Source organism: Novosphingobium sp. ERW19 (assembly GCF_012641315.1).
Classification (GTDB): domain Bacteria; phylum Pseudomonadota; class Alphaproteobacteria; order Sphingomonadales; family Sphingomonadaceae; genus Novosphingobium.
The window spans coordinates 395,330-453,000 of record NZ_JABAIC010000002.1 but is presented as its reverse complement, the minus strand read 5'-3'; the positions used below and the strand labels follow the sequence as shown (position 1 = coordinate 453,000).

At 63.6% G+C, this 57,671-nt stretch carries 46 protein-coding genes and 1 tRNA gene (2 of these 47 running past the window's edge); 30 read left to right on the top strand and 17 right to left on the bottom strand.

Annotated elements, in window-relative coordinates:
- Both pdhA and HGI46_RS05520 read left to right on the top strand, forming a co-directional pair.
- A protein-coding gene (gene pdhA, locus HGI46_RS05525) for a pyruvate dehydrogenase (acetyl-transferring) E1 component subunit alpha (protein WP_240344938.1) crosses the window boundary here: on the top strand, positions 1-498 show its 3' end. 513 nt of this gene lie to the left of the window's left edge; 498 of the gene's 1,011 nt are visible here — the last part of the coding sequence; its start codon lies beyond the left edge, outside the window; it ends in the stop codon at positions 496-498.
- Position 499: 1 nt separating this feature from the next.
- Complete coding sequence (locus HGI46_RS05520; RefSeq protein WP_168903408.1) at positions 500-1,888, top strand: pyruvate dehydrogenase complex E1 component subunit beta; 1,389 nt, start codon at positions 500-502, stop codon at positions 1,886-1,888.
- A 57-nt stretch (positions 1,889-1,945) separates the two neighbouring features.
- Here the strand turns inward: HGI46_RS05520 and HGI46_RS05515 are convergent, their stop codons facing one another.
- The 6 genes from HGI46_RS05515 to HGI46_RS05490 all read right to left on the bottom strand — a co-directional run bounded on the left by HGI46_RS05515 (position 1,946) and on the right by HGI46_RS05490 (position 7,784).
- A complete protein-coding gene (locus tag HGI46_RS05515; protein ID WP_168903407.1) occupies positions 1,946-2,620 on the bottom strand; it encodes a TadE family protein in 675 nt (224 codons plus the stop codon).
- The gene (locus HGI46_RS05510) at positions 2,617-3,207 is read right to left on the bottom strand and encodes a TadE/TadG family type IV pilus assembly protein (RefSeq protein WP_168903406.1); all 591 of its coding nucleotides are present in this window, start codon (positions 3,205-3,207) and stop codon (positions 2,617-2,619) included. Before HGI46_RS05510 ends, HGI46_RS05515 begins: the two co-directional genes overlap by 4 nt.
- Positions 3,207-5,126 carry a pilus assembly protein gene (locus HGI46_RS05505; RefSeq protein ID WP_277346254.1) on the bottom strand — a complete coding sequence of 640 codons (1,920 nt, stop codon included), beginning with the start codon at positions 5,124-5,126 and terminating at the stop codon, positions 3,207-3,209. The genes HGI46_RS05510 and HGI46_RS05505 overlap by 1 nt, the downstream gene beginning before the upstream one ends.
- 146 nt (positions 5,127-5,272) lie before the next feature.
- Complete coding sequence (locus tag HGI46_RS05500) at positions 5,273-5,725, bottom strand: TadE family protein (RefSeq protein WP_118073767.1); 453 nt, start codon at positions 5,723-5,725, stop codon at positions 5,273-5,275.
- Positions 5,722-6,144: a hypothetical protein gene (locus tag HGI46_RS05495; RefSeq protein ID WP_206065546.1), complete on the bottom strand. Its 423-nt coding sequence runs from the start codon at positions 6,142-6,144 to the stop codon at positions 5,722-5,724. Before HGI46_RS05495 ends, HGI46_RS05500 begins: the two co-directional genes overlap by 4 nt.
- Before the next feature lie 50 nt (positions 6,145-6,194).
- Entirely contained in the window at positions 6,195-7,784 is a 1,590-nt protein-coding gene (locus HGI46_RS05490; protein ID WP_206065545.1) for a TadE/TadG family type IV pilus assembly protein, read from the bottom strand.
- A 174-nt stretch (positions 7,785-7,958) separates the two neighbouring features.
- Here HGI46_RS05490 and HGI46_RS05485 point away from each other — a divergent pair, with 174 nt between their 5' ends.
- Entirely contained in the window at positions 7,959-8,546 is a 588-nt protein-coding gene (locus tag HGI46_RS05485) for a hypothetical protein (protein WP_168903402.1), read from the top strand.
- 78 nt (positions 8,547-8,624) lie between these two features.
- Positions 8,625-9,095, top strand: coding sequence for an EF-hand domain-containing protein (locus tag HGI46_RS05480; protein ID WP_118073771.1), 471 nt, complete (start codon positions 8,625-8,627; stop codon positions 9,093-9,095).
- A 4-nt stretch (positions 9,096-9,099) separates the two neighbouring features.
- Here HGI46_RS05480 and trmFO read toward each other — a convergent pair whose 3' ends face one another.
- Positions 9,100-10,467, bottom strand: a complete 1,368-nt coding sequence (trmFO, locus tag HGI46_RS05475) for a methylenetetrahydrofolate--tRNA-(uracil(54)-C(5))-methyltransferase (FADH(2)-oxidizing) TrmFO (RefSeq protein ID WP_168903401.1) — start codon at positions 10,465-10,467, stop codon at positions 9,100-9,102.
- Here trmFO and HGI46_RS05470 point away from each other — a divergent pair.
- Complete coding sequence (locus HGI46_RS05470) at positions 10,459-11,196, top strand: lysoplasmalogenase (protein ID WP_168903400.1); 738 nt, start codon at positions 10,459-10,461, stop codon at positions 11,194-11,196. The two genes, trmFO and HGI46_RS05470, sit on opposite strands and share 9 nt — an antisense overlap.
- Before the next feature lie 3 nt (positions 11,197-11,199).
- Here HGI46_RS05470 and trpC read toward each other — a convergent pair whose 3' ends face one another.
- The 5 genes from trpC to HGI46_RS05445 all read right to left on the bottom strand — a co-directional run bounded on the left by trpC (position 11,200) and on the right by HGI46_RS05445 (position 17,117).
- Complete coding sequence (gene trpC / locus HGI46_RS05465) at positions 11,200-11,988, bottom strand: indole-3-glycerol phosphate synthase TrpC (protein WP_168903399.1); 789 nt, start codon at positions 11,986-11,988, stop codon at positions 11,200-11,202.
- 74 nt (positions 11,989-12,062) lie between these two features.
- On the bottom strand, positions 12,063-13,052 hold the full coding sequence (gene trpD / locus HGI46_RS05460; protein ID WP_118073775.1) for an anthranilate phosphoribosyltransferase: 990 nt from the start codon (positions 13,050-13,052) through the stop codon (positions 12,063-12,065).
- The gene (locus tag HGI46_RS05455) at positions 13,049-13,636 is read right to left on the bottom strand and encodes an aminodeoxychorismate/anthranilate synthase component II (protein WP_118073776.1); all 588 of its coding nucleotides are present in this window, start codon (positions 13,634-13,636) and stop codon (positions 13,049-13,051) included. Before HGI46_RS05455 ends, trpD begins: the two co-directional genes overlap by 4 nt.
- Positions 13,633-15,171 (bottom strand): chorismate-binding protein, encoded by a 1,539-nt coding sequence (locus HGI46_RS05450; protein ID WP_168903398.1) that lies wholly within the window; start codon positions 15,169-15,171, stop codon positions 13,633-13,635. Before HGI46_RS05450 ends, HGI46_RS05455 begins: the two co-directional genes overlap by 4 nt.
- Positions 15,172-15,176: 5 nt before the next feature.
- Complete coding sequence (locus HGI46_RS05445; protein ID WP_168903397.1) at positions 15,177-17,117, bottom strand: peptidylprolyl isomerase; 1,941 nt, start codon at positions 17,115-17,117, stop codon at positions 15,177-15,179.
- Positions 17,118-17,413: 296 nt separating this feature from the next.
- Between HGI46_RS05445 and tpiA the strand changes: the two genes are divergently transcribed.
- The 4 genes from tpiA to HGI46_RS05425 all read left to right on the top strand — a co-directional run bounded on the left by tpiA (position 17,414) and on the right by HGI46_RS05425 (position 21,216).
- Complete coding sequence (gene tpiA, locus HGI46_RS05440) at positions 17,414-18,184, top strand: triose-phosphate isomerase (RefSeq protein ID WP_168903396.1); 771 nt, start codon at positions 17,414-17,416, stop codon at positions 18,182-18,184.
- Positions 18,185-18,279: 95 nt separating this feature from the next.
- Complete coding sequence (secG, locus tag HGI46_RS05435) at positions 18,280-18,669, top strand: preprotein translocase subunit SecG (RefSeq protein ID WP_168903493.1); 390 nt, start codon at positions 18,280-18,282, stop codon at positions 18,667-18,669.
- A gap of 153 nt (positions 18,670-18,822) precedes the next feature.
- Complete coding sequence (locus tag HGI46_RS05430) at positions 18,823-20,454, top strand: CTP synthase (RefSeq protein WP_168903395.1); 1,632 nt, start codon at positions 18,823-18,825, stop codon at positions 20,452-20,454.
- 72 nt (positions 20,455-20,526) lie between these two features.
- Positions 20,527-21,216: a Crp/Fnr family transcriptional regulator gene (locus HGI46_RS05425; protein WP_118073778.1), complete on the top strand. Its 690-nt coding sequence runs from the start codon at positions 20,527-20,529 to the stop codon at positions 21,214-21,216.
- Between the two features lie 58 nt (positions 21,217-21,274).
- On the opposite strand, the gene HGI46_RS05420 is transcribed toward HGI46_RS05425, so the two are convergent.
- A complete protein-coding gene (locus HGI46_RS05420) occupies positions 21,275-21,736 on the bottom strand; it encodes an Hsp20 family protein (protein WP_039332216.1) in 462 nt (153 codons plus the stop codon).
- 172 nt (positions 21,737-21,908) lie between these two features.
- On the opposite strand from HGI46_RS05420, the gene grxC reads away from it, so the two are divergent.
- From grxC to HGI46_RS05395, 5 genes are all read left to right on the top strand, one after another.
- Positions 21,909-22,175, top strand: a complete 267-nt coding sequence (gene grxC, locus HGI46_RS05415; protein ID WP_118073779.1) for a glutaredoxin 3 — start codon at positions 21,909-21,911, stop codon at positions 22,173-22,175.
- Complete coding sequence (locus HGI46_RS05410; RefSeq protein ID WP_346766677.1) at positions 22,172-23,014, top strand: carbon-nitrogen hydrolase family protein; 843 nt, start codon at positions 22,172-22,174, stop codon at positions 23,012-23,014. Before grxC ends, HGI46_RS05410 begins: the two co-directional genes overlap by 4 nt.
- Positions 23,011-23,487, top strand: coding sequence for a DUF1178 family protein (locus HGI46_RS05405; protein WP_168903394.1), 477 nt, complete (start codon positions 23,011-23,013; stop codon positions 23,485-23,487). The genes HGI46_RS05410 and HGI46_RS05405 overlap by 4 nt, the downstream gene beginning before the upstream one ends.
- 45 nt (positions 23,488-23,532) lie before the next feature.
- Positions 23,533-23,609 (top strand) — tRNA-Arg (locus HGI46_RS05400).
- Positions 23,610-24,619: 1,010 nt separating this feature from the next.
- Positions 24,620-24,928 carry a septum formation initiator family protein gene (locus HGI46_RS05395; protein WP_118073781.1) on the top strand — a complete coding sequence of 103 codons (309 nt, stop codon included), beginning with the start codon at positions 24,620-24,622 and terminating at the stop codon, positions 24,926-24,928.
- Between the two features lie 27 nt (positions 24,929-24,955).
- Here the strand turns inward: HGI46_RS05395 and HGI46_RS05390 are convergent, their stop codons facing one another.
- Positions 24,956-25,642, bottom strand: a complete 687-nt coding sequence (locus HGI46_RS05390) for a class I SAM-dependent methyltransferase (RefSeq protein WP_162896032.1) — start codon at positions 25,640-25,642, stop codon at positions 24,956-24,958.
- Between the two features lie 199 nt (positions 25,643-25,841).
- Here HGI46_RS05390 and HGI46_RS05385 point away from each other — a divergent pair, with 199 nt between their 5' ends.
- The 4 genes from HGI46_RS05385 to HGI46_RS05370 all read left to right on the top strand — a co-directional run bounded on the left by HGI46_RS05385 (position 25,842) and on the right by HGI46_RS05370 (position 29,311).
- Complete coding sequence (locus tag HGI46_RS05385) at positions 25,842-27,359, top strand: phospholipase D-like domain-containing protein (RefSeq protein WP_346766676.1); 1,518 nt, start codon at positions 25,842-25,844, stop codon at positions 27,357-27,359.
- 12 nt (positions 27,360-27,371) lie between these two features.
- Positions 27,372-27,986, top strand: a complete 615-nt coding sequence (gene folE / locus HGI46_RS05380; protein WP_118073783.1) for a GTP cyclohydrolase I FolE — start codon at positions 27,372-27,374, stop codon at positions 27,984-27,986.
- Between the two features lie 114 nt (positions 27,987-28,100).
- Positions 28,101-28,550, top strand: a complete 450-nt coding sequence (locus tag HGI46_RS05375) for a hypothetical protein (protein ID WP_168903393.1) — start codon at positions 28,101-28,103, stop codon at positions 28,548-28,550.
- 14 nt (positions 28,551-28,564) lie between these two features.
- Positions 28,565-29,311: a TorF family putative porin gene (locus HGI46_RS05370; protein ID WP_168903392.1), complete on the top strand. Its 747-nt coding sequence runs from the start codon at positions 28,565-28,567 to the stop codon at positions 29,309-29,311.
- 47 nt (positions 29,312-29,358) lie between these two features.
- On the opposite strand, the gene HGI46_RS05365 is transcribed toward HGI46_RS05370, so the two are convergent.
- Positions 29,359-29,838 (bottom strand): peroxiredoxin, encoded by a 480-nt coding sequence (locus HGI46_RS05365; protein WP_039332231.1) that lies wholly within the window; start codon positions 29,836-29,838, stop codon positions 29,359-29,361.
- A 221-nt stretch (positions 29,839-30,059) separates the two neighbouring features.
- On the opposite strand from HGI46_RS05365, the gene ahcY reads away from it, so the two are divergent.
- The 8 genes from ahcY to trxA all read left to right on the top strand — a co-directional run bounded on the left by ahcY (position 30,060) and on the right by trxA (position 42,964).
- Positions 30,060-31,469: an adenosylhomocysteinase gene (gene ahcY, locus HGI46_RS05360; RefSeq protein WP_168903391.1), complete on the top strand. Its 1,410-nt coding sequence runs from the start codon at positions 30,060-30,062 to the stop codon at positions 31,467-31,469.
- A gap of 137 nt (positions 31,470-31,606) precedes the next feature.
- A complete protein-coding gene (locus tag HGI46_RS05355; protein WP_168903390.1) occupies positions 31,607-33,955 on the top strand; it encodes a PAS domain-containing sensor histidine kinase in 2,349 nt (782 codons plus the stop codon).
- Between the two features lie 17 nt (positions 33,956-33,972).
- Entirely contained in the window at positions 33,973-34,401 is a 429-nt protein-coding gene (gene tsaE / locus HGI46_RS05350) for a tRNA (adenosine(37)-N6)-threonylcarbamoyltransferase complex ATPase subunit type 1 TsaE (protein WP_206065544.1), read from the top strand.
- Positions 34,392-35,375 carry a phosphotransferase gene (locus HGI46_RS05345; protein ID WP_168903388.1) on the top strand — a complete coding sequence of 328 codons (984 nt, stop codon included), beginning with the start codon at positions 34,392-34,394 and terminating at the stop codon, positions 35,373-35,375. The genes tsaE and HGI46_RS05345 overlap by 10 nt, the downstream gene beginning before the upstream one ends.
- Positions 35,372-36,094, top strand: a complete 723-nt coding sequence (locus HGI46_RS05340) for a nucleotidyltransferase family protein (RefSeq protein ID WP_168903387.1) — start codon at positions 35,372-35,374, stop codon at positions 36,092-36,094. Before HGI46_RS05345 ends, HGI46_RS05340 begins: the two co-directional genes overlap by 4 nt.
- A 1-nt stretch (position 36,095) precedes the next feature.
- Positions 36,096-39,068, top strand: a complete 2,973-nt coding sequence (locus tag HGI46_RS05335; protein ID WP_168903386.1) for a PD-(D/E)XK nuclease family protein — start codon at positions 36,096-36,098, stop codon at positions 39,066-39,068.
- Positions 39,035-42,583, top strand: a complete 3,549-nt coding sequence (gene addA, locus HGI46_RS05330; protein WP_168903385.1) for a double-strand break repair helicase AddA — start codon at positions 39,035-39,037, stop codon at positions 42,581-42,583. The genes HGI46_RS05335 and addA overlap by 34 nt, the downstream gene beginning before the upstream one ends.
- Positions 42,584-42,643: 60 nt before the next feature.
- Entirely contained in the window at positions 42,644-42,964 is a 321-nt protein-coding gene (gene trxA / locus HGI46_RS05325) for a thioredoxin (protein WP_118073791.1), read from the top strand.
- 40 nt (positions 42,965-43,004) lie between these two features.
- On the opposite strand, the gene HGI46_RS05320 is transcribed toward trxA, so the two are convergent.
- Positions 43,005-43,778: an inositol monophosphatase family protein gene (locus HGI46_RS05320; protein ID WP_168903490.1), complete on the bottom strand. Its 774-nt coding sequence runs from the start codon at positions 43,776-43,778 to the stop codon at positions 43,005-43,007.
- 32 nt (positions 43,779-43,810) lie between these two features.
- Positions 43,811-45,037, bottom strand: coding sequence for a bifunctional glutamate N-acetyltransferase/amino-acid acetyltransferase ArgJ (gene argJ / locus HGI46_RS05315; RefSeq protein WP_168903384.1), 1,227 nt, complete (start codon positions 45,035-45,037; stop codon positions 43,811-43,813).
- A gap of 130 nt (positions 45,038-45,167) precedes the next feature.
- Between argJ and HGI46_RS05310 the strand changes: the two genes are divergently transcribed.
- The 4 genes from HGI46_RS05310 to HGI46_RS22345 all read left to right on the top strand — a co-directional run.
- The gene (locus HGI46_RS05310; RefSeq protein ID WP_162896033.1) at positions 45,168-45,428 is read left to right on the top strand and encodes a hypothetical protein; all 261 of its coding nucleotides are present in this window, start codon (positions 45,168-45,170) and stop codon (positions 45,426-45,428) included.
- A 103-nt stretch (positions 45,429-45,531) separates the two neighbouring features.
- The gene (gene secA, locus HGI46_RS05305) at positions 45,532-48,267 is read left to right on the top strand and encodes a preprotein translocase subunit SecA (protein WP_168903383.1); all 2,736 of its coding nucleotides are present in this window, start codon (positions 45,532-45,534) and stop codon (positions 48,265-48,267) included.
- A 257-nt stretch (positions 48,268-48,524) separates the two neighbouring features.
- Positions 48,525-50,222, top strand: coding sequence for a ShlB/FhaC/HecB family hemolysin secretion/activation protein (locus HGI46_RS05300; protein ID WP_240946590.1), 1,698 nt, complete (start codon positions 48,525-48,527; stop codon positions 50,220-50,222).
- Positions 50,222-57,671, top strand: the 5' portion of a protein-coding gene (locus tag HGI46_RS22345; protein ID WP_168903381.1) for a hypothetical protein. Its footprint extends 887 nt past the window's final position; the window shows 7,450 of its 8,337 coding nt (coding positions 1-7,450); its start codon is at positions 50,222-50,224; the stop codon falls past the right edge of the window. Before HGI46_RS05300 ends, HGI46_RS22345 begins: the two co-directional genes overlap by 1 nt.

Here is a 57,671-nt window from a genome sequence, read left to right as displayed (position 1 = left end):
AACATGGCGGCGCTGTGGAAGCTGCCGATCATCTTCGTGGTCGAGAACAACGGTTACGCGATGGGGACGGCGGTAAAGCGCGGTTCGGCCGAAACGCACTTCTATCGCCGTGGCACCGCGTTCCGGATCCCGGGCATGGACGTGAACGGGATGGACGTTCTGGAGGTCCGTCAGGCAGCGGAAGTTGCGCTTGAGTACGTCCGTGCCGGCAATGGTCCGGTGCTGATGGAGCTCAAGACCTATCGTTATCGCGGCCACTCCATGTCTGACCCCGCAAAGTACCGCAGTCGCGAGGAAGTGCAGGAAATGCGCGACAATCACGATCCGATCGAAGGTGCCAAGGCCGAGCTGCTCAAGCGCGGCGTGACCGAGGAGAGGATCAAGGAAATCGACAAGCGCATTCGCCAAGTCGTCGCCGAATCGGCAGATTTCGCCGAAACATCGCCCGAGCCCGATGTGGCCGAGCTTTATACCGACGTGCTGGTGGAGAACTACTGAGATGGCCATCGAACTGAAGATGCCCGCGCTCTCCCCGACCATGGAGGAGGGAACCCTTGCCAAGTGGCTGGTCAAGGCCGGCGATGAAGTGAAATCGGGCGACATCCTCGCCGAGATCGAGACCGACAAGGCAACGATGGAATTCGAAGCCGTCGACGAGGGTACGATCGGCGAGATTCTGGTGGCTGAGGGCACCGAAGGCGTGAAGGTCGGCACCGTCATCGCGACGATCAAGGGCGAAGACGATTCGTCCGATGCGGCACCTGCAGCCGCGCCGCTGGTGGAACAGAAGGCCGCGCAAAGCGAAGCTCCTGCCGGGCAGGATGCCAAGGCGAAGGCCGCGGCAGCCATCGCGCCCAAGAGCGATGCCAAGCCGGCCGCCGATCCCGAACTTCCCGCCGGAACGACGATGGTGCCGACCACGGTCCGCGAAGCCCTGCGCGATGCCATGGCCGAGGAAATGCGCGCGGATGATCGCGTGTTCGTGATGGGCGAGGAAGTGGCCGAGTACCAGGGCGCCTACAAGGTCACCCAAGGCCTGCTCGAGGAGTTCGGCCCGCAGCGTGTGATCGATACGCCGATCACCGAGTACGGCTTTGCCGGCATCGGCGCTGGCGCTGCCATGGGCGGCCTTCGCCCGGTCATCGAGTTCATGACGTTCAACTTCGCCATGCAGGCGATCGACCACATCATCAACTCCGCCGCCAAGACCAACTACATGTCCGGTGGCCAGATGCGCTGCCCGATCGTGTTCCGTGGCCCCAACGGGGCTGCCAGCCGCGTTGGTGCGCAGCACTCCCAGAACTACGGCCCGTGGTATGCCAACGTGCCTGGCCTTGTCGTCATCGCGCCCTATGACAGCGCCGACGCCAAGGGCTTGCTCCGCGCGGCCATCCGTAGCGAGGATCCGGTTGTCTTCCTCGAGAACGAACTGGTCTACGGCCGCACCTTCGACGTGCCGCAGATCGACGATTTCGTGCTGCCGATCGGCAAGGCACGCATCGTCCGTCCTGGCAAGGATGTGACGATCGTTTCGTACTCGATCGGCGTCGGCTTCGCACTCGAAGCGGCCGAAGCACTTGTCGCCGAGGGCATCGATGCGGAAGTGATAGACCTGCGCACGCTGCGCCCGCTCGACAAGGAAACGGTCCTTGCCTCTCTGGCCAAGACCAACCGCATGGTCGTGGCCGAAGAAGGCTTCCCGGTCTGCTCCATCGCGTCCGAAATCATCGCGATCTGCATGGAGGAGGGCTTCGATCACCTCGACGCCCCCGTTCTGCGCGTGTGCGACGAGGATGTGCCGCTGCCTTATGCGGCAAATCTTGAAAAGCTGGCCTTGATCGACGCCAGCAAGATCGCGGCCGCCGTGCGGAAGGTCTGCTACCGCTGAGTTGCCAGATCGGCTGAAAGTGCAGGGGCGTCGGAGCGATCCGGCGCCCTTTCACATTCAGTCGTAACCATTATAGACATTGCATTGCGCGATGGGGTCGGGAGCCGCGCCGTTGCGCTGGTAGATCTGGGTCAGATCCCGGTCCGCACGGACGTTGAAGGTTGCGGTTGTGCGAACTACCGCATCGGGCACGAAGCGTTGGCTGACGAGGGGCTGGTACGCATACTCGATCTCGACGAAGATGACTGCATCGCCTTCGGTTGCGGTCACTTCCTCGCCGGCCGGTCCCATGCCGGAAAGCGAGCCATCGGTTCCTGTTCCTTCACCGCCGTATGACGATTGGAAGTTCCGCTTACCCTTGCAGCGTTGCCAGTGGATGTATTGGGTGTCTTCGGTGCCGGGCACGACCTCAAGGCTGCTGATGACCACCCGGCCATGCTCGAACAGATCGAGCTTGCCTGCCTGGATGTTGGCGCCGACCAGCAGGTCGTTGATGTCGCTTTCGTAGATCTTGAGGTTTTCGAGCATCGACACGTCACCGATGCGCGAGCCGTTATCGGCCAGTTGCATGGCTAGCTGGCTGACACGCATGTGGGTGATGGCAAGATTGCCCAGTTCCGCTCCCCACAGCCCGAGCGTAAGCACGAGCGGCGCCCCGAGCGCGAGTTCGACCGCGGCCACGCCGGACGTGTTGCGGACCAGCCCAGCGATGCGCTCGACAATCCGCTTCACGTGCAGTTCCCGAGTTTTGCCCGGCTCTTCTGGGCATCGTAAGGCTGGTTCCGCAGCACCGTGCTGGCGCTGTTGGTCACCGTTTCGCTGAGGCCGATCAGGGACGCCATCGGGAACTTGCGGTTGTAGGTCATGGTCGCGGTATATACGACCGCGTCGCGCGCCCCGCCGAGGCCATTGGCGCCCCTGTCGCGATCCCATGTGCCACTGCCATTGGCGTCTTCGTAAGGCTCTCCGTCATCGCAGACGCCGTTCTCGTTGGCGTCGGTATAGTCTTCCTCCAACCCGATATCCGTGAAGTTGGCGTAGGCCTTGCGCGAAAACGCGATGGAGGCATCGGGAACGACGCGAAGGACCTCGGACTTCACCGCGTCATCGAGCACGGTCAAAGTGCTTGCTGCTCCCTCGACGGTGGAATCGCGCGCGGCGCGTTGCAGTGCCCCTTGCAGCATCGTGTTGGCATAGACCGAGTATCCCATGTCGAAGAGTCCCATCAGCAGGAGCACCAGCACAGGAGAGGCAAGCGCGAACTCCACCGCCGTTGCGCCTTCCGCATCGGTGCCGAGGTTGTGCAAATTGCGTCTCATCACTGGGCCAGTCTCAGGTCACCGATCGAGCGCGCGATCTTCCGGAAGGCATTCTGCAGTTCTCCGGCATTCTTCGCGCTGAAGTAGTGGCCGCTGCCGGCACAATCGGTCATGATCGGGTTGAGATCGGTGCCGAATGCGACGAACCAGACAGTGATGTTGCGCTTCTTCACTTCCTCGCAGACGAAGGAAAACCGCTTTTCGATCGTCTGCGTGAGCGTGATCGGCGATGTCGGACTCCAGCGCCGCTGTGCGATCGGCTCCACGCCGTAGGAGCTGTAACTGATGTCCAGCGAGGACGTTTGCCCGTCGGTCAGGAAGATCAGGTGGCGACTGGTCCTCTGGCGCGCAGAGACATCGGCATTCTCGGCCGCGAAGAGTCCCTTCGGAGACAGCAGACGCGCTGCCCAGATCATGCCGATGTCATGGTACGTACTGCCGGCGGCAACCAGGCCGTCGATGTAGCCGTCGAATGCGCTCTGGTCCCACACCTGCAGCTTGCGCGCTGAAGTGGGGCAGGCGGCGAATCCGGCAATGCCAGGAGCAAGGAACTCGCTGTTGGTGGTGACCTCGCTGGTGGTGAAGCTGCCCGAGCCGTCCCAACGCCTGGCACGTTCGTAGATCATCGCAGGATACATCGGCCGCCACTGTGTGTCGGGAGCGCCGGAGGTGGGCACCGTATCGATATCGAGATCGAGCGCGCGATCGAGATCGACGTTGCCGTAGTCGTCGATCTCGTAGGTCGATCGCTCTTCAATGCAGCCGTTCGACGCCGTGCGCCAGTCGCTCGTGTCCCTCAGGACATCCTTGTAGAGCCAGGAGCTGCCCGAGGCGAGACTGGGCTCGGTGATGTACTTGAAGGTGTCGACATAGCTCGCATAAGTCGTCGTCGAGAGCGTGCAGGTCGTGCCGGATTGAGAGACGGAATAGGTGTTGCCGTTCCTCGTGCGGTTGTAAGTGTAGGTCGTCCTCGTGCCGGAGGGGTCGGTCACTGCGGCGGTCGTCGTGGAAACAAGCTGAGTCGACGTCGTCAGCGTGTTTGCCGGTGCAGCACAAGAGTATGTGCCACCGGCCTCCGTCGCAGCAAATGTCGAGGTGGTTGTGTGATAGGTCCCGGATACCGGAGAGACGGCACTGTAGTATCCATAAAGCCCGCCGCTTCCGCTCGTGCCCACCAGGGTCCGCGATGGATAGCGCCACTGTGGGACGACCCATTCGTCCTTGAGCAAGCCGCCGACGTTCACGTTCGTGGAATAGGGAACGAAGCCATAACGAATCCGGCTTTGTGGCTGACGATTGGCTTCCATTGTGGCGTAGAAGCCCTTCACCACCGATTTCAGCACGGCAATCTTGGGCGAGGTGTCGTCGGGGTTGCTTTCGGCCATCGAGCCAGTGACATCGAGGGCCATCATGATGTCGGTGTTCGGCACGCTGAGTTCGGCGCGACAATTGACGGATATGGCGATTTCGTCCTTGCCGAAGAACTGCATGATGTCGGTCGGAAGGATGACCGACGCAATGCCTCCGACGGACTGATCGTCCTCCAGGGTCATCACGAAGTCCCTGTCGATGGAGTTGTAGATGCCGTCGGCAAAGTTCGCGTTGAAAAAGCGCGTGCCCTTGCTGACGACAGCTGCGCCGTCGACGTCGGGGTCGAAGTCGACGATCGCACCCAGTTCCTTTCGGGCGCCGAGCACGCCGGCATCACAGGCTTGCTGAAGCCGGGATTCGACGAGATATGCGCGACCCATGTCGATGCTCGAGCCGACCAGCGCAAGCAGCGGAACGACAGAGATTGCGAGCATGATCAGGGCATTGCCGGATTCATCCCGGCAGAGACCGCGCAGGCAGTCGAGCGTCGAACGATACTGCGTTCGAAGCCAGGAATGGCAACGGGAAAGAGGAGCGCCTGACGACATATTCTATGCGATTACGCAGAAACCCCTAATATCAAGGATAACTTTCATCGTAAAATATGTCTTAAAATACCGAAATAGCCCCGCGATGTTGTGGAAGGCATGATTAATCCAAGTGCTTGGCAGCAATCGGACTGGTCAGTTGTGCCTCAGGTACTTTCCATCAGGAAAAGGGGTTGGGAGTATGTGATCGGAAATGCATCCACGCCGATAAACGAAAGAACAGTCGGGATGCTGTAAGTCATGGTCACGGTTTTCTCGACCGTTCCTGCAATACGGGGCGTGGCAACATTCGTGACGGTGATCGCCAGACGCGAACTTTCCAACAGATAAGGGCTTTTGATCGCGATGGAGCGCAGATAGAATCGGATCTGATCGTTGGTAAGCTCATTCCCGGTCTGATAATTCACCACGGCGTAGCGCATCACGTCTGACGCGACCGAACGCATCGCGTTGTAGTTCTGCATGCCGATGCCGATCTGGAAGACGCCGAGCATCAAGGCGAGGATCGTGGGCGCGAGAAGGGCAAACTCCGTCACCACGGACCCTTGCTTCTGCCGCAGCAAGGCACGCATTGCCCTGATCATGCCCTTGGCGGTCATGCCTTGGTCCTCTGGCCGTAAAGAACATAGCGATTGACCTGGAGCGAAATGGTCGAGCCGAGGCCGAACTCTGTCCAGATCGGCACGAAATCGGATGTCAGCGTGACCTGCACATAGCGTGAGACATTATCGCCTGTCGCGCAGGTGCTTTCCAGTGCGACATAGGCGTTGGAGGAGTTGCAACGATAGGCGGCCGTCACGTTCACCTGTTCGGACTCCAGCCCGGCGGTCGCAATCACGACGTTCTTGAGCGCGGTCAGTTCGTCGGCCGTGTCCGGGTCAGTTGCAAGCGCGACGGATTCGGCGAGCGTCATGGCGCTCTGCAACTCGCTCTGCCGCGCAACGAGGCTGCTCACCTGATAGGCGCCAAGGCTGAACAACACCATGAGCGGGGCGATGATCGCCGTCTCCACGGCCATCGCCCCGCATGTGTCAATTGTGATGCGTTTCAGAAGTGATCTGGCTGCAATCATACGATCAGCTTCACTTTGCTGACTTCCTTGGCAACCACGGTGTCTTCGGTCACTCCGGGCGGACAGAATGAGCTCATGTTTGCCGTGCCGGAAATCGTGATCGTGTCAGCCGCGATCATCAGGCACTGGCTTGTGACCCTTGCTGTCCCCGTGAAGTCGATGCCGCTGTTCGGCAGGTAGATCGTGCCGTTGAGGACCGTAGAAGAGTCACCATTGATCTTGCTGCGGTCGGTGCCGGTTGAGGTGCGATCCTCAAAGACCAGCATGCCGGCAAGTGCGTTGGCGTTCGTCTCCGATACCCCACGGCTGACCAGTTCCGAAGCTTGAATGGCCGTGAGGTTAATGTTCGAACCGCCATTGATCTTGATGTACGCACCATTCTTCAGCACGAACATCACGCCGCTTCCAACCACGGCGTATTGCCCGCTGATCTCGACACCGCCCCCGTCAATGACGTAGACGCCGGGCGCAAAAGCCGTAGCGCAGGACACCTTGATGCCACCGGCATATGTGCCCGGCAGTACAGAGGCCAAGTCGGCGGTCGTGGTCTTGCTGATGTTGGACAGCGTCGTGGCCACCACCGTTTCCATCTTTTCCCAGACGATGTTGTTTCCCGATCCGTTGTTGGTCTGGGTCCACACCACTGTGGTCGTGTAGGTCGTGCCCGCCACCACGGTGTTTTCGACGATGACATAGCTGTCGTTGTTCTCGGTCGAATAGTCCTTCTTGGCGTTCTTGTTATTGCTGACCTGCTCAGTCGCAGTCTGCCACGTCGCACCCTTCCAGTAGGTATAGGTGACGGTTGTCTTCTTGTTGCGGTCGGCACGGGTGGTCGTAGTGCCCTGCACGCAGTAGTAGTTGCGCGCCACCTGGCTCTCGGCCGGGTTGGGCGGCGAAAGGTTGGCATAGGGATCGAACAGGCCTTCGAGGTAGTCGTGGACCTCGTCGTCCGTATGTGTGCTGAACCACTCGTCGATGCCGCCGCGGGATAGCACCCAGCCGGCATCGATGTCGGGATTGCCGTCAACCAGAATGGACGATTCCGAGGTCGAAAGGGCCGCGATACCGCACTTGGCCTTCAGCACGGAAGTGCCGCCGATCGTGACCGCGCCGCTGTCGTCTTCATCAAGTGCCAGCAGGCACGACGTGAAAGATGTGCCCGCCGTGTACGCCGCTTGTGCCGATGCCGTGACCGTGGTGCCTTTTCCGGTCAGAAAGCTTGAAAAGGGCAGGGTGTCGCGAACCGTCGCGCTCACCGTGACGCTGTTGTTGCTGCCACCGGCATAGCTCGACAACGTGACCGAAGGCGTTCCGACGGTGATGTCCGAAACGGTCGATATGTTGGCGTTGAATTCCTGAAGCGCCCGGTCCGAATAGATGGCGCGCGTTGCGCTCTGCGTTCGGGCCCACGCGCCGGCCAGAGCGGCCTGGTCCACGGCGAACTGCAGTTCGCGCTTCCACATGTACCACTGTGCGGTATCGACCGCGAATCCCGCTCCGCCAATGAACGCGGGCATGCCCAGGGCAAGGAGTAGCGTCGCATTGCCGCCCTTGTGCCGCGCCAGGCGCTTGCAAAGGTGGATCAATCCCGAGAGTGATCGAAATGCTGAGCGCATGCTGCTACCGTTATCTCATCCCGTCGGCGGCTGCCGATGCCAATCCCCGCGACTCGTTAAGTAGATTGTCGTGGTAAGTTCATCTTGAAGCCATCTGGTTGACGGCCCGTTAAACAATACGGGAATTGCGAGAGTTGTTTCTTAATGTCGAAGTTACCATCGGAACCCGCCGAAACCCTCGATATTTCGCGAAGAATTGCCCTTGCCTATGCTCCTGCCAAGGCGCGCCCGGCGTGGCTGGCGTTGTTCATGCTCGAGCAGAAACTGGCCGAGACGGCCCGCCCGGGACGTGAACCCCTGATGATCCAGTTGCGGCTGTCATGGTGGCGGGATCGCCTGAAGGAGAGCGGCGCGGCTTGGCCGGTAAGCGAACCGGCGCTGGCATCGCTGATGGCGTGGAACGGGCAGCACGGCCGACTGGTGGGTCTGGTCGACAGCTGGGAGGCTCGCGCTCTGGGCGAGGATCAGGAAGACGAATTCGCTCAGGCGCTGACCAATGCCTATCTCGCCTTGGCCGAGGTGCTCGCCGTTCGAGACACCGGCGCGATCGAGGCTCATGCACGTCATCTTGCGGGTCGGGAAACCCTCGGTGGGCGTAGGGGCGCATTGCCGCGGGCGATGAGGCCGCTTGCCGTGCTGTCTGCCATGAGGGACAGCGGCGGTAACCTCGGGAAGGGCCGCCGACTTGTCGAATTCCTGCGGGTCGTCCGCGCCGGAACGCTGGGCTTCTGAGTTCGTGCCAAAGCGGTAGCATCTACCCCTGCCGCGATAGCGCTGCGGCGTTAGACCCTTGATGACGGAGGGTCGGAGATGGTTCGTGTCTTGCTCGGTGGACTGGCTGCACTGATGCTTTGCGCTGCAGGCATATTCTGGTGGCAGGGGCGCGCTGAGACACGGGGAGGAGCTGCCCCGCCACTGCCGGTTGCCGAAGCCGCTGTCGCTCCGGAGAGCCTGCCGAGCGCCGATATCGAAGGGCTCACCGGTGTCGCCCCGCCAGAGGCAACCTCTGTCGGCAAGGAGACCCGCCGGTTCAATCTTGTCGACAAGGACAGGGACAACCGGATCAGCCGCACCGAAATGTTGAGCCTGCGCGCATCGGCGTTTCGCAAGCTCGACAAGGACGGCAACAACCTGCTGACGTTCGAAGAATGGGCCTATGTCACTGTCGACAAATTCAAGTCGGCCGACGGTAACGGAGACCTGTTCCTCACGCGCGAGGAGTTCGCCACGACGCGTCCCAAGGTGAAGCCCAAGCCAAAGCAGAAATGCTCTTGCAAATAGACTCTCAAGCCAGTGCGCTGATCCAGGGCGCGATGTCCGCCTTCGCCCGCTCGGTATAGGCTTCCTTGCGCGCCTTCTTCTTCACGTCGTGCAGGGGCGGGAAGAGGCCGAAGTTGACATTCATGGGCTGAAAGCTCTCGGCATCGGCATCGCCGGTGATATGCGACAGCAGCGATCCCAGCGCCGTGGTCTGCGGAGGCGGCGTCCAGGTACGTCCCGCGATTTCGGCAGCCGTCATCAACCCGGCCAGCATGCCGACCGAGCCGCTCTCGACATAGCCTTCGCAGCCGGTGATCTGGCCGGCAAAGCGGATGTGCGGCGCCGATCTCAAGCGCAGTTGCCGATCGAGCAGCGTTGGCGAGTTGAGGAAGGTGTTGCGATGCAAGCCACCCAGCCGCGCAAACTCGGCGTTCTCAAGACCGGGGATGGTGCGGAACACGCGGACCTGTTCGGCATGCTTCAGCTTGGTCTGGAAACCGACCATGTTCCACAGCGTGCCGAGCTTGTTGTCCTGCCGCAGCTGGACGACCGCGTAGGGCCAGCGGCCGTTGGGATGTTCGGGCGTGGCCCAATGCGGATTGTCGAGCCCGACCGGCTTCATCGGCCCGAAACGCAAGGTTTCCTCACCCCGCGCCGCCATCACCTCGATCGGCATGCAACCATCGAAGTAGGGCGTGTTGGCTTCCCACTGCTTGAATTCGGTCTTTTCGCCCGCCAGCAGTTCCTCGCGGAAGGCAAGGTACTGGTCGCGCGTCATCGGGCAGTTGATGTAGTCGCGCCCGTCGCCACCCATGGCCAGCGAGGCCTCGGCGCCCTTGTCCCAGCGCGAGGCCATCCACGCCACGCCCATGTCGATTGAATCGCGATAGACGATCGGTGCGATGGCGTCGAAGAAGGCAAGGCTATCGGCACCGGTCGCACCGCCGATGCTTTCGGCAAGCGAGGGGGCGGTGAGGGGGCCGGTCGCGACGATCGTCAGTCCCTCGACGGGGAGCGTATCGACCCGCTCGCGCACGATCTCCAGCGTCGGCAGCGCGCGCAAGGCGGCTTCGACTTCCGCCGAGAACACATCCCTGTCCACGGCCAACGCAGAGCCAGCGGGCACGCGCGCCTTGGCGGCCGCGGCCATGAGCAGGCTGTCGCACTGGCGCATTTCGTGATGCAGCAGGCCAACCGCGTTCTTCTCGTCATCATCCGAACGGAAGGAATTGGAGCAGACCAGTTCGGCAAGACCGTCGCCGTTGTGGGCAGGGGTGGTGTCGCCGCTGCCGCGCATTTCGGACAGGCGCACGCGAACGCCGCGACGGGCAAGCTGCCAGGCGGCTTCGCTTCCGGCCATGCCGCCGCCGATGATATGGACCTGATGCGTCATGCGCTTGCCCTTGGCATTGCCGCGCCGCTGCGGCAAGACCGTCCGCAGGGCAAAGGGAGAAGACGCCGGGTGCCGGGACGCGCATTGATAGAGAAACGGCCCTGGCTCGTCGCCAGTCTGATTGCCGGAACGAGTTACTGGCTGGCCGCAAAGGGGCAGGTGCCGGGCCTGTGGCTGATCGTCTGGAAAGGCGCCGGCGTTGCCCTGCTCGCGGCCTATGCCTGGGCGCATCATCCCTCGCGCAGCGCCCACCTGCTTGCGCTCGTCATGGCTCTGGGCGCAATTGGCGACATGGTGCTGGAAGTGGACTTCACCGGCGGTGCCGCGGCGTTCTTCGCCGGCCACATTGCCGCAATCGCGCTATATCTGCGCCACCCGCGCGCCAGCCTTTCAGGATCAGACAAGGCTGTGGCGGTGGTCTGTCTCATCGGCGTTCCCGCGTTGTCGTGGGCGCTTTCCGGCCGGATGGACGTTGCGGGCTATGCGCTGCTGCTCGGCGGAATGGCGATGGCCGCATTTGCCAGTGACTTTCCGCGCAGTCGCGTGGCGCTAGGTGCGGCGATGTTCGTAGCATCGGACCTGCTGATCTTCGCGCGGATGGGACCGCTGGCGCAGAGCGCGGTCCCGGGGCTGCTGATCTGGCCGCTCTACTACTTCGGCCAGTTCCTGATCTGCACCGGCGTGATCGCGGCTTTGCGGGCGAGGGGCGAGTTCGCTGCCGTCCGGTGAGGTTCAGCCCTGCAGGAGGGTGCGGGTCGCCGCCTCGACATCATGCTGCCGCATCAGGCTTTCGCCCACCAGGAAGGTGCGTGCGCCGCACTTTTCGAGGCGAAGGATGTCTGCGTGGGTGTTGATGCCGCTTTCGGCAACAAGCAAGGTGCCTTCCGGAGCCAGGGGTGCAAGGCGCTCGGTCGTGCCGAGATCGGTGACGAAGCGCTTGAGATCGCGGTTGTTGACGCCGATCAGGCGCGACTTCAGCCGCGCGGCCCGCTCCATTTCCGCTTCGTTGTGGACTTCAACCAGCGCATCCATGCCCTGTTCGCGGGCAGCCGCTTCGATCTCGGCCATCTGGCTGTCGGAAAGGCAGGCGGCGATGATCAGGATGGCATCGGCACCGATGGCGCGCGCCTCAAGGCACTGCCAGGGATCAACCATGAAGTCCTTGCGGATCACCGGCAGCGTGCAGGCAGCGCGGGCTGCGACCAGATAGTCCTCATGGCCCTGAAAGTAGGGCGCGTCTGTCAGGATCGAGAGGCAAGCCGCGCCCCCGGCCTGATAGGCGCGGGCATGGTCGGCAGGTGCGAAATCGGCACGGATCAGGCCCTTGGACGGGCTGGCCTTCTTGATCTCGGCAATCAGCGCATAACCGGTCTCCGCGCGGACACGCAGCGCCGCTTCGAACCCGCGCGGGGCGCTCTGCTTTGCGGCGCGCGCCGCCAGTTCGCTGGTGCTGACAGCGGCCTTGCGGGCGGCGACTTCGCTGCGCTTGGTGTCGCAGATTTCAGTGAGCTTGTCGGTCATGGCAGGGGCGCCTTAGCGAGTTTGGACGCATGGGGGCAAGTGTGTCCTTCGATACGCATGCCCCGCAAAGCGCGCTACTTCAGCGCGGCGATCCAGCAGTCTAGCAGGGCATTGGCGAGGCCCTTGTCGAGTGCCTCTGCGGCTTCCTCGATGCCCTCATGCCAGTCGCGCGCTTCACCGGCGACGATCAGCGCAGCGGCGGCGTTGAACAGCACGGCGTTGCGGTAGGGGCCTTCCTCGCCTTGCAGAAGCGCGCGCAGCGCGGAGGCGTTGAAGGCTGCGTCGCCGCCGCGAATGGCGTCGACCGGCGCCAGTGGCAGGCCGATGTCGGCAGGGGAGACGCGGCGCATCGAAACTTCGTCGCCCAGCACCTCGGCCAATTCATTGCCACCGGCAAGGCTCAGCTCGTCGAGGCCCTCGTCACCGGAGATGACCATGCTGTGAACGGTGCCCAGGCGGCGGATCGCTTCGGCATAGATCGGAACGTAGGCTGGCCTGGCGATGCCGACGAGTTGACGGCGAACGCCTGCGGGATTGGCCAGCGGCCCCATCAGGTTGAAGATCGTGCGGCGGCCCAGCGCCTTGCGGATCGGCATGATTCTGCCCATCGACGGATGGTGGCGCGCGGCAAAGAGGAAGCAGATGCCAAGATCGTTGAGCGTCGCCTCAGCCGTTTCGCCTGCGCGATCGAGATTGAGGCCCAATGCTTCGAGCGTATCGGCCGCGCCTGCCTTTGAACTCGCCGCGCGATTGCCATGCTTGGCAACGGGCACGCCGCAGGCCGCAACAACGAGGCTGACCGCCGTCGAGACGTTGAGCGTGTGGTGGCCATCGCCGCCGGTGCCGCAGACGTCGATGGCGTTGGCTGGCGCGTTGACCGGGATCATCCGCGCCCGCATTGCACGTGCAGCTCCCGCGATTTCGCTCGCCGTCTCGCCCCGGTCGGACAGGGCGGAAAGGAACTGCGCGATGGCGTCGTCCGCCACGGTGCCGTCGAGGATTGCGGCAAACGCGGCTTCGGCCTCGGCTTCCTCAAGCGGATGGGAAATGTCGGGCAGGCTCATGCTGGCAACGGGTTGGTCTTGATGCCGCACAGCTTGAGGAAATTCGCGACCATGGCGTGCCCGTGCTCGGTGGCGATGCTTTCCGGGTGGAACTGCACGCCGTGGATCGGCAGCGCGGTGTGGCGGAAGCCCATGACGTGCGTGTCGTCCGACTGCGCGTTGACCGCGAGGCAATCGGGAATGTCGGTCACGATCAGCGAGTGATAGCGCGTGGCGATGAAGGGCGAGGGCAGGCCTTCGAAGACGCCGGTGCCGTCATGGGTGACCGGTGAAGTCTTGCCATGCATCAACCCGCCGCGCACGACCTTCCCGCCGAAATACTGCCCGATCGACTGGTGGCCGAGGCACACCCCGAGCAGCGGCAGCTTGGCATCCGCCGCAGCGCCGACCAAATCAAGGCTCACCCCCGCCTCATTCGGCGTGCAAGGGCCGGGCGAAAGCAGGAACCCCTGCGCGCCGGTCCTGATCGCTTGCTCGGCGGTGAGCGCGTCGTTGCGCACGACTTCAACCTCCGCGCCCATCTCCATCAGGTAGTGGACGAGGTTCCAGGTGAAGCTGTCGTAATTGTCGATGACGAGGATCATTGGCCAAATTTCGCTTCTGTTGCCACCCGCACAGCCTCACGCGCCGCTGCGAACAAGGCGCCTGACTTCAGCTCGCATTCGCGCTGTTCGTATTCGGGATTGCTGTCGGCCACGATCCCTGCGCCGGCCTGTGCGTGGAGGACGCCGTCCTTGATCACGCCGGTGCGCAGGACGATGCAACTGTCGACCGAGCCATCGGGAGCGAAGTAGCCGACGCCGCCGGCGTAGGCACCGCGGGTTTCGGGTTCGAGTTCGGTGATGATCTCGCACGCGCGGACCTTGGGCGCGCCACTGACCGTGCCTGCGGGGAAGCCCGCGAACAGGGCATCGACGCTGTCGGCGCGGGTGGTGTCCAGCTGGCCGACCACGTTCGAGACGATGTGCATGACGTGGCTGTAACGCTCGACGGTGTAGCTTTCGGTGACCTTGACCGTGCCTGCCCTGGCCACGCGGCCGACATCGTTGCGGCCGAGGTCGAGCAGCATGAGGTGTTCGGCGCGCTCCTTGGGATCGTCGAGCAGGCTGAGTTCGTTGGCGCGGTCTTCTTCCGGAGTCTTGCCGCGCGGGCGGGTGCCGGCGATAGGACGGATGGTGACTTCGCCATCGCGGATGCGCACGAGGATTTCCGGGCTCGACCCGGTCAGCGCGAAGCCGGGCATGTCGAGGAAGTAGAGGAACGGCGAGGGGTTGATGCGGCGCAGGGCACGGTAGAGCGCAATCGGTGGCAGCGGGAAGGGCGCGGTGAAACGCTGGGCCAGCACGACCTGAAAGATGTCGCCTGCCTCGATGTAGTCCTTCGCGGCACCCACCATGCGCGCATAGTTGGCGGCAGGCATGACGGGTTGCGGGGTCACGTCCACCGCCTCGGCCAGACGGGCATCGGCCGGAACAGGCTCCGCCAGCTTGCGCAAGGCATTGTCGATGCGTTCGGCTGCGGCTTCGAGCAGGCGTTCTGGGGCGCCGCCTTCGGCCCAGACCGGGGCTATGGCGAACAATTCGTCGGACAGGCGGTCGAACACCAGCACCACCGTGGGGCGGGTGAACAGCATGTCGGGCAGGACGAGGTCGCTCTGCGCAGCACGCGGGAGCTTCTCGACAAGGCCGATGGTCTCGTAGCCGAAATACCCGACAAGACAGGCCAGCGCCGACGGAAGCGCGGCAGGAACATCAATCCGGCAGGCAGCGACAAGCGCCCTCAGCTCAGCCAGCGCGTCGCCGGGAAGCGGCGCGAAGGCGGCCTTGTCGTGCCGCCAGATGCGATTGATCTCGGCGCGTGTGCCGGTGGCGCGGAAGACGAGATCAGGATCGATGCCGAGCAGGCTGTAGCGCCCCCGCACTTCGCCGCCCTGCACGGATTCGAGCAGGAAATCGCCCCGACCGTTCTCCATGAGCTTCAGCGCGGCGCCCACGGGAGTCTCGGTATCGACAATCAGCTTGCGCCAGATCAGCGCGGGCTTTCCGGCAGACAGCTGCGCAAGCGCAGCCTCATGGTTCTCGGGGAGTGCGAAGGCAGTTTCGGCGAGGTCGGTGGTCATGCGATTTACTGTGCGTTGCTGCCGGTCAGCTGGTCACGCACGGCCTTGATCCCGGCGTCGTTGCGTTCCACCCCGACATCCTTGCGGATCGCGAGGCGGAGCTGCTCGGCATATTCGCCGCCAGCATCCTGCCCGAACGAGCGGGCGGCCTGCTGGAAGATCTGATCGCCGCGCTTGACCTGACCGAGGACGATGTCCTTGAGCGAAACGACATACCAGCCGCCGTTGTTCGGCCCCTCAAGCCGCTTGTTGCTGCCCTTGGCCATGGCAAACATCAGCGCAAGCGGAGCCGGAACCTGCCCCTGCATCTGGGTGAGCGCCTGACGCGGCAGGTCAACGGCCTGGGGCGCGGGCAGGGCGGCACCGGCGAGCTTGAGAGCTTCGGCCAGCGGCGTGCCCTTGTTCAAGGCGGCCAGGATCTTGTCGCTGGCGGCCTTGGCCTTGGCTGCACCCTGCTGGACGGCCCAGTCCCGGGCAACGACGCTCTTGATCTGATCGAGCGGGGCGGGCGTGGCGGCGACGAGCTGGCCGACATCGTAGATCGCAAACTTCTCGCCGGGCTTGATCTCTGCGAGCTGGGCTTCGCCTTCGCGCTCCATCGAAAACGCTGCCTGGACCAGAGGCGCGATATCGGCAGCGACCTTCTCGTCCTGCTTTCCGAAAACGCTGCCATTCGCGGTCAGCGGCGGCGTGGTCGAGACGGTCAGGTTGAGCGACTTGGCAATATCGGCAAGGCCGGTGCCATTGTCGATTTCCTGCTCGACTTGCGCTGCAAGGTCGGACAGCGCGGCACGGCGCTTCTCGAGGGTCAGGGCCGCGACGATTTCGGGGCGCGCCTGTTCGAGAGTCTTTCCGGCGTTACGCTTGACTGCGTCGACCTTCAGAACGTGCCATCCCAGGCCCGACTTTGCAGGCGTTGCCAGAGTGCCCGAAGCTGCGGCGAATGCGGCGTCCGCGACGGCACGTGACGTCTGGTTGGCGAGGGTGTCGCGCGTCTGATCGGCAAGCTTGCTGGCGACCAGACCCTTGGTGCGCGCGGCATTGTCGAGCGATCCGCTGGCGCCGACTTCTGCGGCCAGCGCCTTTGCAGCGGCCTCGGTCGGGACGATTACCTGCGTTACCGAGCGTTGTTCGGACGCCGAGTAGACCGCGCTGTTGAGCTTGTAGCGCTGCGCCACTTCGGCGTCGCTGGGCGCTGCCACGGTCTTCAGGCTCGCCTCGTCGACGATGGCGTAGCGGATCGTGCGGCGCTCGGGCTGCATGTAGCGGCTCTTGTTCGCGTTGTAGAACGTCGCAAGAGTGCTGTCAGCCGGAGGGGAAGTCGGCGCAAAGGCCAGCGATGGCACCGAGATGATCGTGCCGACGCGCTTTTCCGTCAGCAGAGCGGCATAGCGCTGCACGGCCTCGTCAGGCATCTGGGCGCCGAACGCTGCCGGCAAGAGCATCTGCCGCGCCAGCAGGCCCTGACCGAGGTCCTTGCGCACGTCCTTGTCGGTCAGGCCGCGCTGGGCGAGCAGCTGTTCATAGGCCGACTGGCTGAACTTGCCGTCAGGACCCTGGAATGCCGGGATCTTGGTGATCTCGCTGTCGATCAGGCGATCACCGGCCACCAGGCCATGTTCGCGGCCCCATTCGGCCATGGCCAGCCGGTCGGTCAGCCCGGTGAGCACGGTTTCCATGCCGCCGGCATCGAGGAACTGCTTCATCGTCAGGCCGGGCTGCTTCTGCCGCTCCTGCTCGAACGCATTGGTCAGCGCCTTGCCGAGTTCAGCTGTGCCGAGGCGATTGGAGCCGACCTTGGCAGCGCGATCGCCACCGGCGATTCCGCCAAAGCCACTGCCGGTGACATCGGCGCTGGCGAAAGCAAGAGCGATCAGGCCAAGAAAGATCAGGGCAACGGCGACGCCGATGCGCGACTTGAGGAACGAGCGGAAAAAGCCGAGCATTTGTGTAGTTCGTCTCTCGTCTGGGCACGGCAACGCACCCGAAGGTTCGGTTAGCGGTTGCCTTAGGAGGCAAACGCAATTCTCGCAATGGCTCCATGCCAACGATCGTCGCGCAACAGGTCGCCTGCGCCACGCGCGCCTGCGGCAAGTGGGTCTATGCCCGCTTATGCGATCAGGTGTTTTGCAGAATCAGTCCGGGTTTGATAGCCGCGCCGACGAAGCAGGGCGATGGATGCCCTGACAGACCGATTTTATCTGCGAATTGTATTTGCGAAATTCAGGGGAACGCGCCGATCATGCCGCACCGTCCTTATATTGTAGGCAACTGGAAAATGAACGGGACGCGCGCCATGCTCGCCGAAGCGCGGGCGATAGACCGTGCGGCGGGGCGCTATCCTGACGTTCAGGTCGCCATCGCTCCTCCCTTCACTCTGATCGGCGCCCTTCGCGAGGCAGTGAGCGCAATGGGGGTTGGCGGGCAGGATTGCCATGTCAACGCAAAGGGCGCGCACACCGGCGACGTATCGGCGCAGATGCTGGTCGATACCGGCGCCGACTTCGTGATCGTCGGGCACAGCGAGCGCCGCAAGGACCACGGCGAAAGCGACGTCCTGATCAAGGCGAAGGCCGAAGCTGCGCTGGCGGCCGGCCTCGGGATCATCGTTTGCGTGGGCGAAACGCTTGAAGAGCGCGATGGCGGGAAGGCGGAAGCAGTCGTTTCCGCGCAGGTCACTGCCTCGATGCCCGATAGCGATGCTGCGGCGGACGCGGTAGCGTCGGGTAAGGTGGCGGTTGCCTATGAACCGGTGTGGGCGATCGGTACCGGACGCGTCGCCGAAGTGGCCGACGTTGTCGCCATGCATGCGCAGATTCGCCAGCAACTGCTTGCTCTCTACGGCGATGCCGGTGCGAAGGTGCGCATCCTTTACGGCGGTTCCGTCAACGCCGGCAACGCACGTGACCTGTTGGCTGCAGAAGGCGTGGGCGGTGCGCTTGTCGGCGGGGCGAGCCTTACGGCTGAAGCTTTCCTGCCGATCGTGGCCGCCGCCGATAACGGAGAGGCTTGAGCGCGGCAACGCGCGGGTTGCGCGGACGCCGTAGCAAGCCTACATGCCGCCAAAGGTTCCCGCGCGGTATCGCGCACGAGGTGTGATTCATGTCGTTGTTCATTTTTCTTACCGTGGTCCAGGCCATTGTCGCCGCGCTGCTGGTGGTCGTGATCCTGATGCAGAAGTCGGAAGGCGGCGGGCTTGGCGTGGGCGGAAGCCCTGCCGGCTTCATGTCGGCGCGCGGCGCGGCTGACTTCATGACCCGGTTGACGACGATTCTCGCAACGGCGTTCGTCGTGCTCAGCATTGCTCTGGCAGCGCTCGCGGTCGGCACGAACTCGAGCCGTGAGATCGATACCTCGCTTGAGCGTAACACGCCCGTGCAGAACGCGCCGGCCAATGACCCGCTGGCTCCGGCCCAAGGCGCGCAGCCTGGCGCGGCTCCCGCCCAGCAGGTTCCGGCCCCGGCCAACGATCCGCTGAACGGCGCCGCCGGCCAGTAACTCGAATACTAAAAAGCGGCCCGCCGCCCCGCGACCGGACAGGTCGCGGGTCGGCTGTCGTTTTGCTTTCGTCCACGGCTTGTGGATTGCGGCGAAGATTGCAGCCGCAACCGCTTGCCTAATTGCAACTTCTGACGCTAAGGCCCGAATCCCATGGCGCGGTACATTTTTATCACCGGCGGCGTGGTTTCCTCGCTCGGCAAGGGACTCATGGCAGCAAGCTTGGCGGCTTTGCTGCAGGCACGCGGTTTTCGCGTGCGCATCCGCAAGTTCGATCCCTATCTGAACGTCGATCCGGGGACGATGAGCCCCTATCAGCACGGCGAAGTCTACGTGACTGACGACGGCGCGGAAACCGATCTCGACCTTGGTCACTACGAACGCTTTACCGGCGTTTCGGCACGCCAGGCGGACAACATCACCTCGGGACGCATCTACCGCGATATCATCGCGAAGGAGCGCCGCGGCGACTACCTTGGCGCGACGGTGCAGGTGATCCCGCACGTGACCGACGCGATCAAGGACTTTGCGCAGGCCGAAACCGAGGATCTGGATTTCGTGCTGTGCGAGATCGGCGGGACGGTGGGCGACATCGAAGGCTTGCCTTTCATCGAGGCGTTGCGCCAGATGCACAACGAACTCGACCGCAACGATACCTGCTTCGTCCACGTCACGCTGGTGCCCTACATCGCAGCGGCCGGTGAATTGAAGACCAAGCCGACGCAGCATTCGGTGCGCGAACTCACCGGACTTGGCATTCAGCCCGACATTCTCCTGTGCCGCTGCGAGAAGCCGCTGCCCGAGAGCGAGCGCGCCAAGATCGCGCAGTTCTGCAACGTGCGGAAGTCTGCGGTCATCCCGGCGCTCGATGCTTCGAGCATCTATGCCGTGCCGCTGCAGTATCACGCCGAGGGCCTCGACAGTGAAGTGCTGCGCCACTTCGGCCTGACCGCGCCCGAGCCTGACCTGACGCGGTGGGACGACATCGTCGATCGGCACCAGAACCCCGAGGGCGAAGTGACCATCGGCGTCGTCGGCAAGTATGTCGGCCTTCAGGATGCCTACAAGTCGCTCAACGAAGCGCTGGTCCATGGCGGCATGGCCAACCGGGTCAAGGTGCGGATCAAGTGGCTCGACGCCGAGCTGTTCGAGAAGGACGATGCGGAAATCGCAGCGCATCTCGAACCGATGCACGGCATCCTCGTGCCGGGTGGCTTTGGCGAGCGTGGCACCGAAGGCAAGATCGCGTCCGTCCGTTTCGCGCGAGAACGCAAGGTGCCGTTCTTCGGCATCTGTCTCGGCATGCAGATGGCCTGCATCGAAGGTGCGCGCAACACGGCCGGGATTGCCGGCGCTTCGTCCACCGAATTCGGGCCGACCGATGAACCTGTGGTCGGCATCATCACCGAATGGATGACTGCCGAGGGCCTCGAGAAGCGTTCCGAAGGCGGCGATCTGGGCGGCACCATGCGGCTTGGCGCCTACGAGGCGAAGCTTGCCGGCAACAGCCATGTCGCCAACATCTATGGTGCAAGCGAAATCAGCGAGCGCCATCGCCATCGCTACGAAGTGAACGTCGCCTACAAGGAGCGGCTCGAAAAGGGCGGTCTGGTTTTCTCGGGCATGTCTCCCGATGGTCTCCTGCCGGAAATCGTCGAGCGCCCCGATCACCCCTGGTTCATCGGCGTGCAGTTCCATCCGGAGCTCAAGAGCCGTCCGTTCGAACCCCATCCGCTGTTTGCGGGCTTCATCGCTGCGGCGGTCAAGCAGGCGCGTCTGGTCTAAAGGTCCTTAAAGGGCTGGCAATTCCGAGGTTTCCCTGATTATCTGCGCGGCAGCAATCTGGGGGACCTCGACATGGATGCGGCCAAGCTGGCTGAAGCGCTGACGGCACAAAGTCTTTTCGCGGACTGCGAACCGGCCGAGCTGTCCGATATCATCGCGCGTGGCCAGGTTCGCCAGTTCAAGCCGGGGCAGGAACTCATGGCGCAGGGTGAAGAGGGCAAGACCCTGTTCATCGTGCTCAAGGGCCTCGCGCGGGTCAGTATGCTGGCGGCAAACGGGCGCGAGATCATCCTCGACTATGCCGAGCCCGGCCATGTCCTGGGCGAGATCGCCTTTCTCGATGGCGGGGATCGCACCGCCACGGTCGAAGCGATCGAACCGGTCGAGGCGCTGATCCTTACCCGGGGAGCCTTTGCCGATATCATCGACAAGCACAAGGGACTGGCCCTGCGCCTGCTCAAGGCGATGGCGCGCCGGCTGCGGCAGAACAACGCCGTGATCGAGGCCGACCGGGCTTACACATCGGGGCCGAGGCTGGCCCGTTTCCTGCTGCGGCTGATGATGGGCGATACATCCGACGCCGGCAATCAGCTCAAGATTGCGCTGAGCCAGGGCGAACTCGGCAACTTTGCCGGCATGTCGCGCGAACAGATCAATCGCCAGCTTTCCGCGTGGGTCGACAATGGCATCATTGCCCTGAAAGGCGGGCGCGTGACCATTCTTGATCGCGAGGCGCTGATCGACGTGGCCGAAGCCTGGTGATGCGGAAAGAGCGGACCGATGTGGTCCGCTCTTCCATGCTTTTCTTTACCGAGAAAGATCAGGCGGCGGCGGTGTTGTCACCTTCGATCACCTTGAGCTGGTTCTGCGCGCCGATCAGGACCTTCTTGGGCTTCATCGCCTCGGGCACTTCACGTACGAGATCGATGGTCAGCAGGCCGTCGGCAAGGTCTGCCGCTTCTACCCGGACGAAATCGGCCAGTTCGAAGCGACGCTCGAACCCGCGGTTGGCGATGCCGACATGCAGGAATTCGCGATCCTGCGGTTCGGGGCGCTGGCCCTTGACCACCAGCAGGTTCTGCTGGGCGGTGATGTCGATGTCTTCGGCCTTGAACCCGGCGACTGCCAGCGTGATGCGGTAGGCATCCTCGCCGCTACGCTCGATATTGAAGGGCGGATAATTGTCGCCGGCATTGGCGCGGGCCTGGCGTTCGAGCAGGTCGAACAGCCGGTCGAAGCCCACGGTGGTGCGGCGATAGGGGGTAAAGTCAAAACGGTTCATGGCAATATCCTCTGATTGAGCAATCTGCACTTGCCTTTGCGAACCCGGAACCCGGCACCCGCATTGGCGGTTTTACACTCGTATTCGTGATCACGCCCGACTTGCGGCGCATGACACGAAAACCCATGTGTGTTAGCGAAAACCGCTTTTCAAGACCCAGATAGAGGTACCGATGTCCGATACGCCCAAGGTCGAAGTCTATACAAAGTGGGGCTGCCCCTACTGCATGCGTGCCAAGCAGTTGCTCGACAGCAAGGGCGTTTCCTATGAAGAGTTCGACGTGACGATGGGTGGCCCCAAAAAGGCCGAAATGCTCGATCGCGCCCCCGGTCATACCACTGTGCCCTCGATCTTCATTGATGGCATTCACGTCGGCGGTTCCGACGATCTTGCCGCGCTCAACGCGCAAGGCAAGCTGGACATGATGCTCGGAAAGTGAGTGCCGCGGAAGTCCGGCCGGTAAAGATCGCGCTGTTCCAGATGACCAGCGGGATCGATCCGCTGGCCAATGCAGACGCGATAGCGGGCGCCGCGCGAAAGGCGGCGGACGAGGGGGCGGCGATGGTGTTCACCCCCGAGATGTGCGGGCTGCTCGATCGTGACCGGTCAAGGGCAACCCGGCACATCGTGCCCGAAGCGGACAACCCGGTCCTTGCCGCCGCGCGGTCTGCGGCACGTGATCTGGGGCTGTGGATCGATCTCGGGTCGCTGGCGGTGCTGCGCGATGACGGCAAGTGGGCCAATCGCGCCTTCATCATCGATTCCGACGGTGAGATTTCGGCGCGCTATGACAAGATCCACATGTTCGATGTCGATCTTGCAACGGGCGAGACCTGGCGCGAATCTGCCGCTTACACGTCGGGCGATGCGGTGGTGACGGTCGAGACACCGCTTGGCCGCCTCGGCCTTGCCATCTGCTACGACATCCGCTTTCCGGCCCTGTTCGAGGAACTGGGCCGCCGCCGTTGCGACGCGATCCGCATTCCGGCTGCATTCACCGTGCCGACCGGCAAGGCGCACTGGCACCTCCTGCAGCGAGCCCGCGCCGTGGAAGCCAGCGCCTGGGTCATTTCGGCAGCACAGGGCGGTGAGCATCAGGACGGCCGCGAGACCTTTGGGCACTCGCTCGTGGTCGATCCTTGGGGCGAGGTTGTCTACGATGGCGGAGAGGGCAGTTCGCTGGGCTTCGCCATTATCGATCCTGCCCGAACGGGCGAGGTTCGAGCGCAGCTTCCCAGTCTTGCCAACAAGCGCGAAATCCCTAGATCGGCGGCATGATTGTCTTTGATCTGCAATGCGGGCCGAACGGACACCGCTTCGAGGGCTGGTTCGGCTCCTCGCAGGACTATGAAAGTCAACAGGCAAGGGGGCTGGTATCTTGTCCCTCATGCGGATCGCCTGATGTCAACAAGGCAGTGATGGCGCCCAATGTTGGCCGCAAGGGCAACCAGCTTGCGGCAACTGCTCCGGCAAAGCCTGCGGAATCGGCGCCCGTCGCCAATGTCCCGCTGCCGCCAGAGGCCGTGGCTATGCTCAAGGCCGTCGCTGCGATTCAGGCCGAGGCGATCAAGTCATCGACCTGGGTGGGGGACAAGTTCGCCGAGGATGCCCGCGCGATGCACTACGGCGAAAAGGATGCAGGCGCCATCCACGGCCGCGCGACGCCCGATGAGGCGCGCGAACTGCTTGACGAGGGCATTGCGGTCGCCCCCTTGCTCATTCCCGTGGTGCCCCCGGAAGAAGCCAACTGAAAGAGCGTTGCCAGCGCCCACGCCCCTGCCTAAAGGAATGCGCGGGCGCCCGTAGCTCAGCAGGATAGAGCACCAGATTCCTAATCTGGGGGCCATGGGTTCGAATCCCGTCGGGCGCACCACTTTTCGATAGCATTGGCGGCATGCCCGTAGTTCGCGAGAATTTCGAGGTCCCTGCCTGCGCGGCGACGCGGCCCTTTTTTGTTTTACGCAGAGACGCGGAGATGGAAAGGGAGACGCGGAGGAGAGAAGAGAGTTTGAGGCGGCTGCGCCGCAGGCGCCTTCCCAAGGACTCTGCGTCTCTCCTTCTTCCTCTGCGTCTCTGCGTGAACCATTCCACGCTCGATACAAAAAAGCATCCGCTGGCGAGTGCGGACGGTAACGCCGAGGGGAAGCTGACAGATCGCGCGACCGGTGCGGTGCCGTTGCGGCACGCGCGGGATGGGGCGCGGGACCGCTTGCGAGTGGCCGGGGGGCGGTTCCGAACCCCTGATCGGCTCAGCCTGAGGGCGGACATATGTGAAAGGACGAAGCTTTGGCAGCGGCTCGCGGGCTGCCTTGGCTTCTGGCAAGCGGCTGTGTGAAAAGAACCTGTCGTTTGTGCTGACACAGTCGCACAATCATGGCGGGTTCCGCATCCGCAGCGTCGCTCAGGGTTCGGCGCCGTGCTATCAGCCCTGGGGTGTCCTGTCTGTCCTTGGGTAACGACAGGTCTTGCCCGGTGGGTCTTGGGCTTTACGCCCCGCATTGAACCCACGCGCACCTGCCGCACCGATCGCGCCGGAAGCATCGGCACACAGCGTCAGCTTCCGAAGGAGAGGAGCGGGTTGGCCTTGTGCCCTCTCCTGACCTGTGGGCGGGGCATATAACCTATATGGTTCGTTTTGTCAAGTGCTCGCCCTCCCATCCTTCCGTCATCCCGGGCTTGGCCCGGGAACCCGCTTCCTTGTTGCGAGACCGTGCAGGAAGAAAAGCGGGCCCCCGGGTCAAGCCCGGGGCGACGGGGGTGTTTGGGTTGGTGGTCAGTGGGTGGTGGGCAGATGGCGTTCCCGTCTGTGCGGTTTTGCCGATTGTGCTGCGGGTGGAGGTGAAGGTTCTTGAAACGGCGTGGGATTTGTGATTCAGTCATGACATGAAAAGCCGTCGTCCCCTTCTTCCGAAAGACAGCCTTGCGCAGTCCATGGCGCTGGTCGTGCTGCTTGTGCTTGCTGCGGTCGGCGTGGCAGGCCCAAGCGGTCTGCTGGCCTGGGGCGAGAATGCACGGGTGCTCGAACAGCGGCAGAAGGAGATCGCTTCGCTGACGGCTGAGCGGGACCGGATGAAGAACCGGGTCGATCTGCTCGATCCTCGCCACGCTGACCCCGATCTTGTGGGGGAATTGCTGCACAGCAATCTCAACGTGACGCATCCTGACGACGTGGTGATGCAGCTCAAGGATTGAGCCGATCCTCGCCATGGCGGCGGAAGTTTACCGCTGCTTGAGGAACATTGCGTCGCTGTAGCTGCCTTCCATGCGCGCATTGTCAGGCCCGTAGAGCAGGGTCATCGGATCGGCGCGGGTGAAGCGCAGGGATCGTGCATGGTAGCGCGCTGCGACGGGCGTATCGCAGAAGCGGAAGTGCGCGTTCCAGATCGTCAGCCAACCACCCGGGGCGAGATGGCGGTCCAGTGCGGAAACCGTCTGCGCAAAGCGGGCAAACGGCAGCAGGGTGGAGCAGGACGCGGGAGCCTGGCTTTCGAGGGTGCCGTGCCGAAACACCGCCATGGCCAGGATGGCGTCGAATGTATGGCCTTCAAGCATCCCGACGTCGGCGGCCTCGATGTAGGAAATGTTGGGATCGGGATGCAGCGCAAGATGGGCCCTGGCGATGCGGATCATCGCCGGATTGGGGTCCAGCCCGACAATGCGGGCCTTGGGGAACCACCGCCGCAAACTGCGAACTTCGCTGCCATCGCTGCATCCGAAGGAGAGGATGCGGGGGGCATCGAGAGTCCACAGATGCGCGTCGAGCGCGGTGAATATTTCGGGGTAGCGATCCTCGCAAGTGGTTGGCCATGGTTGCAGGATGGCGTTGGAATGGGTGCGCTTCATGCGGGCGATGGCGCGGCGATCAGGGTCTGCCAGATCTCTGATCCGGTCGATCGCCGAACGCACCTGTGGAACTGCAAGCAGCCCGGTGCGTAGGGACGATATCAGGGTTGAACCGCTTGCCATGGTGTCGGGATTGCGGTTGAATCCGCCACGGTAAAGCCAAAACGGACTTTTCCTTACAAGTGACAATAAGATAGCAATCTATCGGTAGGCAGGGGAATGTCGGTGGTGTGTGCTGGTACCATAATGGAAGTAAGTTTTTGTGGCTGAACCCGAAGCGGTGACCGAGCAACAGGCCGGAGACCTCGCCCGGATTCAGTCCGAATCCGAATCGGTCTGGCGTTATGCGATGGCCGACAGGGCGCATGCGGTGATCGATGCTGCCGATTACTTCGCCCTGATGCGCGAAGCGATGATGCGGGCGCAGCAGCGGATCTTCCTGATAGGGTGGGATTTCGACACCCGGATCATCATCGGCGGAGGTCGGCGGTGGTGGAACTTGCCACGAAAGCGTGTTTCGCCGGCGCGGCTTGGTCCTTTCGTCGTGTGGCTGGCCAATCGTCGCAAGCAGCTTGATGTCAGGGTGCTCAAGTGGAACTTCGGCGCCTTGAAAGCCTTCTTTCGCGGCTCGATGATGCTCGATCTGTTGCGGTGGTGGCGGCATCCGCGGATCGTGTTCAAGCTCGACAGCGCGCATCCACTGGGGTGCAGCCACCACCAGAAGATTGCAGTGATCGACGATCGTTTTGCCGTGTGCGGCGGTATCGACATGGCCGGCGACCGCTGGGACACGCGCCAGCACCTCGACGACGACAAGCGGCGCAGGCGGCCCGGCGGCAAGCTCTATGGCCCGTGGCACGACTGTACGATGCTGATGGAAGGCGAGGCGGCCGCAGTGCTCGGGGCGTTCGGCCGAAAGCGGTGGGGACAGGCGAAGGGAAAGCCGTTCGAGCCTTGCGAACCGCAAAGGGCATCGCCCTGGCCCACGAGCGTCGAGGCCGAATTCCGCAATGTCGAGATCGGCATCGCGCGCACGCGATCACACTTTGCCGAGGCACGCGAGGTGCGCGAAGTGGAAGCGCTGTTTCTCGAGCATATCGCGCGGGCGAAGAAGTTCATCTACTTCGAGAACCAGTATTTTGCATCGCGCAAGATTGCAGAAGCCATCGTCAGGCGGATGGAAGAGCCCGATCCTCCCGAGATCGTGCTGATCAATCCGCAAAGTTCCGATGGCTGGCTGGAGCAGACCGCGATGGACGGGGCGCGCATCCGGTTGGTGCGAGCGATCGAGCAGGTCGATCACGCAGGTCGCTTCTCGGTCTGGCATCCCTTCACGGCGAAAGGCACGCCGATCTACGTGCATTCCAAGCTGACCATCGTGGATGACGAGATCCTGAGGATCGGGTCGGCAAACCTGAACAACCGCTCGATGGGCCTGGACAGCGAGTGCGATGTGTTCATCGACTGTGCAAGGCCTGCCAATGGCCACTGTGGCGAGGCAATCCGTCGGTTGCGCGTTTCCCTTCTGGCCGAGCATTGCGGTATCGGGCCGGAGCGGGTAGCGGAACTTCTGGACCAGCACGGTTCGATGGCTGCGGCCATCGCTGCTGCTCCGCAGGAGGGCAAGAGACTGGGGCGGTTCGTGCCGCACGACCTTACCGATGCGGAGAAGGCGCTGGCCGACAACGAGGTACTCGACCCAGAGCGTCCGGAGGAAATGCTGTCCTTCTATCGCCGGGGTCTGTTCAGGAGTCGCTTCCTGCGACGGCCTGCAAGGTAGCGGAGGAACGTGATGAGCAGTCTGGTAGGGCCCGATGAAGACGACGATCTGGCCCGGGGCAAGCCACCTGTTCCCGAAGACGTTCAGGACGCTATTCGCACGCTGATCCGGTGGTCGGGCGACGATCCATCACGCGAGGGACTGCTTGATACGCCCAAGCGCGTCGCGCGTGCCTGGAAGGAATATTGCCTCGGCTATGGCGAGGACCCGGCGAGCCATCTGTCGCGACAGTTCGAGGAAGTGGGCGGCTATGACGAGATCGTGCTGCTGAAGGACATTCCTTTCCAGAGCCATTGCGAGCATCACATGGCACCGATCATCGGCAAGGCGGCGATTGCCTATTTGCCGCGGCACAAGGTCGTCGGCATCTCCAAGCTGGCGCGGGTCCTTCACGGGTTTGCGCGTCGGCTGCAGATCCAGGAGCGCCTGACCGCCGAGGTGGCACAATGCATCTGGGACAACCTCAAGCCGCATGGGGTGGCGGTGGTCATCGAGGCGAGCCATGCCTGCATGACCGCGCGCGGCGTGCGGACGCCTGGCGTGGGCATGGTGACGAGCCGGATGATGGGCACGTTCCTCGACGATACGCGAAGCCGCAAGGAAGTGCTCAGCCTGATGGGCTACTGAGGGCAGCGCCCCAGCAAAGAAACATTACAAGTCCGTCGGTTGGTTGCACACAATCGGGGTTCTATCTTGCTCATGTCACCGGAAAAAAGCCGGGACGTTTGCAGGAGACACAACATGAAGACGCTTGGCTTTGCAGGTCTTGCCGTTGCGCTGGGGGTCAGCGCCCCGGCAATGGGCATGGAGCACTCGACCGTCATCGAGCATGCGGCCGGCCCGATCACCGCCGATTACAGTGGAAAGACACGGGTCGAGATGAAGCAGATCGGCTCGGCCGGCGGAGCGGGGCGGGCTTCCTCGTTGCGCTGCCAGTGGTCTGTGTCGCTTTCGGTCGAGCGGCAGGCACAGGTCGGCGCAAACATGCAGGCAAGGCGTTCGATGCTGCGCGATGAGGTGCTTACGGGGTCATCGCCGGGCTGGTGCTCGGAGCGCGGCAATGGCATCGACCGCGTGATCGAGGCGCGACGTGACGACTTGCGCAGTGCGATGATGGCCATGGTTGCGCAGGATCGCGAAGTGATCCTCGTTGAAGCAGAAGGAGCCCACGCCAGGCAGCGCGAGGGCTGAGGAGAAATGAGTACATGACCCACATCCACTATCTGAATGGCCTGGCAGTTCTTGGCGCGATCGCAGCGGTGCAGGCGCCACAAGCGATGGCTCAATCGGTGGATGCGGGTGTGGAGGCAACCACGGACGAAGTCCGGCGCGGGCTCAGCTGGAGTGACGGTGAAATCTCCGCCTCGGCTGATGCCAGCGTCGGCTTTGCCGGGCTGGATGCCTCGGTGCGAATGGCGGCGCTGCGCAAGTCTGACCGTCATGCCAATGCCGATGTCGTGGGCGACGTGGCGATCGGCAAGGATTGGGAAGCCGGGGCGATCACGCTGCGGACGGAGGCCATCGGGCACTTCTTCGGCGGCGCCGACATCGGTGCCGATTATGGCGAGGTGGGCCTTGGTGCGCGGTATTCGATCGGGCCGCTGCAAGTGCGGGCCGATGCCTTCTATGCGCCAAAGCAGGACGCGATCGGCGGGGACAATCTTTACCTGAGAGGATCAGCGAACTTTGGCGTGCCGGCGCTGCCGATCAGTCTCTCCGCTTCGCTGGGCTATACCACCGGAGACACGAAGGATGCGCGCTCTGCCCGGCTGCGACCGGCCGGGGATTATGCCGACTGGCGGCTGGGCGTGGAATACAACCAGTTTCCGTTCACCATCGGGCTCGACTATGCGGGCACCGATATCGACACATCGGGCGTTTCGGTTTCGCCCTATGCCGATCTCAAGCACGCTGGCGACCGGGTGCTGGGGCGCGTGCGTCTTTCGTTCTGAAAGCACCATGAAAAAGGCCCCCGGAGATACGGGGGCCTTTCGATCGATCAGATGTTTTCGATCATGTGCTCGGCGGAGCTGACCTTGAAGTCACCCGGAGCTTCGACGAACAGCTGTTCGACGACGCCATCGTTGACGACCATCGAGAAACGCTGGCCGCGCTTGCCGAGGCCGAAGCCCGAACCGTCCATGGTGAGGCCGAGCGCTTCGGCGAGGTCACCGTTGCCGTCTGCCAGCATGGTCACGTCGCTCGAACCCGAAGCTGCGCCCCAGGCCTTCATCACGAAGGGATCGTTGACGGCGGTGCAGGCGATCTCGTCGATGCCCTTGGCCTTCAAATCAGCGGCCTTTTCGACATAGCCGGGGAGGTGCTTGGCCGAGCAGGTCGGGGTGAAGGCACCGGGGACGGAGAACAGCGCCACGCGCTTGCCCTTGAAGTAATCGGCCGACTGCACGGCTTCCGGACCTTCGGCAGTCGCCTTGACGATCTTGACGTCGGGCAGCTTGTCTCCAACAGCGATTGTCATCCCCATCTTCCTTTCGTTGCGCCGGGCGAGGGGGCCCGGACGAGTATGGCCAGCGAGATATAGGCACGCCTGGTAGCTCTGCAACCGGCGGTAGCGTGGTTCTGCGGATTTACGATATAAAGAAGTCTTTATATTAAGTTTGCAGGTTGCGCTGCAGCAGGCTATGGGCGTCACCAGAGGCGCGCCGAACCCGCGCAGATGATTTTTCAGGAGAAAGCTTCGTGGCCAGCGTGCTTGACGCCAAGAACGACTACGTGATCGCCGATATCGGCCTTGCCGACTTCGGCCGCGCCGAAATCAGGATCGCCGAGACCGAAATGCCCGGCCTCATGGCCCTGCGCGAGGAATTCGGCGCATCGCAGCCATTGAAGGGCGCGCGCATCACCGGTTCGCTGCACATGACGATCCAGACCGCCGTGCTGATCGAGACGCTGGTTGCGCTGGGCGCCGAAGTGCGTTGGGCCACCTGCAACATCTTCTCGACGCAGGACCATGCCGCCGCTGCCATCGCCGCTGCGGGCATCCCGGTCTTCGCGATCAAGGGCGAAAGCCTGGCTGAATACTGGGACTATGTCGGTTCGATCTTCGATTGGGGTGACGACCAGACCGCCAACATGATCCTCGACGATGGCGGCGATGCCACGATGTTCGCGCTGTGGGGTGCGCGCGTGGAAGCGGGCGAGAAGCTGTTCGAACCTTCGAACGCCGAGGAAATCGAGTTCGTCCGCGCGCTCAACGCCTTCCTCAAGAAGAAGCCGGGCTACCTCACGCAGTCGGTCAAGAATATCAAGGGCGTTTCGGAAGAGACGACCACGGGCGTCCACCGCCTGTATCAGATCGCCAAGGACGGCAAGCTGCCTTTCCCGGCGATCAACGTGAACGACAGCGTTACCAAGTCGAAGTTCGACAATCTCTATGGCTGCAAGGAATCGCTGGTCGACGCGATCCGTCGCGCCACCGACGTGATGCTGGCTGGCAAGGTCGCCTGCGTTGCCGGCTTCGGCGACGTCGGCAAGGGTTCGGCAGCGTCGCTGCGCCAGGGTGGCGCGCGCGTCATGGTCACCGAAGTCGATCCGATCTGCGCTTTGCAGGCGGCGATGGAAGGCTACGAAGTTGTCACCATGGAAGAAGCGGTCAAGCGCTGCGACATCTTCGTGACCGCGACCGGCAACGAGGACGTGATCACCGCCGAGCACATGAAGGCGATGAAGCCGATGTCGATCGTCTGCAACATCGGCCACTTCGACAGCGAGATCCAGATCGCCGCGCTCGACAACTACAACTGGACCGAAGTGAAGCCGGGCACCGACCTCGTCGAATTCCCTGATGGCAAGCAGATCATCATCCTTGCCAAGGGCCGCCTGGTGAACCTGGGCTGCGCCACCGGCCACCCGAGCTTCGTGATGAGCGCAAGCTTCACCAACCAGACGCTGGCGCAGATCGAGCTGTTCACCAAGGCCGAGAACTACAAGAACGAGGTCCATGTCCTGCCCAAGCACCTCGACGAAAAGGTGGCTGCGCTTCACCTCGAGAAGCTGGGCGTGCAGCTGACCAAGCTCAGCAAGAAGCAGGCCGACTACATCGGCGTGCCGGAATCAGGTCCGTTCAAGCCGGATCATTATCGCTACTGATCCTCGGCGCGATCAAACTGGAAATGGGGCGGTGTGGGATGCCACGCCGCCCTTTTTCTTTCCGGATCGGGCCGCTCGATGCCGGTTTGTAGAGCGCCGGATTGTATTTCACCGGGGTAGGCCCTAGCGAGAGGATGATGCCGCTGCTCAACCAGACAATCATGGTGTTGATCGGATTGTTGCTTGCCACCTGGACGGCAGGGGCAGGCTGGCTCGTGCTTGTCGCCAGAGGGCGCGCGCGCAAGGGGGAGGCGGTGCAACGGCAAGCGCGCCGCCTGGCGAGGATGGTGGATGAATCGCCAGCCCTGCCGTTACTGGTGCGCGCCGATGGCCGGATCGAAGGCCCTGCGCGGCTTGCCGGATGGTTCGGCTTCGAGACAATGCCCGGCTACCTGACCGAACTGGACGCAGAGGGTGCAGGCTTTGACGAGGTGCAGCTTTCGCATTTGAGCGATGCTGTGCGCAAGGCGCAAAAGACCGGCGCGTCTTTCAGGCTGGCGCTCACGCCCAAGGACGGCAAGCGTGCGCTTTCTGCGCAAGGGCACCTGGCGGACCCCCAGATTTCTCCGGGGGGCGCAGCGCTTGTGTGGTTTTTCGACTTTTCGGAAAGCCAGGAAGAGCTTGTCCGGCTGCGCAGCGAGACAACCGCGGCACGGGCCGATTTTGCCGGGCTTTCAGGCCTGATCGAAGCAGCGCCCTTGCCCATGTGGTTCCGTGGGCCGGACCTGCGCCTGCGCCTTGTCAACAGCGCCTATGTGAAAGCCGTTGGCGCCGCGAATGCCGATGTAGTGATCGCGCAAGGCATCGAACTGATCGAACCGGTTGACGGTCTAAGCGCGCCCCAAGTGGCCCGTCAGGCACAGTCGCGCAAGGTGCCGATCGAACGTTCGCTGCTGGCAACGATCAAGGGGCAGCGCCGTGCGGTGCGCGTGACGGACCTGCCGCTGGGCGAGGACGGGATTGCCGGATACGTCGTCGATATAGAGGAAATGGAGGAGCTGATCCGCCAGTTCCGCCGCTTCCGCGAAGCGCAGCGCGAAATGCTCGATACGCTCTCCGCAGGCATCGCGCAGTTTGACGAGAAGCGGAACCTTGTGTTCGCCAACCAGCCTTTCCTGCGCATCTTCGGTGTGCCCAAGGCCTGGGTCGTTGACACCCCGCCGTTCGACCGCGTGATAGACCGGATGCGCGATGCCGGTCGCTTGCCGGAAGTCCGCGATTTCCCCGAATGGCGCCGCGAACGGCAGGCCTGGTTCCTCGCCCGCGTGCCGATCGAGGAATCGTGGCATCTTTCCGGGGGGACGCATCTGCGCGTGGTCGGTCAGCCGATGCCCGATGGCGGGCTGCTGATGATCTTCGAGGATCGCACCGAACAGCTCCAGCTCTCGGCAACCCGCGACACCCTGCTGCGAACCCGGACTGCGACATTCGACAATTTGTTCGAATCGCTCGCGGTGTTTGCGCCCGATGGCAAGTTGCAGCTGTGGAACCGCCGGTTTGCGGCCGACTGGGGGCTTGAGGAAGAGTTCCTTACCACCCATCCGCGGGTCGACGTTCTGTTAAACAGGTTGGCGGGGCAACTGAAACGTCCCGCGCAGATCGGCACGATCGCGCAGGTCATCCAGGCCGCGACACTTGAGCGCAAGCAGCGTTCCGGCCGCTTGACGCTTTCCGATGGGCGCCATTTTGCCCTCGCTGGCGTGCCGCTCCCGGACGGCAACGGCATGTTGACGGTTCTGGACATCACCGACAGCCAGAAGGCCGAGGCGGCGCTGCGCGAGCGCAATGCCGCGCTGGTCGAGGCTGACGCGGTGAAGACGCGGTTCATCGCCAACATGAGCTACGAATTCCGCACGCCGCTGACGTCTATCGGGGGCTTTGCCGAGCTTCTGCAAAGTGGCATTGCCGGTGAACTGACGCCGCAGCAGGACGAGTATGTCTCGGCAATCCTCACGTCGGTCGCCCGGCTTGGCGAGCAGATCGAGAACGTGCTCGACCTGTCGCAGAGCGAGGCCGGAACGCTGCCATTGGAACAGGAGCCGGTGGAGATTTTCCCGTTGCTGACCGAAGTCGTCAAGGAACGCGAGGAACGGATCACGGCTGCGGGGCTTGCGCTCGATCTGCGCGGGGACAGGAGCGCGGGGACCGTGATTGGCGATGCACGCAGGTTGCGCCGCGCCTTCGGGCAACTGCTCGACAATGCCGTGGCCGCCACGCCCGAGGGCGGCCGCATCCTCGTCGTGGCCTCGCGCAGCAAGGGCGGGCCGGTTCAGGTGGTCGTGTCCGACAATGGCCGCGGCATGGAGCCTGCGGTCCTCGCCCGCGCGCTGGATGGGCTGAAGCTCGATGCCGAAGGCAAGGCGGTCGAGCGCAGACAGGGCTTGGGCCTGCCGCTGGTGCGCCAACTGGTCGAAGCGCATGGCGGAACACTGGAGCTGGTGTCCGAGCCCGGCCTTGGCACCAGTGCCATCGTGGTGCTGCCGTGATCTTCGAATTGCCAGACATGGACAGTTCGGCTGTCCTTGCCCGCGAGATCGCGGCGAAGCTGCGTCCGGGCGATGTGATTGCGCTGTCCGGCGGCCTTGGCGCGGGCAAGACAACGCTCGCGCGGTCGATCATCGCCGCACTTGGGCACACTGGCGAAGTGCCCAGTCCCAGCTTTGCCATAATCGAGATTTACGATCCGCCGGCGGTGCGGCTGCCGCTGGTTCATGCCGATTTCTACCGACTGGACGACCCGTCCGAGGCCGAGGAGATCGGGCTGGATGATTACCGTGAGGGTGCGGCGCTTCTGGCGGAGTGGCCGGAACACGCCGGGGGCTTTGCGCATGAGCCGGGGTGCCTCTCGATCCTGCTGGAATCCACGGAAAACGGCAGGCGGGCCATTGTAACGCCGGGGCGCGATTGGATAGAGCGAGTGCCATGGACCTGACTATCCCTCCGAGCGTCGATGCCTTCCTGAACAAGGCGGGCTGGATCGGCGCTACTGTCGAGCCACTGCCTGGCGATGCATCGTTCCGCCGCTATTTCCGCATTCGCCGGACAGCGGGAAATGCCATGCTGATGCACGCGCCACCGCCCAATGAAGATCCCGAGCCCTTCCTCAGGGCTGCCAAGTGGCTCGACGCGAATGGCCTGCGCGCGCCCCATGTTCTTGCCGAGGATCCGGAGCAGGGCTTTGTCCTGCTGGAAGATTTCGGTGAGGTGCGCATGCGCGAATACCTCGATGCCTGGCCGCAGGACGAGGAAGAGGTCTATCGCCATGCCATCGACGCCCTGCTGCAGCTGCGCAAGCTGCCGGCAGGGCCTTTCACGGGATACACCCTTACCGAGTATCAGCGCGAGGCGCGGCTGTTCATCGAGTGGTACGTGCCGACCCAGTCGCTCTATGTCGACGGGCGGGGCTGGAACGCGGCTTGGGAAGAGGTCCTGTCGCACCTGCTGCCGCGCCAGCGCCCCGGGGTTACTGTCCTGCGCGATTATCATGCCGAGAACATCATGTTGCTCAACGGCCTCGATCGGCAGGGGCTGCTGGACTTTCAGGATGCCTTGAACGGCCACCCGGCATACGATCTGGTCTCGCTGCTGCAGGATGCGCGCAGGGATGTCTCGCCGGAACTCGAAGCGCGCATGCTGGACTATTACCTGCAGAAGACCGGCGAAGGTGACGAGTTCCTGGCCGATTACGCTCGGCTTGGCGCGCAGCGGAATGCCAAGATCGTGGGCATCTTCGTGCGGCTGTGGAAGCGTGATGGCAAACCGCGATACCTCGATTACATCCCGCGCGTCTGGGCTCTGCTGGAACGCGATCTGGAGCATCCGGCGCTGGCTCCGGTGGCCGCGTGGTTCGATGCCAATATCCCGGCCGAACTGCGGGCCAGCCTGGGCGGATCGTTTACGGTATGACCAAGCCCCTTGTCAGCGACGTGGCCATGGTTCTCTCGGCAGGACTGGGCAAGCGGATGCGTCCGCTCACGGCAACGCGCCCGAAGCCGCTGGTGCAGGTGGCGGGCAAGCCGCTGATCGACCATGCGCTGGACAAGCTTGATGAAGCCGGCGTGGCCCGCGCGGTCGTCAACGTCCATTACCTTGCCGATGCGATGGAGGCTTACCTTCCGCAGCGGAAAAGCCCGGCCATCGCGATTTCGGACGAACGCGATCAGTTGCTGGAAACCGGTGGCGGGATGGTCAAGGCGCTGCCGCTGATCGGCACCGATCCGTTCTTCTGCCTCAACTCCGACAATATCTGGCTCGACGGGCCACGCAACGTCTTCGCGCATCTTTCGGATCACTGGGATGCCGACAGGATGGATGCGCTGCTGCTGCTCGTGCCCCATGCGCGGGCGTTCAACCATCGCGGCAAGGGCGATTTTCACATGGACGCCATGGGCCGCATTTCGCGGCGCCGGACCGGCCGTGTCGCGCCGTTCATCTACAGCGGCATCCAGATCGTTTCGCACCGCCTGCTGCGCGACGCACCCGAGGGACCGTTCGGGACCATGCTGCTGTGGCAAAGGGCCATCGAGGAAGGGCGGCTCTACGGCCTGTCGCACCTGGGGTTGTGGTACGAAGTGGGCGAACCGCAGATGATCGTCCCGACCGAGGCTGCGCTGAAGCGCGACTGACATGGCCGAGCGCTCCACCCGCCCGCGTGTCTGGTCGATCGCGGCGCACCGGGGTTTTGCCGACGCCCTGGTTGCGGGCCTGATCCCGCGTTACCGCGAGGATCGGTTCGGCCTTGCGCGCCTGACGCTCCTGCTGCCGAGCCAGCGCGCAATCCGCACGGTAACCGAAGCTTTCGTGCGGGTCAGCGGGCAGGGTCTGCTGCTGCCACGCATGGCGGTGGTTGGCGACTTGGATCTCGACGAGACGCTTGGGCCACTGCTCGACCCGATCGGCGCCGGAGCTGGGGTTCCCGAAGCTGTCGATCCGGTGCACCGGCTGCTGAAACTTTCAGCGCTGATCCGTGACGAGCTTGGTGCCGAAGCCCCCGGCGAGGCGGCCTTGTTGCGACAGGCCAGAAGCCTGGGCCAGAGCATCGACCGGCTGCTTGTCGAGGGTGTGCGTCCCGAGGACATGCTTGATGAGGGCGTCCTCGGCCTGTCGTCGGAACTGTCGGAGCACTGGCGGGAAAGCACGAAGCTGTTCGCCACGGTGTTCTTCAAGTGGCAGGACGAACTGGCGCGGCTGGGCAGGATCGACGCGCCGGAACGGCGCAATCTGCTGCTGGCGCATGCCGCGCAGGTATGGCGTGAAGCGCCACCAGCCCATCCGGTGATCGCTGCGGGCGTCACCTCGGCATCGCCGGCCGTCGCCAACCTGCTGCGGGTGATTGCGGATCTGCCGGATGGCGGCGTCATCCTGCCCGATCTCGATCTTGCCATGGAGGCTTCGGTCTGGGACGCGCTCGGGTTTGCCGGCGGGTCAGACGGCAAGGTGTTTGAGCGAGGGGATGTCGTCACGCATCCCCAATATCACCTGAAGCTGCTGCTGAACCGCATGGGCATCGGACGGGGCGAGGTCGAACCGTGGCACCGCTCCGGCCTTGCTCCCGCGCCGCCGGAACGCAGCCGCGCCATCTCGAACCTGTTCCTGCCGCCGGAAGCCAGTGCGGCGTGGGCTTCGCTTGAAGCGAGGGAGCGCCGCCTTTCCGGCGTGCGCATCATGGAGAGCGCCAACCCCGAGGAGGAAGCGCAGGCGATTGCCGTGCTGGTCCGCGAAGCGCTTGACGAGCCGGAGCGCCGCGTGGCGGTGATCACGCCCGATCGCAGTCTGGCGGCGCGGGTAGTGGCGCATCTTGGCCGCTGGAACATTGGCGCGGACGATACGGCCGGTCGGCCATTGCCGCAGACGGCGGCGGGCAGGATCATCCTGCAACTGGCCGAAGTCGTTGCCGAGCGGGCCGCGCCGGTTCCGCTGCTCGCCCTGCTCGGCCACCCGCTGGTTCGGGCAGGCGAGGGCCGGGCGCAGTGGCTCGAACGGGTGCGACAGCTGGACCTGGTGCTGCGTGGTCCGCGACCCGGCCCCGGACTGGCCGCGGTGCGGGGCAAGGCGCAGGAGCATGACAAGCGCCATCCCGGGCTTGCCGACTGGTGGTCGGGGGTCGAGGACCTGCTGTTTCCGCTGCTGTCGCTTGATGGCCCGGTATCGCTGGATGCGGCGCTGATCGCGCTGTCCGAAGTGGGCGAGGCGCTGTGCGGACAGGGGCTGTGGGCGCAGGCCGATGGGCGCTGCCTTGCCCAGTTCGTCGAAAGCTGGCGCGAAGCTGCTTCGGAGCATCCGGGACTGCTGCCGCCGGAAGAACTGCCGGCAGTGTTGCGCGATGCCATGGAGGAAGTCTCCGTGCGTCCGCCCTACGGCGGGCATCCGCGTCTGGCGATCTACGGCTTGCTCGAAGCGCGGATGAGCCGGGCCGATCTCGTCATCTGCGCAGGCCTGACAGAAGGCTCCTGGCCCGGAAGCCCGGCGACTGATCCGCTGCTGGCACCGCCCATTCTCCGCGCATTGGGCATCCCCGGTGCCGATTTCCGCATCGGCCTTTCTGCACACGATCTTGCCGCTGCACTGGGAGCGCCAGAGGTTGTGCTCAGCCATGCGCACCGCGACGCGACCGGCCCGGTCATTCCTTCACGCTTCCTGCTGCGCATTCACGCCATGCTTGGCGAGCAGTTGCGGCGCGAGACGCGCGCGGTCAACCTGGCGCGGGCGCTGGCCGACCCGGAACCGGAGCTGCCACACCCACGCCCACACCCGATGCCGAGCGCGGAGCAGCGGCGCGTGCCGATTGCGGTAACGGCGCTGGATCGGCTGCGCGGCGATCCGTACCAGTTCTACGCCTCGGCAATCCTTGGCCTGCGTCGCCTCGATCCGGTCGATGCCGATCCGTCGCCAGCCTGGAAAGGCACCGCGGTTCACGACGTGCTGAAAGCCTGGCACGATGGCGGCGGGCGTCCCGGCGAATTGGTGCCACTGGCCGAACGGATGTTCGACGAGATGAGCGCACACCCCTTCATGCGCGCGATGTGGAAGCCGCGCCTGATCGATGCCTTGCTGTGGATCGAGGAGGAAACGGACCGGCTTGCCGGGGAGGGGCGCGACGTTCTGGCGATCGAGCGCAAGGGCGAAATCATCGTCGACGGCATCCGCATTCATGGCCGGGCCGACCGTATCGACAGGCTGGCCGACGGAACGCTGGCCGTAGTCGATTACAAGACCGGCACGCCGCCATCGGGCAAGATGGTGGCGCAAGGGTACGCCCTTCAGCTTGGCCTCATCGGCATGATTGCCCGGGGTGGCGGCATGGAGGGCGTCGCGGGCGAGCCGGCTAAGTTCGAGTACTGGTCGCTTGGCCGCAACAAGGATCGCGGCTTTGGCTACATGAAGTCGCCGGTCAAGGAAACGGCGCGGCAGACCGGCCTTTTGCTTGAAGACTTCTTGCCCGAAACCGAGCGTTTCCTGCGTGAAGCGATTGCGCGCTGGCTGCTGGGCAGCGAGCCATTCACGGCGCGGCTCAATCCCGATCTCCCGGGATACAGTGATTTCGACCAGTTGATGCGCCTCGACGAATGGCAAGGCCGCGAAGAGGAAGGCAGTCAGTGAGCAAGGTCTATCCGCTCAGGGACAATCAGGCGCACGCCGTCCATCCCCAGCGCACCGTCTGGCTCTCGGCATCGGCAGGGACCGGCAAGACGCAGGTGCTTTCGGCGCGTGTGCTGCGCTTGCTGTTGCAAGAGGGCGTGGAGCCGGAACAGATCCTCTGCCTCACCTTCACCAAGGCGGGCGCTGCCGAAATGGCGACCCGCGTGAACGAGGTGCTCGCCAGTTGGGTGCGCCTTCCCGAGATAGAGCTTGCCGCGCAGTTGAAGGCGATCGGCGCACCGTTCGGCCCCGAAACCGTGGCCCGCGCGCGCAGCCGCTTTGCCGCCGTGCTCGATTGCCCGGGGGGTGGGCTCAGGATCGAGACCATTCACGCTTTCTGCCAGTGGCTGCTTGCGTCGTTTCCCGTGGAGGCAGGCCTGCGACCGGGCACGCGGGCGATGGAAGACCGCGACCGGGCCTTGCTGGCCCGGCAAGTGCTGGCCGAACTGCTGGTGTCGGCCGAACTCGACGGCGACGAGGCACTGATCGACGGGCTCGCCTCGCTCTCGCGCCGGATGAGCGAGGATCAGGTCGAGGCCTTCCTGCTGCGTTGCGCAGGGGCGCTGGAGCTGTGGACCGGGCCGGGGGCGTGGCAACCGCCACTACGGCCTCGTATCAATCGCGTTATCGGCCTTGGCGAAAGTGATGGGCCTGACAGCCTTGCCGCCATGTGCGCCGACGATGGGTTCGATTGCGAGTCCGTCCGGCGTTGCATGGAGATGAACAGCGCCTGGGGGACGAAGGGCGGTATCGATGCGGCAAATGCACTCGGCGATTGGCTGGCGGCCAGCCCCGAAGCGCGCCTGAATGCCTTTGCCGAGCTGAAAAGCCAGTTTCTGACGGCCAAGGATGAACCGAGGTCGACGACGAATATCGAGAAGAAGCAGCCCGGCTATGCAGGCTATGCCGCCCGGGTCATTGCCTGCATCGAGGCGGTGAAGGCGCGCAAGGCACAGCTTGATCTTGCCGACCTGCTCGAAACGGCGCTTACCATCGGGCGCCGATTTGCCTTGGCATGGAGCGATGCCAAGGCGCGTGAGGGCTTCATCGATTTCGATGACCAGATCCGCACTGCCGCCGACCTCCTGACCAAGCGCACCAGCGCCGAATGGATCCGCTTCAAGCTCGATCGCCAGTTTGATCACATCCTTGTCGATGAAGCGCAGGACACCAACGCCGCACAGTGGGAGATCGTGCTGAAAGGGTTGGTCGAAGATTTCTTCACCGGTGAGGGGCAACGGGGACAGGTTGCCCGGACGCTATTCGTGGTTGGTGACTACAAGCAGGCCATCTTCGGCTTTCAGGGAACAAGTCCCGAGAACTTCGCCGCAGCCAAGCTGACAGTTCAGGCCCAACTTGCCCGGATGGCGGCCGTTCTGAACGACCCTGATCGCGAACTTCTGGATCTGGGGCTTGGCCAGTCGTTCCGCACGTCAAGACCGATCCTCGATTTCGTCGACCGCGCGATCGACCATCTGGGATGGGACAGGCTGGGGCTGGAGCAGAAGCCTGAGCGCCACGTCGGACTGGACATTCCCGGCACCATCGGCCTGTGGAAGGTCGTGAGCGATGATCTGGCCGAGGATGGCGACGAGGAGGACGGCGAAGGAGTCGGAAGCGAAAGTGCCGGGAGTGGGGGTGGACGGGGCGACGAAGGCGCGGAAGCCTGGCTGTCGCGCCCGGATCGCAAGCTGGCCGACCAGATCGCCCTGCAGGTGAAGGCGTGGCTCGACAGCGGCTTTCCCCTTGGCAAGACGCAGCGCCATGCCGATGCCGGCGATGTCATGGTTCTTGTCCGCAAGCGCAAGGAACTGGCGGGGCTGATCGTGGCCAGACTCCATGCGCGCGGCGTGCCTGTCGCGGGCGTGGACCGGCTGCGTCTGGGGGCGCCGCTTGCCGTGAAGGATCTTGTTGCGGCCCTGCGGTTTGCCGCGCAGCCGCTGGATGACCTGAACCTGGCTGCCCTGCTGGTTTCTCCCCTGATCGGATGGAGCCAGGAAGACCTGCTGGAGCATGGTTACCGCAAGCAGGGCGTCCGTCTGTGGGACTGGCTGCGGCAGAATGAAGGGCCGCAGACTTTCGCCACGATGGACCAACTGCGCAGCCTGCTGGCCCGGGCCGATTACGATCCTCCGCACGTCCTGCTGCATTGGCTGCTGGTCGGTCCGTGGGATGGCCGTGGCCGGCTGGTGGCGCGGCTTGGTCGCGAGGCCAACGATCCCATCGACGAACTGCTCAATGCAGCGATCGCGTTTTCCAGCGCCAATGTGCCTAGCCTGATCGGGTTCCTGCAGTGGTTCGATGCGGGCGAGGGCGAGTTGAAGCGCGAGGCAGGCAAGGCCGACGGGCTGGTGCGGGTGATGACCGTGCATGGATCGAAAGGGCTGCAGGCGCCGATCGTGATCCTTGCCGATGCGGCGGATGATCCGGACCTGTCGCCGCCCCGCGGGCTTGAGCTTGTCGAAGACGTTCTGGGGTCCGTGCGCAAGGTCCCGCTCCCGCCGCTGCGCAAGGAGGAGAAGGCACCGGCTGTTCTCGAGGCCGAGGCCGAAGCCAAGCGCGCCGAACGCGAGGAGCATTGGCGCCTGCTCTATGTGGCGATGACCCGCGCCGAGGAAGCCCTGTTCATCGCCGGGGCCAAGGGCAAGAAGCGCCGGAAGGGGGCAGGCGAGCTTCCCGAAGACAGCTGGTATGCACAACTCGAGCCGCTGTTTGCGGACGATTGGCGCAGCAATCCGCTGTGGGGTGCGGTCAAGCAGATTGGCGGTCCTGCCAGCCTGACCAAGGCGCCGGCCGAACGGTCCGAATCTTCTGTGCGAATTGCGGTTCCGCAGGTCTTGCGCACCGCAGTCGGCCCTGAACCGCGCCCACCGCGCCCGCTCGCACCTTCATCGTTGGGCGAGGACGAGGCCCCGGATCCGCCGGCGCCACCCGGCCCGCATGCGATGCTGGCGGCAAGACGCGGAACGCTGCTGCACCGTCTGATCGAGCGTTTGCCGGAATTGCCGGTCGAGCAGCGACATGACGCCGGTCTTGCCTGGCTTGCCCGGATGGCGAGCGATTTCGACAGGTCGGACCACGTGGGCATGGTGTCGGACGCCATCGCGGTGCTTGACCAGCCGGGCTGGAACGATGTGTTCGGCCCGGATTCCCTCGCCGAAGTGCCGCTCGCAGCGGTTGTCGGCGGCCGGGTGGTGAGTGGCACGGTCGACCGCCTGGTCATCTCGGACAAGGGCATAAGGATCGTCGATTTCAAGACGGCGCGGCGCCCTCCGGCCACGCTCGAGGAGATTCCTTCGGCCTATATCCGGCAGATGGCGGCCTATGTTGCTGCGCTTGAGGCTATCCACCCCGGATTGCCGGTCGAAGCGGCGCTGCTCTATACGCACACGCCGCAATTGTTCGTTATTCCCGATGGCCTGATCGCAGCGCAAAAGCTGCGCATTGCCGGGGTTCAGGAATCCTTGTCCGGCTGATCTGTTGCACCGCGCGCGCGAGTGCCTAGATTGCCATCAACCACACAGGAGTTTCACGCAATGTCGACCAAGGCCGTTTCCGACGCCACTTTTGCCTCCGAAGTTCTGGGCAGCAGCAAGCCTGTCCTCGTCGACTTCTGGGCGGATTGGTGTGGTCCGTGCAAGATGATCGCCCCCGCACTTGAAGAGATCTCGGAAGAGCTGGCCGACAAGGTCGAGATCGCCAAGGTCGACATCATGGAGAACACCGACATCGCCAGCCAGTTCGGCGTCCAGTCGATCCCGCTGCTGATCCTGTTCAAGGACGGTCAGCCGGTTGCCCAGAAGCTGGGGGCGGCGCCCAAGAGCCAGATCAAGGGTTGGCTCGAGAGCGTTCTCTGATTTCGAAGCAATTGCCCCCGCGAAAGCGGGGGTTCTTGTATCAGGCCGGCATGCGCGAAAGACGCTCGGCCAGTTCGTCGAACAGCCTGGGGCTGGCAGCGCCGATCAGGCCCGGCTCAAGATGGCGATCGACGCGGTAGGCTGAACCGTCAGGTCGTGCCGCCCTGCCACCAGCCTCGTTAAGGAACAGCACGCCTGCCGCATGGTCCCACGCCAGCGTCTTTTCGAAGAGGGAGACGTCGTTCTGGCCCAGCGCAATGCGGGGGTACTGTTCGGCGGCGCAGCGGGGGATGTCGACCAGCGTGTAGTGCGGAGCGATATGCTCCATCAGTGACGCACGCTTGCTCTTGTCGACGAAAACCAGCGAGATCGCGGCAATTGGGGTGTCGTTACCGCTGCCCTGTGCGGCGAGCTTCTCGCCGTTGACCCAGGCGCCCTGGCCGCGATGCGCGGTGCACAGACGGCGCGAGAGCGGGTCGTAGATCCAGCCTGCGACTGTCTCCCCGCCCTGCGCAAGAGCAATCAGGATGCCGAACGGCGGCTTGCCGACCGCATAATTGTTGGTGCCGTCGAGCGGGTCGATGATCCAGCACAGCTTGTCGGACAGGCGCTCGAAAATGGCGGGATCGGCATGGGCAGCCTCTTCGCCGACGATCGCCGCCTCCGGCAGAATCTTCGCCAGCCCTTCCGCAAGCATGATCTCGCTTTCCGTGTCGGCAATGGTGACGACGTCGTCCGCGGCCTTGTTGCTGACCTCGTCCGCGCCGAGCCGCTGATAGTGCTTGAGCAGCGTTTTTTCCGCCGTTTCCCGCATCAGTGCGGCAACGGCGGCATCAAGCGCGCGGCTCAAGACCGGTAATCCGCATTGATCGAGATGTAGCCGTGGGTCAGATCGCAAGTCCACACGGTGGCCGAGCCTTCACCCAGGCCGAGATCGACCTCGATGGAAATCTCGCGCCCTTTCAGGTGCGCCGCGACTGGAGCTTCGTCATAGTCTGCCAGCGGTTGCCCATCGCGCGCCGCCCAGATGCCGCCGAAGCCGATGGACAGGCGATCGCGGTCGGCTGGTTCGCCAGCCTTGCCCACGGCCATCACGACGCGGCCCCAGTTGGCGTCTTCACCGGCGATGGCGGTCTTGACCAGCGGCGAGTTGGCGATGGCAAGGCCGACCTTGCGGGCGCTTTCGTCCGACACAGCGCCGGTCACGCTCACGGCGATGAACTTCTGCGCCCCTTCGCCATCCTTGACGACGAGATGCGAGAGTTCACGGCAGACCTGTTCGAGCGCGGCGGCAAAGGCATCGGCGCCGGGGCTGTCGAAGCCGGTCAGTTCGGCGTTCCCGGCCTTGCCGGTGGCGAAGGCGAGGACGGTGTCGCTGGTGGAAGTGTCGCTGTCGACGGTGATGCAGGAGAAGGTCCGGCGGTTGGCGGCGGAGAGGCACTGCTGCAGGAATGCCGGACTGACGGCGGCGTCGGTGAAGATGTAGCCGAGCATGGTCGCCATGTCGGGCGCGATCATGCCGCTGCCCTTGATGATGGCGCTGAACGTCACGCGGGTGTCGCCGATCATCGCCGACGCAGTCGCGCCCTTGGCAAAGGTATCGGTGGTGCCGATGGTGCGGGCGGCGTCCTCCCATGTGCAAGTTTCGGCCTGCAACGCGGCTTCGATGCCCGCGTGCGCCTTGTCCTTGGGCAGGGGCACGCCGATGACGCCGGTTGAGGAAACGAAAACCTCTTCCTTGGGGCAGCGGAGATGTTCGGCCACTTGCGCCATGATCTGTTCGACCGCCTCGCGCCCGCGATAGCCGGTGAAAGCATTGGAATTCCCGGCGTTCACCACCAGTGCCCGGGCGCGGCCCTGCTGCACGTTCTGGCGACCGAGTTCCACTTCCGACGAGCAGCAGACGTTGCGCGTGAACACGCCGGCAACCGCCGTGTCCTCATCGAGTTCGACGTAGGTAAGGTCGCAGCGGCCCCAGTCCTTGTACCCGGCGCGCGCGACGCGCGGAGTCACGCCTGCAATGTGCGGCAGGGCGGGGAAGGGCGAGGCGAGCGGGGAAACGGCGTCGGACATGGCGCAAGCGCCTAGCGCGCCGGGGCCTGCGGTTCAACCGCCCACTGGCCTTGGCAGGGCTTGCGGCAAAAGGGTTCGTTTTCAAGATGGACGAACCGCGACAGAATGCCTATCTGTTGCGGCAATGCGCATGCTGCTTGCCCTTCTGGCCCTGATTACGGGGCTCTCCTTGCCCGAGGTGGCGCTTGCCGTCTCGCGCACGGAAGTGGCCGAAGCGGGCATGGCGACTGGCGCTACAACCTCTGTCGAGCAGCGCCAGCAGCGCTGCGCGGCTCGCGGTGGCGCAGTTCCGCAAAAGCGCACGAATGCCCGCCGCAAGACGGTGTGGCTGCCCGCCCCGGCACTGATCCGGCCTTGCGGCATTGAACTGACTGACCGCGCGCGCGAATAGCGCCACGGACAGCATACCCTTACCGGCACGAATACTGCCCGACGCTGCGCGCCGATGACGCGCACGGCCATCTAAATCACAGATTCAACAGGAAAATCCGCCCATGTTCGGCTCCATTGCAAAGGCCCTGTTCGGCTCGTCCAACGACCGTTACGTCAAGTCCCTGGACAAGACTGTCCGCCAGATCGCAGCGTTTGAACCGCATGTGCAGGCTCTGTCGGACGAGGAACTGGCCGCCCAGACGCCGAAATTCCGCCAGATGCTGGCCGAGGGCAAGACGCTCGACGACATCCTGCCCGAAGCCTTTGCCACGGTCCGCGAGGCTTCGGTTCGCACGCTCGGCATGCGTCACTTCGACGTGCAGATGATCGGCGGCATCGTGCTTCACCGCGGCGAGATCGCCGAGATGCGCACTGGCGAAGGCAAGACCCTCGTCGCAACACTTGCGGTCTATCTGAACGCGCTAGAGGGCAAGGGCGTTCACGTCGTTACCGTGAACGACTACCTCGCGCGGCGCGACGCCGAGACGATGGGCGTGCTCTACAAGTTCCTCGGGCTGACGGTTGGCGTGATCGTGCCGAACCTCAACGAGGAGCAGCGCCGCGAGGCCTACAACTCCGACATCACTTACGCGACGAACAACGAACTCGGGTTCGATTACCTGCGCGACAACATGAAGCACGAGCGGACGCAGATGGTGCACCGTCCGTTCAACTTCGCGATCGTCGACGAAGTGGACTCGATCCTGATCGACGAGGCGCGCACGCCGCTGATCATTTCGGGGCCGACCGACGACAAGAGCGATCTCTACATCTCGGTCGATGCCATCGTGAAGCAGATCCAGCCCGATCTCTACGAGGCCGACGAGAAGACCAAGAACATCACGCTGACCGAAGATGGCGTCGAGTGGGTCGAACGCGCGTTCGAGGAAGCAGGGCTGCTGGTCGGCTCGAACCTCTATGACGTCGAGAACACGATGGTGGTCCATCACCTTGACCAGGCGCTCAAGGCCAACGTCATGTTCAAGCGCGACATCGACTATATCGTCAAGGACGACAAGGTCGTGATCATCGACGAGTTCACCGGCCGCATGATGGACGGTCGGCGCTGGTCGAACGGCCTGCACCAGGCGGTAGAGGCCAAGGAAGGCGTGCGGATCGAGCCCGAGAACCAGACGATGGCCTCGATCACGTTCCAGAACTACTTCCGCATGTACCCGAAGATTTCGGGCATGACCGGCACGGCTGCCACCGAAGCGCCGGAATTCTTCGACATCTACAAGATGAACGTCGTCTCGATCCCGACCAACGTGCCGGTGCAGCGCATCGACGACGAGGACGAGTTCTACAAGAACACGATGGACAAGTTCGCGGCCATCGCAAAGCTGATCCGCGACAAGTACGAGAACGGGCAGCCGGTGCTGGTCGGCACCGTATCGATCGAAAAGTCGGAGCTGCTGTCCGAGTTCCTGACCAAGGAAGGCGTGAAGCACAACGTCCTGAACGCCCGCTTCCACGAGATGGAGGCGCACATCGTGGCGCAGGCGGGCCGTCTTGGCGCGGTGACGATTGCCACCAACATGGCGGGCCGCGGCACCGACATCCAGCTTGGCGGCAATGTCGAGTTTCGCATCGAAGACGAGTTGCGCGATCTGCCGGAAGGCCCGGAGCGCGATGCCGGGATTGCCCGGATCAAGGCCGAAGTGGCCGAGGAGAAGGCCAAGGTGCTTGCCGCTGGCGGCCTTTGCGTGATCGGCACCGAACGCCACGAAAGCCGCCGCATCGACAACCAGCTGCGCGGTCGTTCGGGGCGTCAGGGTGACCCGGGCATGAGCAAGTTCTACCTCTGCCTTGAGGACGATCTGCTGCGCATCTTCGGCCCCGACACGCTGTTCGCCAAGATGATGAACAACAACCTTGCCGATGGCGAGGCGATCGGTTCGAAGTGGCTGTCGAAGGCGATCGAGACTGCGCAGAAGAAGGTCGAGGCGCGCAACTACGACATTCGCAAGCAGGTCGTCGAATACGACGACGTGATGAACGACCAGCGCAAGGTCATCTACGAGCAGCGTGCCGATATCATGGACGCCGAAGCCGTGGGCGATGTCGTCACCGACATGCGGCATGACTCGGTCAATGCCATCGTCGGCGATGCCTGCCCTCCGGGTTCTTACCCGGAACAGTGGGACGTGGAAGGCCTCAAGGCCCGCGTGCGGGACGTGATCGGGCTTGAGATCCCGATCGAGGACTGGATGCAGGAAGAGGCGATCGAGCCGGATACCATCGAGGAGCGTATCCAGACGCTTGCCGACGAGCATATGGACCGCAAGATCGCCGAGATCGATCCCACAGCGTGGCGCAGCCTCGAGAAGTCGATCCTGCTCGAGCGGCTCGACCACCACTGGAAGGAGCACCTTGCAACGCTCGATGCGCTGCGCCAGGTCGTCTTCCTGCGCGCTTACGCACAGAAGACGCCGATCAACGAGTACAAGCAGGAAGCGTTCGGCCTGTTCGAGAAGATGCTCGACGCCATCCGCGAGGACGTAACCCGCATTCTCACCACCAGCGAGATCCGCCTCCGTCCGTCCGAGGAATTCCAGCTTCCCGAACTGCCGGACTTCCTGACCAGCCATATCGATCCCTTCACCGGGGAAAACGACGCGGCCCCGCTGGCGCCTGCGCCGGCGATGTTCGGTGCGCTGCCGCCACAAGCGGGCGGCGGGCTGACCCTCGGGTCGTCAGCGGTGGATCCCTATGCCGGCCAAGGGATCAGCCGCAATGCGCCCTGCCCATGTGGCTCGGGCCAGAAGTACAAGCACTGCCACGGCGTTGCGGCCTGACCGCTGCCTTCGGACTTGACCGAGGCTATCTCGGTCAAGTCGATTTGATTCAAGTGCTTGAAACAAATGTTATTGTGCAATCGCCGGTCCTCGGCGATTGCACGATCCGCATTTGTTGCTAAACATGAACTAGCGATAAACAGAACAGAACGGGCCGCGTCGACGATTTATCCGACGGGGGCACTTACAGCATGACGTTCAGGGAGATGCGCAAGCGGGGCTTGCTGGCTGGCGGAGGCTTTCTTGCCTTGGCTGCAATGGCATCCACTCCATTTCCGGCGCTCGCGCAATCCGCACCCGGCCAGGCTACCACTCCGCCATCGCGGGATGAACTTCGCGGTATTACCGGGCGGCCTCCCGAATCTGCACCGCGCCTTTCCGTCAGGAACGAGATCGAGCGTTCGCCCTGTCCGCTCGAAGACGCGCAATATGCGGACATCAAGGTCACCTTGAGCGAAGTGACCTTCAACAACCTGAAGGAGATCGCACCGGACGAGCTTTCCGAAACGTGGAAGTCGCTTGCGGGGACTCCGCAGCCGATCTCTGTCCTGTGCCAGATCCGTGACGCTGCCGGAACCATGCTGCGCAACAAGGGCTACCTTGCAGCCGTTCAGGTGCCGACCCAGAAGATCGAGAACGGCCAGGTCCGGATGGAAGTGATCTACGCCCGGATCACCACTGTCAGGGCCCGTGGTGAGACGGAAGGGGCTGAGAAGAAGCTGCAGCAGTATCTGGGCGCGTTGACCGGCGAGGAAGTGTTCAATCAGCGCCGCGCCGAACGCTATCTTCTGCTTGCCCGAGATTTGCCGGGGTACAACGTTCAGCTGACGCTCAAGCCCGCCGGCACTGGCGCGGGCGATCTCGTGGCCGAAGTCAGCGTATTGCGCGAACCCTATGCTCTCGACCTGACGATCCAGAACCTTTCGTCCGAAGCCACCGGTCGGTTCGGCGGACAGCTTCGCGGCCAGTTCTACGGACTGACGGGCATGGGCGATGTCACGACGCTGTCCTACTATGCGACGTCGGATTTTTCAGAGCAGCACATCCTGCAGGGCAGTCACGAATTCCGCCCCGGTTCTCGTGGGTTGGTGGTTGGCGGTCAGTTCACCTATGCCTGGACCAAACCCGATGTTCCGGGGCTTCCGGCCAATGTCTCGCTCGATGCGCGAACGCTCTACGCCAGCCTCCATGCCCGCTACCCTCTCCAGCGCTCGCTTGCCCGAAACATCTGGCTCAGCGGGGGCTTCGATCTGGTAAACCAGGACGTCGACCTGATCGTGCCACTCACGCAGGACAAGATCCGCGTGGCATGGGGGCGACTGGACGTGGACGCCGTCGACACGTCCCACACCCAGCCGAAATGGCGGCTCGCGTCTTCGTTTGAAGCGCGCCAGGGCCTCGCCATCCTCGATGCAACGCGGCCATGCGCGGGCGCTGCCTGCGCCACGGCACTACCCGCCAGCCGTGCCGACGCCTCGCCAACCGCAACGGTCGTGCGCTGGCAGGGCGAATACGAGCGCGCGTTTGGCAAGCTGTCCTTCCTGCTCGCCCCTCGTGCCCAATACGCTTTCAAGCCGCTGTTTGCGTTCGAGGAATTCTCGACCGGCAATTTCACGATCGGTCGCGGCTTCGATCCTGGCGAGCTGATCGGGGACAGCGCCGTCGGCACCACGGCGGAACTCAGGGGGCCGCGCCTGCCGATCGGCAGCAGCCGGGAAATCCGCGTTCAGCCGTTCGTCTTCGCCGATGCCGCGTGGGTCTGGAACAAGGGTATATCCGGATCAGATCGCCTGACCTCTGCCGGTGGCGGGTTCCGGTCAGACATCGGCTCCCGCTTCCGTCTGGAGACGACGCTGGCCGTGCCGCTTGAGAAGGTCGGGCTGCAGGCCAGCCGTTCAAAACCCCGCTTTCTCATGACTTTGACCACGCGACTGCTGCCGTGGAGGAACTTCTGATGCGCGCTCTTGTAAAGGCTCCCCGCAAGCAACTGCTTTCGGCATCCGGCATTGCGCTTGCTGCCGCTCTTGCTGCATCGGGCTCTGCCGCTCAGGCACAATCGTTCCAGGCGACACCGACCTCGACGTTCGGCTCTGTCTCGATCAACCAGGGTTCGGGCACGACGGATATCGTCGTGTCCAGCCCCAGCGCCGTCATCAACTGGACGCCGACCGATACCGCAACCACAGGCGGGCCGATCATATTCCAGTCGGCCGGCACAACGGCGACATTCAGCAACAACCCTGCATCGAACAGCGACTTTGCGGTGCTCAACCGCATCATCCCGTCCGGCTCGACGCGGCCGATCCAGTTCGATGGTACGGTCGTTTCGCGTCTTCAATCAGCGGCGGGTGGCTCTGCTGCAGGCGGGACGGTGTTCTTCTACAGCCCCGGCGGCATCCTGATCGGTGCATCATCGGTGTTCGATGTCGGCAATCTGGTGCTGACCACCTCCGACCTCAATTACAATACGACTGACGGCAGTTTCGACACCAGCGGCGCCTATGTCTTCCAGCCAGCCAGCGTGGCCGGTTCCCAGATCGTCGTAAGCGCCGGGGCGCAGCTTGGCGCAACGACCGACGGCTCATACATCGCCATGGTCGCGCCATCGGTGGTCAACAACGGCACGATTACCGTCAATGGTTCGGCAGCACTTGTTGCGGCCGATGCTGCGACGATCACCTTCTCGCCGAGCGGCCTGTTCGACATTCAGATCGATTCCGGCACAAGCGCAACCGGTACTGTCGCAGCGAACAACGGGACCATCACCGGCCCTGCGGCGACGGACCCGTCGTTTCTCCATCGCATCTACATGGTTGCCGTTCCGAAGAACGATGCGATCACGATGGCAATCGGCGCCGGCAGTTCGCTGGGCTTTGACATCGCGGGGGCTGCCGATGTCAACGGCAATACGATCGTGCTGTCTGCCGGCAATAACGTGGTCGGCGGCAGCGCACAGAATTTCGCGTCGAGCGGAGGCGGGACCGGGCTTGCAGGCATCTCGGGCGGGGATGCTGATTTCACGTCGAACCTCGAAGCCCGTCTGACTGGACAGTTCCAGCTCGGATCGGGCACGAGCGCGGGTCTGAACTTCGCCTCGAATGTCTTCGTCAGTTCGAGCGGTGGCGATGTCAGCATATTCGCGAATGCAGGGGGACAGGTAAACTTCGCCGCCAATGTCGAGTTCTATGCGGACCGCAGTTCGGGCAATCCTGCGGTAGCGGCTGTTGGCGGTCAGGCGGAACTCTACGCCACCGATGGCGGCACCATCGACGTCGCGGGCGACGTTCACCTCAGCGCCAATGGCTATGGTGCTGCAGCGATCTCCCCCGGTACCAGCGCCGGGAATGGGCAGGGCGGATTCGCAAAAGTCCAGTCCAACAACGGCGGTGCCATCACCATCAGCGGCGATGTGCAACTCGATGCCATCGGCTTTGGCGGACAGACGCAGAGCGTCAATACCGGTGCCGGTACAGGGACGGGCGGCACCGCATGGATCCTTTCAACCGGGACTGGCGGATCGCAAGTCAACATCCAGGGGGCAGCGCTACTTGACGCCTCGGGCCGGGGATACGACGGCAATGGCTGCGTCACCTGCACCCTTGATGGCGGCAGCGCTTTCGGCGGGCTTGCGGCAATCCGCGCCAATGGCGATTCTGCGATTGCGATTGGCGGCTCGTCGAACCTCACGGCCCAAGCGCAGGCCGGCAGTTCGGCGAATATCTCGGGCGGCAACGCCACGGGTGGCCAGATCAGCGTTTTTGCACTCGATACCGCGTCACTGTCGCTTCACGCCATCAGTGGATTTGCAAACGCGATCGCGGGAGATGGTACGACTGCCGGTGGTTCGGCCCTTGGCGGCAATGTTTCGCTCTCCACCAGCGCAACCAGCGGACCCGGTGTAGTCATCAACGGGCAGGCACGTCTCGACGCTTCGGCTTTCGGCGGCAATGGCTTCGGATCGGTTGGATCGTCGGGCAGTGCAACCGGCGGTTCGGTCAATCTGTTTGCCAACACCACAAGCATAACGATCTCGGACCTGCTCGACGTAACGGCAGCTGCTTCGGGCGCCTCCGCCACAGGCCTGGCATCGCCGGTAACGGGCGGGTTTGTCACCGCCGAGGCGCGCAACGGGGCGACTCTTTCAGCGTCTGCGGGTATTTCCCTCACCGCGAACGCGACCGGCGCTGTAACCGGCGACACAGCCGACGCAGGCGATGCGACCGGTGGTACTGTCGATGTCTTCGCCAACGGCGGCACTGTCCAGACTACCGACCTGTTCGTGTCTGCCAATGGCAGCGGTGGCACTCAGTTTGGCTTCGGACCGTCTGGGGACGGAACCGGTGGCCTTGCTCGGCTGCGCGTGTCGCCCGGAGGGGTACTTGCGGCGAGCGGGGATATCTCCGTTGCGGCCACAGGGCGCGGCGGTGATGCGTCAGACGGGACGGGAGCGGGCGGCTCGGGCACTGGCGGTACTGCGCAGATTGTCATGACGGGTGGACAGTTGTCCGGCGGTGCTGCGTTCTCGTTTGTCGCCGAAGGTTACGGCGGTGGCGGGACGTTTGCCGGTTCCGGTCAGGGTGGCGTGGTCGATATTGCGATTTCTGACGCCAGTTTCGTGACCAATGGCATCTCTTATATCGGCGCGATCGGATCGGGCGGCGACGATACCAGCTTCGGTTCCGGTGGCAGTGCTGGCGGGGCGACAGGCGGGACGATCACGTTCAATGCCAACCGTAGCACGGTCCACCTCAGCCAGACCGGCAGCGTCTCCTTCGAGGCAACCGGGTTTGCCGGTGGTGGCCAGTCCAGCGCCGTGGGGCAAGGTGGAACCATCAGCTTCACGGCCGGAAGCTCTACGGTCGATTCCTTTGATGGCTTGAACCTGTTTTCCGAAGGGTTCGGCAGCACGAGCAGGGCTGGCGGAACCGGTGGAGCCGGACGCGGCGGAACGATCACCGTCAATGCCAATGCGGCGCTGACTGCCCCTACTCTTGTTTCAGCGCCGTCAATCTCGATCAGCACCGTCGGCCGTGGCGGAGCGGGGGGAACTGCCCCCGCGATCGGAAACCCCGGCGGTGACGGTGGCCTTGGGCAGGGTGGCACGATCAATCTGAATGCGGCTGTCGATGGTGGCTCGATCAGTACCAGCCAGATCTTTGCTAATGCGTCCGGCGTTGGCGGCAGCGGCGCTTTGGGGACGATGAATTCTCCCAACGGCGATAGCGGTGGAAACGGCGGCGCTGCGCTTGGCGGACAGATCAATCTCAATTCCGTCGCAGCTTCAGGCGGAAGTGGAGCAGGTGGCTACGATCTCGGTTTTGCCGTCCTCAACGCGGGGGCGCTTGGCGGCGCAGGCGGAAACGGGGGCGAAGGCCCGACGCCGGGTGCTGGCGGCAGTGGCGGCTCTGCGACAGGGGGGACGATCAACCTGTTGTTCGACCGTGGCGGCAGTCTCCTCTCGTCCACTGATGGGTTCAATGCGCTTGCTGATGCCACCGGCGGCAACAGCGGAAGTTGCGGCATCACTTGCAGCGCCGCTGGCGGAGCCGCAGTGGGCGGCTCCATCAATCTGGTCTCGAACGGCGCGACCAGCGGCAACGCAGTATCGTTCACCGGAGGCCTCAATCTTTCAGCGTTCGGCAGCGGTGGCGGATCGTACGGTGCAGCAGGTGGCGATGGAGCGGGCGGTAACGTCGTCGCCCGGCTTGGATCGGGTCTGTCCTTCGCTGCCGACGATGTGACGATTTCGGTAACGGGCGAGGGCGGTGATCAGTTCACGTCCCTCGGCGGTGGCAATGGCACGGGTGGCAACGCATCCTTCATTGCCTCGGGAACGAGCACTGCCACGATCTCGGGCACGCTGGCAATCTACTCGGACGGCACGGGTGGCGATGGCCGGGATGTTGGAGCCAACGGTGGTATCGGAACGGGTGGCACCAGCCGCCTCTACAGCGATGGCGGCACCATAACCATTGCAGGAGGGGCAACGATCGAAGCGAGCGGCTTTGGTGGTGCCGGGTTCCTCAACGGACCTAGCGGCCTTGGCGGTGCAGGCGCTGGCGGCACTGCTTTGCTTACGGTCGGTACGCCTGACGCCATTGGCAACAACGGCAGCATCGACATCGGCGGATTCACGTTCGTCACGTCGGAAGGCACCGGTGGCGACAGTTTTGCAGGTGGCATCGGTACCGGCGGTTTTGTGGGCATCTCGGCAAGGCAGGGAACGCTTGCCCTCGGCCAGACATTCGCAACAGTTGACGGATTCGGCGGCTTCGGCCAGTTCGGCGGAGCGGGCGGCGCTGCGCAAGGTGGCGAAATCGAGGTGTTCGCCAACAGTGCGCTCGAAGGCGCAAGTTCCGTCACCATCAGCAATCTCAATGCGGATTCGTCGGCATTCGGGGGCTTCGGCGGTTTGGCGTCGTCACCGACCGACAATGGTGGCGCCGGTGGCGATGCTGCTGGCGGCACGGTTCTGATATTTGGCACTGCAGGCAATGGCCAGTTGCAGATCACTTCCGTCAACGCCTCCGCCGGTGGCTTCGGCGGCGGCGGCGGTGATGGACTGACTGGCGGAGCAGGCGGAGACGGCACAGGCGGTGGCGTCCAGCTTGGAACCAGCAGTGGCCTTGATACAGGGGCGATCAACACCGGATCGGCAACCTTCGGTTCTGTGCTCACCAGCGCTTCGGGCGGCGGCGGGGACGGCGGTGCGGGTGATCTTTCGCTCGGAACGGGCGGCAATGGTGGCCTTGGGGCAGCAGGTGGATCGACCTTGCTCGTGCGCGGCAGCCAGGTGACCATCACCGGCATCGGCAGTTTCAACGCCCATGGAACAGGCGGCAACGGTGGTGACGGCGCAACCGGAGGTACCGGTGGTAACGCGACGGTAGGTAACAATAGCGCGACCAACCTGGTTTCGGGTGTCGCCTTGGTGGTTACCAACCGTTTCCAGCAGCCAAGCCAAACGGGCAGCCTTAGTGCCGGCGACTTGAACTTCAGTGCAATTGCCTCTGGCGGCGCGGGCGCGACGAATGGAATTGGCACCATCATCGGCGATGCCATCGATCTGGAAATGGTTGGTGGCAGCTTCACTGGCACGAATGCTTCATTCGTTGCTATTGCCGATAATGTCGCTGCAAACGCGCTTTCAGACTACGTTTCGTTGACCAATTCGACGGCGAACCTCTCGGGCAGCCTGTTCTTTTCGACGCCCAACGCCTTCTCACTTCTGCTCGATCAGTCCACCTTGACTGCGGCCAATGTGGCAATTGAAGCAAGCAACTGGGTGCTTCCGGGGACAGCTCCGGCAAGCGTCGGGACTTTGACCGGTACGAATTCGCTGAGCCTCTCTTCCGGCCAGGACATCGTCGGCTACGCCAACCTCTCGACCCAAGGCTCGCTCACGCTGCAGGCACTGGGACGGATCGATCTGGGTTCCTTGTTCGCCGTCGGCGCGATTGATGTGACGGCGGGCGGGGACATCAGTCTTGGCGATCTGACATCGGGCGATTCCATCGATCTCGAGACCCTGGGCGTCACTGTGACCGGCAACATGGTGGCGGGGACTTCCGTTACGGTGCAGTCGGCCGGCAGCGTGACGACCGGCAATCTTTCAGCCGGGACAGGCACGCCGAACGGCAGCAATGGCGATCTCTATTCGGTCGGGATCACTTCCGGGGGCAGCGTTCAGACAGGCTCGATCTTTGCCGCTTCTGACGCTGGCATCAGTGCAGTAGGCAGCATTTCAACGGGTTTGGTCCGCGCGTTTGACACCCTTCTGCTGGCGGGCTCTAGTGTCACCGTTGACAGCCTTTCGGTCATCAATCGCACGCTGATTGCAAACGCTTCGATGGCCACGCTTGGTCAGACGGCGAACGGGTTCGACAAGGAGCTCGTCTATGCAGCCGCACCCGTCGCGACCGGGGGACCGGTGCAGATCACCAACGCATCCGGCTCCGGCAGCCTCACGGTCGCTGCAGGCGGGTCGCTGACAACCGGCAACCTGTCGGTTTCCAACTCTTTGAGACTCGCAGGGGGGGGAAGCGTAACTCTTGGGCAACTCTCGGCAGGTTCGGGTACGCCAACCGCCAGCGGGACCGGCCTGATTTCGATCGCGTCTGACGGCAATGTCAGCACAGGCAACCTGACCTCGAGTGGCGACGTCCGGGTCGCGTCCGGAGGTGGCCTGAGCACCGGTACCGTAGTTGGATATGATGTCCTGCTCGGTTCCGTCGGCGACGTTTCCGTGAGCGGTCTCAATGTCGTCAACCGCGTCCTCATTGCGAACAGTTCAATGCAGGCGCTGGGGCAGACCACCAACGGGTTCGACAAGGAACTGGTGTTCGGCGCGACGCCAGTGGCGCTGTCCGGGTCGGTGACGATTTCCAATAACTCGACCGTCGGCTCGCTGCGGATCGCCGCTGGAACCGGTGTGACGACCGCCAACGTGTCTTCTGGTGGGCGCATCGGTATAACGGCCAATGGGGCGATGAGTTTTGGCAACCTTCAGGCCCAGACCGATCGCATCGAACTGATCACGCGAAGCCAGTCGATAACGGCGGCATCGCTTATTTCGGGAAGTGACATTCTCGCGAGCGGAACCTCGTCGCTCAATCTCGGCACGGTCAGGGGCAGGGATGTGGTGCTGCTTTCGGGTGGTACCGTGTCGGTGCAGACGGTTCTGGCCGGGGCCATCTTCACGGCAACAGGCCAGATCACCAACGCTGTCGGGCGCCTGCTGATTGCTGACAACTCGATGCTCCCAGTCACGGCTCAGCCCGGAAGCATCGATTATGCGGCGATCTTTGCGACAACTCCGATCATCACCGGTAGCGATGTGACCATTGGCAATGCCGCGATTGCCGGCCGGATAGCCGTTGCAACCGACGGTGACTTCTTCGGCGCCGGCATGCGCGCGTTTGGCGATATAAAGATCGAGTCGTTTGGTACCGTCACTGTTGGACGGCGCTGGCTGGCCAATCAGGTGCGAATCGTTTCCAGCGACATCTCAATCATCGACAACGGGAGCGCGACGCTTCCGACCGGTCAGACGATCCTTTCGGGGATCCAGACGACGGACACCGGCTTTGTCGATCTCATCTCCAACTCGACCAGAACCGCGCTGATCGGGGACGGGCTGACGGCGAATGGCGGGTACGCGCTCAGCAATGCCGAGATCGGGCTTGTCTCGACCGGCGAGCTGCTCATCGCTGCGGTCGATCGCTCGGCCAATGCCACCGACATGCTGATCGGCAATGTCTCGCTGGTAGCGGGCGGCGCCATCGGGTCGACCAATGCGGCTGGCACGGCCGGCAAGATCGTCTTTGCCTCGGGCGACCTTCTGACCGAGACGCCTGGTGGGGCGATCCGTGTGGTCGGCACGATTTCCGGCACCGGTTTTGCCC

Coding starts and splice junctions, on each gene's coding strand:
- HGI46_RS05355 (WP_168903390.1), top strand. CDS start 31,607: ATGCCGCTGCTCAACCAGACAATCATGGTGTTGATCGGATTGTTGCTT.
- HGI46_RS05425 (WP_118073778.1), top strand. CDS start 20,527: ATGGATGCGGCCAAGCTGGCTGAAGCGCTGACGGCACAAAGTCTTTTC.
- trpC (WP_168903399.1), bottom strand. CDS start 11,988: ATGACCGACAAGCTCACTGAAATCTGCGACACCAAGCGCAGCGAAGTC.
- HGI46_RS05365 (WP_039332231.1), bottom strand. CDS start 29,838: ATGACAATCGCTGTTGGAGACAAGCTGCCCGACGTCAAGATCGTCAAG.
- HGI46_RS05335 (WP_168903386.1), top strand. CDS start 36,096: ATGGCCGAGCGCTCCACCCGCCCGCGTGTCTGGTCGATCGCGGCGCAC.
- trpD (WP_118073775.1), bottom strand. CDS start 13,052: ATGAGCCTGCCCGACATTTCCCATCCGCTTGAGGAAGCCGAGGCCGAA.
- HGI46_RS05300 (WP_240946590.1), top strand. CDS start 48,525: ATGGCATCCACTCCATTTCCGGCGCTCGCGCAATCCGCACCCGGCCAG.
- grxC (WP_118073779.1), top strand. CDS start 21,909: ATGTCCGATACGCCCAAGGTCGAAGTCTATACAAAGTGGGGCTGCCCC.
- HGI46_RS05345 (WP_168903388.1), top strand. CDS start 34,392: ATGGACCTGACTATCCCTCCGAGCGTCGATGCCTTCCTGAACAAGGCG.
- HGI46_RS05485 (WP_168903402.1), top strand. CDS start 7,959: ATGTCGAAGTTACCATCGGAACCCGCCGAAACCCTCGATATTTCGCGA.
- HGI46_RS05445 (WP_168903397.1), bottom strand. CDS start 17,117: ATGCTCGGCTTTTTCCGCTCGTTCCTCAAGTCGCGCATCGGCGTCGCC.
- folE (WP_118073783.1), top strand. CDS start 27,372: ATGAGCAGTCTGGTAGGGCCCGATGAAGACGACGATCTGGCCCGGGGC.
- HGI46_RS05495 (WP_206065546.1), bottom strand. CDS start 6,144: ATGGCCGTGGAGACGGCGATCATCGCCCCGCTCATGGTGTTGTTCAGC.
- secA (WP_168903383.1), top strand. CDS start 45,532: ATGTTCGGCTCCATTGCAAAGGCCCTGTTCGGCTCGTCCAACGACCGT.
- HGI46_RS05310 (WP_162896033.1), top strand. CDS start 45,168: ATGCTGCTTGCCCTTCTGGCCCTGATTACGGGGCTCTCCTTGCCCGAG.
- HGI46_RS05450 (WP_168903398.1), bottom strand. CDS start 15,171: ATGACCACCGACCTCGCCGAAACTGCCTTCGCACTCCCCGAGAACCAT.
- HGI46_RS05340 (WP_168903387.1), top strand. CDS start 35,372: ATGACCAAGCCCCTTGTCAGCGACGTGGCCATGGTTCTCTCGGCAGGA.
- HGI46_RS05375 (WP_168903393.1), top strand. CDS start 28,101: ATGAAGACGCTTGGCTTTGCAGGTCTTGCCGTTGCGCTGGGGGTCAGC.
- HGI46_RS05480 (WP_118073771.1), top strand. CDS start 8,625: ATGGTTCGTGTCTTGCTCGGTGGACTGGCTGCACTGATGCTTTGCGCT.
- argJ (WP_168903384.1), bottom strand. CDS start 45,037: ATGTCCGACGCCGTTTCCCCGCTCGCCTCGCCCTTCCCCGCCCTGCCG.
- HGI46_RS05510 (WP_168903406.1), bottom strand. CDS start 3,207: ATGAGACGCAATTTGCACAACCTCGGCACCGATGCGGAAGGCGCAACG.
- HGI46_RS05320 (WP_168903490.1), bottom strand. CDS start 43,778: ATGCGGGAAACGGCGGAAAAAACGCTGCTCAAGCACTATCAGCGGCTC.
- HGI46_RS05455 (WP_118073776.1), bottom strand. CDS start 13,636: ATGATCCTCGTCATCGACAATTACGACAGCTTCACCTGGAACCTCGTC.
- HGI46_RS05505 (WP_277346254.1), bottom strand. CDS start 5,126: ATGTCGTCAGGCGCTCCTCTTTCCCGTTGCCATTCCTGGCTTCGAACG.
- trmFO (WP_168903401.1), bottom strand. CDS start 10,467: ATGACGCATCAGGTCCATATCATCGGCGGCGGCATGGCCGGAAGCGAA.
- HGI46_RS05420 (WP_039332216.1), bottom strand. CDS start 21,736: ATGAACCGTTTTGACTTTACCCCCTATCGCCGCACCACCGTGGGCTTC.
- HGI46_RS05405 (WP_168903394.1), top strand. CDS start 23,011: ATGATTGTCTTTGATCTGCAATGCGGGCCGAACGGACACCGCTTCGAG.
- HGI46_RS05520 (WP_168903408.1), top strand. CDS start 500: ATGGCCATCGAACTGAAGATGCCCGCGCTCTCCCCGACCATGGAGGAG.
- HGI46_RS05395 (WP_118073781.1), top strand. CDS start 24,620: ATGAAAAGCCGTCGTCCCCTTCTTCCGAAAGACAGCCTTGCGCAGTCC.
- HGI46_RS05470 (WP_168903400.1), top strand. CDS start 10,459: ATGCGTCATGCGCTTGCCCTTGGCATTGCCGCGCCGCTGCGGCAAGAC.
- HGI46_RS05370 (WP_168903392.1), top strand. CDS start 28,565: ATGACCCACATCCACTATCTGAATGGCCTGGCAGTTCTTGGCGCGATC.
- addA (WP_168903385.1), top strand. CDS start 39,035: ATGGCAAGGCCGCGAAGAGGAAGGCAGTCAGTGAGCAAGGTCTATCCG.
- tsaE (WP_206065544.1), top strand. CDS start 33,973: ATGGACAGTTCGGCTGTCCTTGCCCGCGAGATCGCGGCGAAGCTGCGT.
- trxA (WP_118073791.1), top strand. CDS start 42,644: ATGTCGACCAAGGCCGTTTCCGACGCCACTTTTGCCTCCGAAGTTCTG.
- HGI46_RS05500 (WP_118073767.1), bottom strand. CDS start 5,725: ATGACCGCCAAGGGCATGATCAGGGCAATGCGTGCCTTGCTGCGGCAG.
- HGI46_RS05430 (WP_168903395.1), top strand. CDS start 18,823: ATGGCGCGGTACATTTTTATCACCGGCGGCGTGGTTTCCTCGCTCGGC.
- tpiA (WP_168903396.1), top strand. CDS start 17,414: ATGCCGCACCGTCCTTATATTGTAGGCAACTGGAAAATGAACGGGACG.